56 protein-coding genes, 1 tRNA gene and 1 pseudogene (2 of these 58 running past the window's edge) are annotated in these 54283 nt (G+C 66.1%); 26 read left to right on the top strand and 32 right to left on the bottom strand.

Going from position 1 to position 54283, the window contains the following annotated elements; genetic code table 11:
• A protein-coding gene (locus HW466_RS10845) for a fimbrial biogenesis chaperone (RefSeq protein WP_151006605.1) crosses the window boundary here: on the bottom strand, positions 1–583 show its 5' portion. The gene continues 131 nt to the left of window position 1, outside the view; 583 of the gene's 714 nt are visible here — the first part of the coding sequence; it begins with the start codon at positions 581–583; the stop codon falls past the left edge of the window.
• Between the two features lie 6 nt (positions 584–589).
• Positions 590–1126 carry a Csu type fimbrial protein gene (locus HW466_RS10850; protein ID WP_059508201.1) on the bottom strand — a complete coding sequence of 179 codons (537 nt, stop codon included), beginning with the start codon at positions 1124–1126 and terminating at the stop codon, positions 590–592.
• Positions 1127–1425: 299 nt separating this feature from the next.
• Between HW466_RS10850 and HW466_RS10855 the strand changes: the two genes are divergently transcribed.
• Positions 1426–2421 carry a Csu type fimbrial protein gene (locus tag HW466_RS10855; RefSeq protein ID WP_151006607.1) on the top strand — a complete coding sequence of 332 codons (996 nt, stop codon included), beginning with the start codon at positions 1426–1428 and terminating at the stop codon, positions 2419–2421.
• 6 nt (positions 2422–2427) lie between these two features.
• Here HW466_RS10855 and HW466_RS10860 read toward each other — a convergent pair whose 3' ends face one another.
• Complete coding sequence (locus tag HW466_RS10860; RefSeq protein WP_059451009.1) at positions 2428–3237, bottom strand: helix-turn-helix transcriptional regulator; 810 nt, start codon at positions 3235–3237, stop codon at positions 2428–2430.
• Between the two features lie 161 nt (positions 3238–3398).
• On the opposite strand from HW466_RS10860, the gene HW466_RS10865 reads away from it, so the two are divergent.
• Positions 3399–4151: a class I SAM-dependent methyltransferase gene (locus tag HW466_RS10865; RefSeq protein WP_174905707.1), complete on the top strand. Its 753-nt coding sequence runs from the start codon at positions 3399–3401 to the stop codon at positions 4149–4151.
• Between the two features lie 147 nt (positions 4152–4298).
• Here HW466_RS10865 and ppc read toward each other — a convergent pair whose 3' ends face one another.
• Entirely contained in the window at positions 4299–7313 is a 3015-nt protein-coding gene (ppc, locus tag HW466_RS10870) for a phosphoenolpyruvate carboxylase (RefSeq protein WP_174905708.1), read from the bottom strand.
• Positions 7314–7530: 217 nt separating this feature from the next.
• On the opposite strand from ppc, the gene hemC reads away from it, so the two are divergent.
• Genes hemC through HW466_RS10885 form a run of 3 tightly spaced genes read left to right on the top strand, consistent with a single transcriptional unit; the run spans position 7531 to position 11683 of the window.
• Positions 7531–8517 (top strand): hydroxymethylbilane synthase, encoded by a 987-nt coding sequence (hemC, locus tag HW466_RS10875; RefSeq protein ID WP_059508206.1) that lies wholly within the window; start codon positions 7531–7533, stop codon positions 8515–8517.
• Positions 8517–10493 carry a fused uroporphyrinogen-III synthase HemD/membrane protein HemX gene (gene hemDX / locus HW466_RS10880; RefSeq protein ID WP_174905709.1) on the top strand — a complete coding sequence of 659 codons (1977 nt, stop codon included), beginning with the start codon at positions 8517–8519 and terminating at the stop codon, positions 10491–10493. The genes hemC and hemDX overlap by 1 nt, the downstream gene beginning before the upstream one ends.
• A 2-nt stretch (positions 10494–10495) precedes the next feature.
• Complete coding sequence (locus HW466_RS10885; RefSeq protein ID WP_059451014.1) at positions 10496–11683, top strand: heme biosynthesis protein HemY; 1188 nt, start codon at positions 10496–10498, stop codon at positions 11681–11683.
• An 85-nt stretch (positions 11684–11768) separates the two neighbouring features.
• On the opposite strand, the gene HW466_RS10890 is transcribed toward HW466_RS10885, so the two are convergent.
• The 3 genes from HW466_RS10890 to HW466_RS10900 all read right to left on the bottom strand — a co-directional run bounded on the left by HW466_RS10890 (position 11769) and on the right by HW466_RS10900 (position 15479).
• The gene (locus tag HW466_RS10890; protein WP_059451015.1) at positions 11769–13073 is read right to left on the bottom strand and encodes an MFS transporter; all 1305 of its coding nucleotides are present in this window, start codon (positions 13071–13073) and stop codon (positions 11769–11771) included.
• Between the two features lie 133 nt (positions 13074–13206).
• The gene (locus HW466_RS10895) at positions 13207–13965 is read right to left on the bottom strand and encodes an SDR family oxidoreductase (RefSeq protein WP_060260353.1); all 759 of its coding nucleotides are present in this window, start codon (positions 13963–13965) and stop codon (positions 13207–13209) included.
• Between the two features lie 74 nt (positions 13966–14039).
• Positions 14040–15479 (bottom strand): aldehyde dehydrogenase family protein, encoded by a 1440-nt coding sequence (locus HW466_RS10900; RefSeq protein WP_059451042.1) that lies wholly within the window; start codon positions 15477–15479, stop codon positions 14040–14042.
• Between the two features lie 214 nt (positions 15480–15693).
• Here HW466_RS10900 and ppa point away from each other — a divergent pair, with 214 nt between their 5' ends.
• Positions 15694–16221, top strand: coding sequence for an inorganic diphosphatase (gene ppa, locus HW466_RS10905; RefSeq protein WP_011885693.1), 528 nt, complete (start codon positions 15694–15696; stop codon positions 16219–16221).
• A 56-nt stretch (positions 16222–16277) separates the two neighbouring features.
• Here ppa and HW466_RS10910 read toward each other — a convergent pair whose 3' ends face one another.
• Both HW466_RS10910 and HW466_RS10915 read right to left on the bottom strand, forming a co-directional pair.
• Positions 16278–17147 (bottom strand): GIY-YIG nuclease family protein, encoded by an 870-nt coding sequence (locus HW466_RS10910; RefSeq protein ID WP_174905710.1) that lies wholly within the window; start codon positions 17145–17147, stop codon positions 16278–16280.
• Between the two features lie 104 nt (positions 17148–17251).
• Positions 17252–18433, bottom strand: coding sequence for a GNAT family N-acetyltransferase (locus HW466_RS10915; protein ID WP_059451018.1), 1182 nt, complete (start codon positions 18431–18433; stop codon positions 17252–17254).
• 109 nt (positions 18434–18542) lie between these two features.
• Here HW466_RS10915 and HW466_RS10920 point away from each other — a divergent pair, with 109 nt between their 5' ends.
• Together HW466_RS10920 and HW466_RS10925 are read left to right on the top strand one after the other, a co-directional pair.
• Complete coding sequence (locus HW466_RS10920; protein WP_059945353.1) at positions 18543–20279, top strand: NAD+ synthase; 1737 nt, start codon at positions 18543–18545, stop codon at positions 20277–20279.
• Positions 20280–20362: 83 nt separating this feature from the next.
• The gene (locus HW466_RS10925; RefSeq protein WP_006398637.1) at positions 20363–20701 is read left to right on the top strand and encodes a P-II family nitrogen regulator; all 339 of its coding nucleotides are present in this window, start codon (positions 20363–20365) and stop codon (positions 20699–20701) included.
• 175 nt (positions 20702–20876) lie between these two features.
• On the opposite strand, the gene HW466_RS10930 is transcribed toward HW466_RS10925, so the two are convergent.
• Together HW466_RS10930 and HW466_RS10935 are read right to left on the bottom strand one after the other, a co-directional pair.
• On the bottom strand, positions 20877–21956 hold the full coding sequence (locus HW466_RS10930) for a porin (RefSeq protein ID WP_151005203.1): 1080 nt from the start codon (positions 21954–21956) through the stop codon (positions 20877–20879).
• A 575-nt stretch (positions 21957–22531) separates the two neighbouring features.
• Positions 22532–23458, bottom strand: a complete 927-nt coding sequence (locus tag HW466_RS10935; RefSeq protein WP_059451043.1) for a LysR family transcriptional regulator — start codon at positions 23456–23458, stop codon at positions 22532–22534.
• 136 nt (positions 23459–23594) lie between these two features.
• Here HW466_RS10935 and HW466_RS10940 point away from each other — a divergent pair, with 136 nt between their 5' ends.
• Positions 23595–24092 carry a GNAT family N-acetyltransferase gene (locus HW466_RS10940; RefSeq protein ID WP_059508212.1) on the top strand — a complete coding sequence of 166 codons (498 nt, stop codon included), beginning with the start codon at positions 23595–23597 and terminating at the stop codon, positions 24090–24092.
• Between the two features lie 55 nt (positions 24093–24147).
• Here the strand turns inward: HW466_RS10940 and HW466_RS10945 are convergent, their stop codons facing one another.
• From HW466_RS10945 to HW466_RS10960, 4 genes are all read right to left on the bottom strand, one after another.
• Complete coding sequence (locus HW466_RS10945; protein ID WP_151005201.1) at positions 24148–24927, bottom strand: ABC transporter ATP-binding protein; 780 nt, start codon at positions 24925–24927, stop codon at positions 24148–24150.
• Positions 24928–24945: 18 nt separating this feature from the next.
• Positions 24946–25659, bottom strand: coding sequence for an ABC transporter permease (locus HW466_RS10950; protein ID WP_059451023.1), 714 nt, complete (start codon positions 25657–25659; stop codon positions 24946–24948).
• Positions 25656–26345, bottom strand: a complete 690-nt coding sequence (locus HW466_RS10955) for an ABC transporter permease (protein WP_059451024.1) — start codon at positions 26343–26345, stop codon at positions 25656–25658. Before HW466_RS10955 ends, HW466_RS10950 begins: the two co-directional genes overlap by 4 nt.
• A gap of 227 nt (positions 26346–26572) precedes the next feature.
• Entirely contained in the window at positions 26573–27349 is a 777-nt protein-coding gene (locus tag HW466_RS10960) for an ABC transporter substrate-binding protein (protein ID WP_059451025.1), read from the bottom strand.
• A gap of 364 nt (positions 27350–27713) precedes the next feature.
• On the opposite strand from HW466_RS10960, the gene HW466_RS10965 reads away from it, so the two are divergent.
• Positions 27714–28412 (top strand): pirin family protein, encoded by a 699-nt coding sequence (locus tag HW466_RS10965; protein ID WP_060346601.1) that lies wholly within the window; start codon positions 27714–27716, stop codon positions 28410–28412.
• A 67-nt stretch (positions 28413–28479) separates the two neighbouring features.
• Here HW466_RS10965 and HW466_RS10970 read toward each other — a convergent pair whose 3' ends face one another.
• A complete protein-coding gene (locus tag HW466_RS10970; protein ID WP_059508215.1) occupies positions 28480–29031 on the bottom strand; it encodes a Spy/CpxP family protein refolding chaperone in 552 nt (183 codons plus the stop codon).
• A 224-nt stretch (positions 29032–29255) separates the two neighbouring features.
• Here HW466_RS10970 and HW466_RS10975 point away from each other — a divergent pair, with 224 nt between their 5' ends.
• Positions 29256–29981, top strand: a complete 726-nt coding sequence (locus HW466_RS10975) for a response regulator (RefSeq protein ID WP_009693256.1) — start codon at positions 29256–29258, stop codon at positions 29979–29981.
• Complete coding sequence (locus tag HW466_RS10980; protein WP_059508216.1) at positions 29965–31281, top strand: ATP-binding protein; 1317 nt, start codon at positions 29965–29967, stop codon at positions 31279–31281. The genes HW466_RS10975 and HW466_RS10980 overlap by 17 nt, the downstream gene beginning before the upstream one ends.
• 49 nt (positions 31282–31330) lie before the next feature.
• Here HW466_RS10980 and HW466_RS10985 read toward each other — a convergent pair whose 3' ends face one another.
• Positions 31331–31597, bottom strand: a complete 267-nt coding sequence (locus HW466_RS10985) for a double-stranded DNA-specific endonuclease (RefSeq protein WP_027786765.1) — start codon at positions 31595–31597, stop codon at positions 31331–31333.
• 505 nt (positions 31598–32102) lie between these two features.
• Here HW466_RS10985 and HW466_RS10990 point away from each other — a divergent pair.
• Positions 32103–33860 (top strand): ABC transporter permease, encoded by a 1758-nt coding sequence (locus tag HW466_RS10990; protein WP_059508217.1) that lies wholly within the window; start codon positions 32103–32105, stop codon positions 33858–33860.
• A gap of 22 nt (positions 33861–33882) precedes the next feature.
• Complete coding sequence (locus tag HW466_RS10995; RefSeq protein WP_059791601.1) at positions 33883–35220, top strand: ABC transporter ATP-binding protein; 1338 nt, start codon at positions 33883–33885, stop codon at positions 35218–35220.
• Positions 35221–35284: 64 nt separating this feature from the next.
• On the opposite strand, the gene HW466_RS11000 is transcribed toward HW466_RS10995, so the two are convergent.
• Positions 35285–35779, bottom strand: a complete 495-nt coding sequence (locus HW466_RS11000; RefSeq protein ID WP_059770773.1) for a hypothetical protein — start codon at positions 35777–35779, stop codon at positions 35285–35287.
• Entirely contained in the window at positions 35776–36327 is a 552-nt protein-coding gene (locus HW466_RS11005; protein WP_059448630.1) for a hypothetical protein, read from the bottom strand. Before HW466_RS11005 ends, HW466_RS11000 begins: the two co-directional genes overlap by 4 nt.
• Before the next feature lie 288 nt (positions 36328–36615).
• On the opposite strand from HW466_RS11005, the gene HW466_RS11010 reads away from it, so the two are divergent.
• The 3 genes from HW466_RS11010 (at position 36616) to HW466_RS11020 (ending at position 38947) form a co-directional block, all read left to right on the top strand.
• Positions 36616–36801, top strand: coding sequence for a hypothetical protein (locus tag HW466_RS11010; RefSeq protein WP_059448631.1), 186 nt, complete (start codon positions 36616–36618; stop codon positions 36799–36801).
• Between the two features lie 150 nt (positions 36802–36951).
• Complete coding sequence (gene otsA / locus HW466_RS11015) at positions 36952–38373, top strand: alpha,alpha-trehalose-phosphate synthase (UDP-forming) (protein WP_059502757.1); 1422 nt, start codon at positions 36952–36954, stop codon at positions 38371–38373.
• Entirely contained in the window at positions 38366–38947 is a 582-nt protein-coding gene (locus tag HW466_RS11020; protein WP_151002717.1) for an AAA family ATPase, read from the top strand. Before otsA ends, HW466_RS11020 begins: the two co-directional genes overlap by 8 nt.
• 9 nt (positions 38948–38956) lie before the next feature.
• Here the strand turns inward: HW466_RS11020 and HW466_RS11025 are convergent, their stop codons facing one another.
• Complete coding sequence (locus tag HW466_RS11025) at positions 38957–40324, bottom strand: MFS transporter (protein ID WP_059502753.1); 1368 nt, start codon at positions 40322–40324, stop codon at positions 38957–38959.
• 186 nt (positions 40325–40510) lie between these two features.
• The gene (locus tag HW466_RS11030) at positions 40511–40891 is read right to left on the bottom strand and encodes a DUF5594 family protein (RefSeq protein ID WP_151002719.1); all 381 of its coding nucleotides are present in this window, start codon (positions 40889–40891) and stop codon (positions 40511–40513) included.
• 117 nt (positions 40892–41008) lie between these two features.
• Here HW466_RS11030 and HW466_RS11035 point away from each other — a divergent pair, with 117 nt between their 5' ends.
• A complete protein-coding gene (locus tag HW466_RS11035; RefSeq protein ID WP_060136828.1) occupies positions 41009–41410 on the top strand; it encodes a hypothetical protein in 402 nt (133 codons plus the stop codon).
• A gap of 195 nt (positions 41411–41605) precedes the next feature.
• Here HW466_RS11035 and HW466_RS11040 read toward each other — a convergent pair whose 3' ends face one another.
• Positions 41606–41935, bottom strand: a complete 330-nt coding sequence (locus tag HW466_RS11040) for a hypothetical protein (protein ID WP_151002720.1) — start codon at positions 41933–41935, stop codon at positions 41606–41608.
• Between the two features lie 143 nt (positions 41936–42078).
• Here HW466_RS11040 and eco point away from each other — a divergent pair, with 143 nt between their 5' ends.
• Positions 42079–42579 carry a serine protease inhibitor ecotin gene (eco, locus tag HW466_RS11045; RefSeq protein ID WP_151002722.1) on the top strand — a complete coding sequence of 167 codons (501 nt, stop codon included), beginning with the start codon at positions 42079–42081 and terminating at the stop codon, positions 42577–42579.
• Positions 42580–42663: 84 nt separating this feature from the next.
• On the opposite strand, the pseudogene HW466_RS31875 reads toward eco, so the two are convergent.
• Positions 42664–42835: pseudogene (locus HW466_RS31875) on the bottom strand (TetR/AcrR family transcriptional regulator); the annotation flags it as partial.
• A gap of 229 nt (positions 42836–43064) precedes the next feature.
• On the opposite strand from HW466_RS31875, the gene HW466_RS11050 reads away from it, so the two are divergent.
• Positions 43065–44414, top strand: a complete 1350-nt coding sequence (locus HW466_RS11050; protein WP_420908218.1) for a right-handed parallel beta-helix repeat-containing protein — start codon at positions 43065–43067, stop codon at positions 44412–44414.
• Positions 44415–44570: 156 nt separating this feature from the next.
• Here the strand turns inward: HW466_RS11050 and HW466_RS11055 are convergent.
• A tRNA-Arg gene (locus tag HW466_RS11055) sits at positions 44571–44645 on the bottom strand.
• Between the two features lie 174 nt (positions 44646–44819).
• Here HW466_RS11055 and HW466_RS11060 point away from each other — a divergent pair.
• The 5 genes from HW466_RS11060 (at position 44820) to HW466_RS11080 (ending at position 49881) form a co-directional block, all read left to right on the top strand.
• A complete protein-coding gene (locus HW466_RS11060; protein ID WP_174905711.1) occupies positions 44820–45959 on the top strand; it encodes a site-specific integrase in 1140 nt (379 codons plus the stop codon).
• Between the two features lie 189 nt (positions 45960–46148).
• A complete protein-coding gene (locus HW466_RS11065; protein WP_151002726.1) occupies positions 46149–47162 on the top strand; it encodes a nucleoid-associated protein in 1014 nt (337 codons plus the stop codon).
• A gap of 2 nt (positions 47163–47164) precedes the next feature.
• Positions 47165–48331 (top strand): hypothetical protein, encoded by a 1167-nt coding sequence (locus tag HW466_RS11070; protein WP_151002727.1) that lies wholly within the window; start codon positions 47165–47167, stop codon positions 48329–48331.
• 402 nt (positions 48332–48733) lie between these two features.
• Positions 48734–49318, top strand: coding sequence for a ComF family protein (locus HW466_RS11075; protein WP_151002729.1), 585 nt, complete (start codon positions 48734–48736; stop codon positions 49316–49318).
• A gap of 2 nt (positions 49319–49320) precedes the next feature.
• On the top strand, positions 49321–49881 hold the full coding sequence (locus tag HW466_RS11080; protein WP_151002731.1) for a hypothetical protein: 561 nt from the start codon (positions 49321–49323) through the stop codon (positions 49879–49881).
• Positions 49882–49903: 22 nt separating this feature from the next.
• Here the strand turns inward: HW466_RS11080 and HW466_RS11085 are convergent, their stop codons facing one another.
• From HW466_RS11085 to HW466_RS11120, 8 genes are all read right to left on the bottom strand, one after another.
• Positions 49904–50134 (bottom strand): hypothetical protein, encoded by a 231-nt coding sequence (locus HW466_RS11085; protein WP_151002733.1) that lies wholly within the window; start codon positions 50132–50134, stop codon positions 49904–49906.
• Positions 50131–50508 carry a hypothetical protein gene (locus HW466_RS11090; protein WP_151002735.1) on the bottom strand — a complete coding sequence of 126 codons (378 nt, stop codon included), beginning with the start codon at positions 50506–50508 and terminating at the stop codon, positions 50131–50133. Before HW466_RS11090 ends, HW466_RS11085 begins: the two co-directional genes overlap by 4 nt.
• On the bottom strand, positions 50501–50965 hold the full coding sequence (locus HW466_RS11095) for a hypothetical protein (protein WP_174905712.1): 465 nt from the start codon (positions 50963–50965) through the stop codon (positions 50501–50503). The genes HW466_RS11090 and HW466_RS11095 overlap by 8 nt, the downstream gene beginning before the upstream one ends.
• Positions 50962–52398: a ParB/RepB/Spo0J family partition protein gene (locus tag HW466_RS11100; protein WP_151002737.1), complete on the bottom strand. Its 1437-nt coding sequence runs from the start codon at positions 52396–52398 to the stop codon at positions 50962–50964. The genes HW466_RS11095 and HW466_RS11100 overlap by 4 nt, the downstream gene beginning before the upstream one ends.
• Positions 52398–52760 carry a beta-hexosaminidase gene (locus HW466_RS11105; protein WP_151002739.1) on the bottom strand — a complete coding sequence of 121 codons (363 nt, stop codon included), beginning with the start codon at positions 52758–52760 and terminating at the stop codon, positions 52398–52400. Before HW466_RS11105 ends, HW466_RS11100 begins: the two co-directional genes overlap by 1 nt.
• 50 nt (positions 52761–52810) lie before the next feature.
• Entirely contained in the window at positions 52811–53029 is a 219-nt protein-coding gene (locus HW466_RS11110) for a hypothetical protein (protein ID WP_151002741.1), read from the bottom strand.
• A 129-nt stretch (positions 53030–53158) separates the two neighbouring features.
• Positions 53159–53629 (bottom strand): hypothetical protein, encoded by a 471-nt coding sequence (locus HW466_RS11115; RefSeq protein ID WP_151002743.1) that lies wholly within the window; start codon positions 53627–53629, stop codon positions 53159–53161.
• Complete coding sequence (locus HW466_RS11120; protein ID WP_151002745.1) at positions 53574–54083, bottom strand: helix-turn-helix domain-containing protein; 510 nt, start codon at positions 54081–54083, stop codon at positions 53574–53576. The genes HW466_RS11115 and HW466_RS11120 overlap by 56 nt, the downstream gene beginning before the upstream one ends.
• A 116-nt stretch (positions 54084–54199) precedes the next feature.
• Between HW466_RS11120 and HW466_RS11125 the strand changes: the two genes are divergently transcribed.
• Positions 54200–54283, top strand: partial view of a hypothetical protein gene (locus HW466_RS11125; RefSeq protein ID WP_170296586.1) — the start only. 141 nt of this gene lie beyond the right edge of the window; only the first 84 of its 225 coding nucleotides appear in the window; its start codon is at positions 54200–54202; its stop codon lies beyond the right edge, outside the window.

A 54283-nucleotide genomic window follows, 5' to 3' on the forward strand; every position in this document is an offset into this window, starting at 1 on the left:
GGCCGCGCGTGATGTCGTGCACGGCGCCGTGCGCGTCGACGAGACTCACCGCGGAAATCTGCGCGCGCCGCCCGCCGCGGTTCTCGACCGCGAGCCGCGTGCCGGATCCGTCGCGCTCGACACGCCATTCAAGGCGCGGCGTCTGCGGTGTGCCGGCGGGCTCGACGAAAACGGGCACGGAATAGCGCAGCCGGATCGTGATGCCGTTCTCGACCGGCGTCCCGGGCGCGGGCAGTTCGTCGATCAGCACGCGATAGCTTTCCTCGGCGACGGGCGCGCCTCGCGCCGTGCGCACGAGCCGGATCAACTGCTCGGCGCTCGCGCCGATCTGCAGCAACGGCGGCGAGGCGGCGAGCGCATCGGTCGGCGTCATCACGTCGTCGCCGTTTTCCTGCGTCCAGCGATAGGCGCGAACCTGGCCATAGATCGGCTGCCCGCCCGGATTGCTGAGCGTCATGGTCGCGGCCGCCGCCGACGGCGGCAGCTCGATCGTCACGGGTGTGATCTGCAGCGTGGCCGCGCATGCGGCCGCGGACGCCGACGCGACGCACAGCGCGGCCAGCGCGCGCGGAATCGAGGCCACGGCGCGTCAGAAGTACACGGTTGCGGTGACGGTGGCCTGGTAGGTGTCGGGCTTCGGCGTGGCTTGCGCAGGTACCTGGCCGTACACGTTCAGCACTTGCGCGGAACCGGTGCCGGTGCCGCCGACCGTGTCGGTGCCTTGCGTGTTGCCCCAGATCGTCGTGTGGCCCGAGTCCTGGTAGAGCTGGTAGCCGACCGTCGTGGCGGTATTGCCGGTCGTCGTGCCGCCCATCAACCGGCTGGCGACCGTCGAGCCGCTCACCGAGCCGGCGTCGAGCCCGACGTTGTACGGCGTGGAGTTCGAGCAGGTGACGGAGACCGTGGTCTGCTGGTTGAGCGAGGACGCAAGCACGCCGGACGTGCCGAAGGCCAGCGGGTTCGCGGCGATCGCGCAGTTCGCCTGGATCGTGAGCGTGACGTTGAACTGGGCAGTGGCGTTGCCGTTCGAATAAACTGCGGCAACGGTGACGGGCTGCAGCGCGGGCGCGAATGCCAGCGTGGCTGCGAGGGTTGCTGAAAGTAGACGACGCCGGGAAGTGTTCATTATGGTTATCTCCTGCCGTTTATTGGAGACGCCCGGCCGCGGAGTGCCTGCCGCGTGGTCTGTCGCCGGTCGCCGTAACCGCTCTGTCGTTGTTGGAAGACTACTCCACGGATTTGGTCGCGCGCAATGGAGAAAACGCGCACCCGGCGAGCATTGTCCGGGGTTCCGTCTGGATTGCCATCTGTCGATTTGACATGGATCAAATAACAGTGCGAACGATTGGTGCGCGGATGGATACGATGAGAGCGCTGCCCGCGCTGAAAACCGGGCCGGGCGGACAAGCCTTTTCGGGGGAATGCATGACGGATGACGGATTCGACGTGGCACGCTGGTGGATGCGGGCGCTGTCATGCCTGTTGCTGGCGGCACTGCTCGGCATGCCGTGGATGCCGGCCCGCGCCGACACGTGTTCGGTGACGCCGCCGGTGCCGAGCTTCGGTCAGGTCAGTCCGATTACGCAGCAGGCCTATACGACGAACAGCACGATGGTCGTGAGTTGCACGTGGGACACGCTGAGCCTGAACACGGGTGTGCTCGTTTGCGTGAATCTCGGCGGCACGAGCCCGCGCTACCTGACGAGCGGGGCGAACCAGATGCAGTACGACCTGTACCAGGACACGGGCTACTCGCAACCGTGGGGCGCCGTCAGCACCGGCACGACGCCGATATCGGTCTCGTTGACGAAGCCTGGGCTTGGTACCTCCGCGAGTACGAATGTGACCATCTACGGCCGCATCGCGGCGAACCAGCCCACCGTGCCGACCGTGAACAATGCCAGCACGGTCTATACGCAAAGCTTCAGCGGCACCCAGGCCACCTACAGCTACAGCTTTTCGCTGCTGGGCGTGCTGCCGACGCCGTGCGCGTCGCAGTCGACGGCAGGCACGATGAGTTTTACCGCCACGGCCACCGTCATCAACAACTGCATCATCAGCGCGACCGGCGTGGCGTTTCCGCCGTCGGGCGTGCTGGCGTCGGCGCTGACCGCGAGCGGATCGATCAGTGCGCGATGCACGAACGGCGATGCATTCCAGATTGCGTTGAACGGCGGCGTCAGCGGCAGTGTCACCGCGCGCACGATGCGGCGCACCGGTGGCGGCTCGGTCAGCTATCAGCTCTATCGCGACAGCGCGTTCACGCAGCCGTGGGGCGATGGCACCGGCGGCACGACGATGGCGACCGGAACCGGCAGCGGATTCGCGCAGGCGATCACGATATACGGCCGCGTCCCCGCGCAGGCGACACCGGCGCCCGGCAACTACAGCGACACCATCACCGCGACGATCAGTTTCTGAGCCGCGTCAATCGCGCACGAGCACGACGAGCTTCAGGTCCTCGCGGTGCGCGGGCTTCAGCGTGATCTGCTGGTACACGAGGCGGCCGTCGGCCGGATGGTCGAATTCGCGCAGGCCGCCTTCGCGCTCGAACACGTCCTGCGACGCCCAATACTGCGCGAATGCATCGCTGCCCGCCATCAACGCGTCGATCAGCGCACGCGTCGGCGCATCGGCGAGGTGGCGAATCGAGTCGGCGCGGAATTCGGCCGCGAGCCGGCGCGCGCGGGTTTCCCAGTCGACGATCAACGTACGCGCGGCCGGCGCCATGAACGTAAAGCGCAGCAGGTTGCGGTCGTGCTCGCCGTCGAGCCAGCCCGTAAACAGCGCGGCGGCCGGCGCGTTCCAGGCGAGCGCGTTCCATTGCCGGTCGAGCACGTACGCGGGCGTGGCGATCGCGGCGACGGTCGCCGCGAGCGTCGGCGGCAGGTCGCCGGCCGCGACGTCGGGCTCGGCCGGATCGCGCTGCGCGGCCAGTTCGAACAGGTACGCGCGTTCGGCCTTCGACAACTGCAGCGCGACGGCGATCCGCGCGAGCGCATCGGCCGACGCCGACACCGGGCGGCCCTGCTCGATCCATGTGTACCAGGTCGGACTGACGCCGCACAGCTGCGCGACTTCCTCGCGCCGCAGCCCCGGCGTGCGGCGGCGCGGGCCGGGCGGCAGGCCGACGGCCTGCGGCGACAGCCGTTCGCGGTGCGCGCGGATGAATTCGCCGAGAGCGCGGGCGGGCGTCGCGTCGAGAGGCGGGGTGGGGGCGGGGGACGGCAGGCTCATGCGGAAACGGCTGAAAAGGGCGCCCGAGGCGCGACAAAGGATCAGGCAGGTGTAACAAATACCAGAATAACTGCTTAACTTGTACTGGTACAAGCGCGGCTCTATTGTAGCGATTCGCGCGCTGACAGGCAGCAAGCGCCCACCCAAGGAAGGAGTGAACGATGAAACACCACGACCAGGTCGCCGACGCATTCGGCACGACGGCCGCCGCCTACCTGACGAGCACGGTGCACGCGACGGGCGCCGATCTGCAGGCGCTGGCCGACGCCGTGCGCGCGACGCCCGGCGCCGCGGTGCTCGATCTCGGCTGCGGCGCGGGCCATGCGAGTTTCGCGGTCGCGCCGCACGTGCGCGACGTGGTCGCATACGATCTCGCGGCGCCGATGCTCGCGACCGTCGAGGCCGCCGCGCGCGAGCGCGGGCTCGCGAACATCCGCACGCAGCAGGGGCCGGCCGAGCGGCTGCCGTTCGACGCCGGCACGTTCGACTGGGTGGTCAGCCGAATGAGCGCGCACCACTGGCACGACGTGCGCGCGGCGCTCGCCGAGATGCGTCGCGTGCTGAAGCCGGGCGGCCGCGTGCTGATGATCGATATCGCCGGCAACGACCATCCGCTGCTCGACACCTACCTGCAGGCCGCCGAAGTGCTGCGCGACGCGTCGCACGTGCGTGACTACCGTGCCGACGAGTGGCTCGCGATGTTCCGTGGCGCCGGGTTCGACGCGCAGGTGCAGAGCCGCTGGCGCCTGCCGATCGATTTCGATACATGGGTCGCGCGGATCCGCACGCCGGCCGACAGCGTCGCGGGTATCCGCGCGCTGTGGGCGCATGCGCCCGACGAGGTGCGCGGCTATTACGCGGTGCAGCCGGACGGATCCTTCGAGCACGATGCGTTGCTGATCGACGCGCGATGAGCGTCTGACGCGACACGGCGGCCGGTGCCGTCGTGCCGTTGCATGAAAAAAGCCGCGATACGCGTGATTGCGTATCGCGGCTTTCCTTTTGCAGCGCTCGTTTCGCGATGCCGGCGCGGCGCCGGGCAGGCCCGCGCCGCGCACCGATCAGCCCGTATTGCGCAGGCCGGCCGCGATCCCGTTGATGGTCAGGTGGATCCCGCGGCGCAGCCGCGCGTTCGTGTCGCCCGCGCGGTGACGCTTGATCAGCTCGACCTGCAGGTGGTTCAGCGGATCGAGATACGGGAAGCGGTTCTTGATCGAGCGCGCGAGCAGCGGATTGGTCGCGAGGCGGCCGGTATGGCCGGTGATCTCCGCAAGCGCCTGCGACGTGCGCTCCCATTCCGCGACGATCCGCTCGAACACGTGCTTGCGCAGCTTGCGATCGGCGACCAGCTGTGCATAACGCGACGCAACCGCGAGGTCGGTCTTTGCGAGCACCATGTCCATGTTCGACAGCAGGTTCGCGAAGAACGGCCAGGTCTTGTTCATCTTCTTGAGCAGCGCGACGCGCCTGGTGCGCTCGGCCGCGTCCTTCGCGCCGTCGAGATATGCGCTCACCGCGCTGCCGAAGCCGTACCAGCCCGTCAGCAGCAGCCGGCACTGGCCCCACGAGAAGCCCCACGGGATCGCGCGCAGGTCTTCGATCCTGCGGTTCTTCGGATCCTGCAGCTTGCGCGAGGCCGGGCGGCTGCCGATGTTCAGCTCGGCGATCTCGGTGATCGGCGTCGACGAGAAGAAGTAGTCGGTGAAGCCGGGCGTTTCATAGACGAGCGCGCGATACGACGCCATCGCGGCGTCGGACAGCGTCTGCATCGCGGCTTCGAACGCGGGCAGCTGCGCGGGCGCGTTCGATTGCGGCAGCAGCGACGCCTCGAGCGTCGCGGCGACCACCGTCTCGAGATTGCGCCGGCCGATCTCGGGGTTCGCGAATTTGCTCGCGATCACCTCGCCCTGTTCGGTCAACCGGATCTGGCCGTTCACGGTGCCCGGCGGTTGCGACAGGATCGCCTGGTAGGTCGGGCCGCCCCCGCGGCCGACCGTGCCGCCGCGGCCGTGGAACAGCCGCAGCGTGATCTTGCGCTCGCGGAACAGCTCGACGAGCGCGAGCTCCGCGCGATACAGCTCCCAGTTCGACGTCAGGAAGCCGCCGTCCTTGTTGCTGTCCGAGTAACCGAGCATCACTTCCTGCTCGGCACCCTGGTGAGCGATCAGCGCGTCGATGCCCGGCAGTGCGAAGTATTCGCGCATGATGCGCGCGGCGTCGCGCAGGTCGGGGATCGTCTCGAACAGCGGAATCACCATCAGGCCGTTGCGCGCGCCGTCGTGCGCGGCGCCGAATGTGCCTTCGAGCAGCCCGGTTTCCTTCTGCAGCAGCAGGACTTCGACGAGGTCGCTGACCGTCTCGGTGTGCGAAATGATGTAGTTGCGTACCGCGCGCGCGCCGAACTGCGCGCGCACCTCGCGTGCCTTCTCGAACACGCCCAGCTCGCTTTGCGCGAGCGCCGAGTATTCGATGTACGGCGAGCGCAGCGGGCGCGGATCGGCCAGCGCGGCAAGCAGCGCGATCAGCTTGTCGTCCTCGGACAGCGACGCGTAGTCCGCATGTACGCCGGCGCGCGCGAACAGTTCCGCGACCACGGCTTCGTGGATGTCGGAGCTCTGGCGCAGGTCGATGCTCGCCAGGTGGAAGCCGAATACCTCGGCCGCGCGCACGAGCGGTGCGAGGCGCGGCGCGGCGAGCGACGTGCCGTGATGCTCGTCGAGCGACGCGGTCAGCACCTTCAGGTCGGCGACGAAGGCTTCCGAATCGGCGTACGGCACCGCGCGCACCGGCGGCGCACCGCGGCCGGCGCTGCGCACCGGCACCGTGCCTTCGCCAAGACGCACGCGCGCGCTCGCGGCGAGCCGTGTGTAGATGCCGATCAACGCGCGGCGATACGGTTCGTCGACGCGATGCGGCGACTGGTCGGGCGACGCGGCCGCCAGCGCTTTCACCGCGTCGTTCGCGCCGACCAGCAGGTTCGACACCGACAGCTCGGCACCGAGCTTGTGCACCTGTTCCAGGTAGTGTTCGAGGATCACCGCGGACTGGCGGTTGATCGCTTCCTCGAGCGTCGCGGCGGTGACGTTCGGGTTGCCGTCGCGGTCGCCGCCGATCCAGCTGCCCATCTGGAAGAACGCGGGCACGCGCGCGGACAGGCCGTGCTCGGCCAGCGCGGCCTCGATGTCGCCGTACAGCGCGGGCAGCTCGTCGAGGAACGTCGCGCGGTAGTAAGACAGCGCGTTCTCGATCTCGTCGCCGACCGTCAGGCGCGCGTCGCGCAGCATGCGGGTCTGCCACAGCGCGGTCACGCGCGCGCGCAGCATCGATTCGTTGTACGCGCGTTCGCGCGCCGTCAGCGGCTGGTCGCGCTCGGCGAGCAGGCGAGCGATGTCGTGCTGCGCGTCGAGGATGCTCTTGCGCTGCACTTCGGTCGGGTGCGCAGTCAGCACCGGCACGATCAGCGCATCGTCGAAGAAGCGCTGCAGCACGCGCTTCGACGCGTTGCCGGTCGTCTTCAGCTGCTCGAGCGCGTAGGCGACGGTGCCCGGCTGCGGCGCGGAGCCCGCCAGCGCGTGGATGCGGCGGCGGCGGTTGTGATGGCGGTCTTCCGCGATGTTCGCCAGATGCGAGAAATAGCTGAACGCGCGCACGACGCTCACCGTCTGCTCCGGCGTCAGCTTGCGCAGCTTCTTCTCCAGCGTTTGCGCGGCCTCGCTGTCGTCCTCGCGGCGAAACTTCACCGCCGTCTGGCGAATGGTCTCGACGACGTCGAACACGGTGTCGCCTTCCTGCTCGCGCACCACGTCGCCGAGCAGGCGGCCGAGGTAGCGGATGTCCTCGAACAGCGGGCCGTCCTTGTCCTCGCGCGTGCGGGCGCCGGGCTTCGCCGCGCCGGCCGTGCGGGCGGCCGGGCCGGCGTCGTTGATCGCGCGTTTCGTCTGACGTATCGAGTCTTTCGGTTTCGTTGCCGTTTTCGCACGGCCGTTCGCGGCGGTGGCGATGGAGCCCGTCTGGGCGTCGGAGGAGGGCAAGGCAGCATTGCGGCGCATCGTGCGCGCCGATCCGGAAGACTTCACGATGGGTTTCCTTGGGAAAGCTCGAGTCAAAAGGGACTGCGGGAACTGCGGAAACTACGGGAACTGCGGTCAAGCAACCAGCTACGCGCGGCACATCCGCACATTGGTGTCGCCGCCCCCGCCGAAGCGGGGCGGACGCAGGCTCCGGGCCCGGGCGGGCTGGGGCGTGCGTGCTACCATTGTTCGATCTTCAATCCCGTCCTTCGATTGTCCTGCAATGAATTCCGAGACCCCTTCGGCACAAGCGCCCGTGACGCTGACGATTGCTTCGCGCGAGAGCCGCCTGGCGATGTGGCAAGCCGAACATGTGCGTGATGCGCTGCGCAAATTATATCCAGCTTGTGACGTGAAAATCCTCGGGATGACGACCCGTGGCGATCAGATTCTCGATCGTACGCTGTCGAAGGTCGGCGGCAAGGGCCTGTTCGTCAAGGAGCTGGAGAACGCGCTCGCCGACGGCCGCGCCGACCTGGCCGTGCATTCGCTGAAGGACGTGCCGATGGCGCTTCCCGACGGTTTCGCGCTCGCCGCGATCATGGAGCGCGAGGACCCGCGCGACGCGTTCGTGTCGAACGACTATGCGTCGCTCGACGCGCTGCCGGCCGGCGCGGTCGTCGGCACGTCGAGCCTGCGCCGCGAGGCGATGCTGCGGGCGCGTTATCCGCACCTGAACGTGCTGCCGCTGCGCGGCAATCTCGACACGCGCCTCGCGAAGCTCGATCGCGGCGATTACGCGGCGATCATTCTCGCGGCCGCGGGCCTGAAGCGTCTTGGCCTCGAAGCGCGGATCCGCGCGTTGATCGACGTGGAGGACAGCCCGCCGGCCGCCGGCCAGGGCGCGCTCGGCATCGAAATCGCCGCGCATCGCACGGATGTCGCCGGATGGCTCGCGCCGCTGCACGACCTGCGGACCGCGCTCGCGGTCGAGGCCGAGCGCACCGTGTCGCGCGCGCTCGGCGGCAGTTGCGAGGTGCCGCTCGCCGCGCACGCGGTGTGGCGCTCGGGCGAGCTGTACCTGACGGGCCGCGTGTCGACGACCGACGGACAGCGCGTGCTGACCGCGCAGGAGTGCGGCGCCGTCGTCACGGTGGCCGATGCGCTCGCGCTCGGCCGCGCGGTGTCCGACGAGCTCGACGCGCAGGGCGCGCGCGACATCGTCAACGCACTGCTCGCCGGCTCGCAGGCCGGCAAGGGCGACGCCTGATGGCGGGCGGCGCGCGCGCGTTCACCGCCGTCCTGACGCGCCCGGACGGCCAGTCGGCCGCGCTTGCGGCCCAGCTGGCCGACGCCGGTTGCGACGTGCTCGAATTCCCGCTGATCGACATCGCGCCGGTCGACGATCCGGCGCCGCTCGATGCCGCGTTCGCGGCGCTCGAGCGTTACGCGCTCGTGATCTTCGTGTCGCCGAACGCGATCGACCGCGCGCTGTCGCACTACGGCGCGATCTGGCCGAATGCGCTGCCGGTCGGTGTCGTCGGCCCCGGCAGCATCGCGGCGCTCGAACGCCACGGCATCGCGGCGCCCGCGCATCGCGTGATCGCGCCGCAGGCGCCGGCCGATGGCGGCGTCCCGCATTACGATTCCGAAGGCCTGTTCGCGAGCATCGAGACCGCGTTCGGCGGCGCGCATGCGCTCGCCGGCCAGTACGTGCTGATCGTGCGCGGCGACGGCGGCCGCGAGTGGCTCGCCGAGCGGCTGCGCGAAGCCGGCGCGGAGGTCACGCTCGTCGCCGCGTACCGGCGCGTCGTGCCCGAGCCGCGCATCGGCGCGTGGGAGCGCGTGCATGCGCTGCTCGCCGGCGCACCGCACGCTTGGCTCGTCACGAGCTCGGAGGGCGTGCGCAATCTGCACGAACTCGCGCGCACGCATCTGAACGACGCCGAGATCGACGCGCTGAAGCACGCGCGGCTCGTGACGCCGCATCCGCGCATCGAGCAGACCGCGCGCGCACTGGGTTTTGATAGGATTACGCTGACCGGCGCGGGCGATGAGCGCATCGTCCGCGCGTTTCGAACGATGGCCGAAGAGGCCGTCCAACCGGCGACAGCCGCACCGGTGACTAAACGCATGACAGATACCAACGATTCCAAAGGCGTCGCTTCCCAGCCGGCCGCTGCATCCGCACCGCCGTCCAGTCCTCCTTATCTCGCGCCGGAACCGCAAGCGCGCCGCGGCGGCAGCGCGGCGCTGTGGTTCGTCGTCGTCGTGCTCGGCTGCGCGGCGGGCGTCGGCGGGTATGCGCTGAATCGCAAGATCGACCGGCTCGACGATTCGTTCGTCGCACGCCAGAAGGCGCTCGATGCGCAGACGGCCGAGACCCGCACGAAGACCGAGCAGGCGCTCGCGAGCGCGCATCAGGTCGACACGCAGCTCGCGCAGCTCGACGGCAAGCTCGCCGACGCGCAGAGCGCGCAGCAGGCGCTGCAGCAGCAATACCAGGACCTGTCGCGCAATCGCGACGCGTGGATGCTCGAGGAAGTCGACCAGATGTTGTCGAGCGCGAGCCAGCAACTGCAGCTGACCGGCAACACGCAACTCGCGCTGATCGCACTGCAGAACGCCGACGCGCGTCTCGCGACGTCGCAGAGCGCGCAGGCCGTGACGGTGCGCAAGGCGCTCGCGCAGGACATCGAGAAGCTGAAGGCCGCACCGTCGGCCGACCTCACGGGCCTCGCGATCAAGCTCGACGACGCGATCGCGAAGATCGACGCGCTGCCGCTGTCGGGCGAGGCGATGGTCCCGCACGCGGCGCCGAAGGCCGCGCCGGCCGACGCGGCGTCGTCGGCCGCGGCCACGGCCGGCGAGCCGCGCTGGAAGGTCTGGTGGCATGACTTCTCGGCCGGGCTCGGCCAGCAACTGAAGGGCCTCGTGCAGGTGCGCCGGATCGAAAACGCCGACGCCATGCTCGCATCGCCCGATCAAGGCTACTTCGTGCGCGAGAACGTGAAGCTGCGCCTGCTCACCGCGCGGCTGTCGCTGCTCGCGCGCAACGACGGCGCGATGAAGGCCGACCTGCATGCGGCGCAGGCGTCGCTCGGCAAGTATTTCGATCAGGCATCGAAGGACACGCAAACCGTCGAGGATCTGCTCAGGCAGGTCGACGGCGCATCGTTGACGGTTGCCGTGCCGAACCTGAATACGAGCCTGAACGCCGTTCAGCAGTTCAAGAGCCGGGGGTAACGATGACGCTTCGAGGAATCGTCTGGCTCGCGATCCTGTTCGCGATCGCCGCGGCACTCGCCACCGTCGGCCGTTTCGACGCGGGGCAGGTGCTGCTCGTCTATCCGCCGTACCGGGTCGACGTGTCGCTGAACCTGTTCGTGATCTCCATCGTCGTGCTGTTCATCGTCGTGTACGCGCTGCTGCGCATCGTGCGCAACATCTGGCGCATGCCGCAGCGGGTCGCCGCGTATCGCGCGCGTTCGCGCAACGAGAAGGCGCAGGCGTCGCTGCGCGATGCGATCGCGAACCTGTACGCGGGCCGCTTCTCGCGTGCCGAGAAGGCCGCGCGCGACGCACTCGCGGTCGATGCGAACCAGGGCGCCGCGAGTCTCGTCGCGGCGACCGCCGCGCATCGGATGCACGAGTACGCACGCCGCGACGACTGGCTGTCGAAGGTCGACGCGCCGGAGTGGCAGGACGCACGGCTGCTCGCCGCGGCCGACATGCGCGCGGATGCGCGCGATGCCGAAGGTGCGCTCGCCGCGCTGGCGGACCTGCAGGCGGGCGGCAAGCGCATCCATGCGCAGCAGGTCGCGCTGCGCGCGCAGCAGCAGTTGAAGAACTGGGCCGAGGTGCTGAAGCTCGCGAAGGCGCTCGAGAAGCGCGAGGCGCTGCATCCGGCCGCGGCCGTGCGCTTGCGCCAGCAGGCGGCGGAAAATCTGCTGCGTGAACGCCGGCACGATCCGGATGCGCTGCTCGAGGTGTGGCAGTCGCTGTCGCCGCTCGAGCGCCAGTCGCCGCGCCTGGCCGATCTGGCGGCCGACCTGCTGGTGACGCTCGAGCGTCGCACCGAAGCTCGCCGCATCGTCGAGGAAGCGCTCGCGCACAACTGGGATGCGCGCCTGCTGCGCCGCTATCCGGACACGGCCGGCGGCGATGCGTTGCCGCTGATCCAGAAGGCCGAAGGGTGGAAGAAGGATCACCCCGAGGATGCCGACCTGCTGTTCGCGCTCGGGCGTCTCTGTCAGCAGCAGCAGCTGTGGGGCAAGGCGCAGTCGTTCCTCGAGGCAGCGCTCAAGCAGGCCGACAACGAGGCGCTGAAGGTGCGTGCGCACCGTGCGCTTGCACGCCTGTTCGAGCATCTCGGCGAAACCGACAAGGCGGCCAGGCACTACCGCGAAAGCGCGCTCGCGATCACCGTGGTCTGACGCGACGGCGCCTGCCCGGCGCGCGCAAAAAAGCCCCGAACGCCAACCGGCGGTTCGGGGCTTTTTCATGCATTGCGTTGCGGCGTCACCTGTCGACGAGCCGCTTCGGCACCGACAGCGCAAGCAGCCCGCCGAGCACGAGGAACGCGGCAAGCATGTACATGCCCGCGTCGTTGGCGCCCGTCGCCTGCTTGAGCCAGCCCATCATGTACGGGCTCAGGAAGCCCGCGAGGTTGCCGATCGAGTTGATCATCGCGATGCCCGCGGCAGCGGCCGCGCCGCCGAGGAACGCCGTCGGCAGGCTCCAGAACAGCGGCAGCGTCGTCAGGATGCCCATGGTCGCGAGCGTCAGGCCGAGCATCGCGAGCGCCGTCTCGTGTGCCCAGATCACCGACAGCACGAGCCCGAGCGCGCCGAACGCGGCCGGAATCGCGAGGTGCCAGCGTCGTTCGCGCCGCTTGTCCGCGCTGCGCGCGATCAGGATCATCGCGACCACCGCCGCCGCATACGGAACCGCCGACAGCAGGCCGATCATGAACGAGTCCGTCACGCCGGTCGCCTTGATGATCGTCGGCAGCCAGAAGCCGACGCCGTACAGTCCCATCACGAACGAGAAGTAGATGAGCGCCATCAGCCACACGCGCGGGCTGGCCATCACGGTGCCGAGCGGCAGGTCTTCCTTGGTCGCTTCCTCCGCGTCGACGTTGCGCGCGAGCAGCGCCTTTTCGTCGTCGGTGAGCCATTTGGCTTTCGCGATCCGGTCGTCGAGCGCGAAGAATACGAGCACGCCGGCCAGCACCGACGGGATCCCTTCGAGCAGGAACAGCCATTGCCAGCCGTGCCAGCCGCTCACGCCGTTGAACGCCTTCAGGATGAAGCCGGAGATCGGCCCGCCGATCACGCCGGACAACGCGACCGCCGTCATGAAGAACGTCGTCATCCGGCCGCGCCGGTGCGCGGGATACCAGTACGTGAGGTACAGGATCACGCCAGGGAAGAAGCCGGCTTCGGCGACGCCGAGCAGAAAGCGCATCACATAAAACATCGCGGGCGTCGTGACGAACATCGTCAGGATCGAGATCACGCCCCACGTCGCCATGATGCGCGCGATCCAGACGCGCGCGCCGACCTTGTGCAGGATGATGTTGCTCGGTACTTCGAACAGGAAGTAGCCGAAGAAGAAGATCCCGGCGCCGAGCCCGTAGACCGTGTCGCTGAGATTCAGGTCGCTCGCCATCTGCAGCTTCGCGAAGCCGACGTTCACGCGGTCGAGATACGCGACCACGTAGCACAGCAGCAGGAGCGGCGTGAGCCGCCACGACACCTTGCGGTAGGTTGCTTCCTCGAATGCGCCGGACGAGCCCGGCAGCGAGTGCGTCGATGTTGCCATGTTGTCTCCTGTTCATTCTTGTCGTGGCCGGCCAGGCGCGGGGGCGCCCGATTTCCGGCCATGCGGGGCAGTGCTGATGCGCGGATGCGGCGCCGGCCGGCGATACCGGCGCGGCGCAATCGAGGCGGTGCGGCTAGATGCACCGCCCGCCGTCCACTTCGAGGCAGACGCCGGTGATGAACTCGGCTTCGTCGGACGCGAGGTACAGGGCCGCGTTCGCGATGTCCTGCGGCGTCGAGAAGCGGCCGAGCGGAATCGTCGCGAGGAACCGGCGGCGATTCTCCGGCGTGTCCTCGCAACCCATGAACTCGGTCATCAGGCCCGTCTCGCCGAGCACCGGGTTGATGCAGTTCACGCGGATCCGGTCGGCGCCGAGCTCGGCCGCGAGCGACTTGCTCGCGGTGATCATCGCGCCCTTCGTGCTGTTGTACCAGACGAGGCCCGGGCGCGGCCGCACGCCGGCCGTCGACGCGACGTTCACGAACACGCCGCCGCCCTGCGCGCGGAAATACGGCACGAAGGTCTGCACGCTCCAGAACAGGCTCTTCATGTTCACGGCATACACGCGATCGAACTCGGCTTCCGTCACGTCGAGCACCGGCTTGTTGCGGTGCGTGGTGCCGGCGTTGTTCACGACGATCTGCACCGAATGGAAATCGTCGAGCGCGGCTTGCAGCAGCGCGCGCCAGTCGGCCTCCTTCGACACGTCGCCCGCGACCGCGATCGCCTTGCCGCCCGCCAGCGCGATCTCGCTCGCGACGCGCTCGGCCGCCGCGCCGTTCAGGTCGTTGACGACGACGTTCGCGCCTTCTCGCGCATAGGTCTTCGCGATGCCCTCGCCGAAGCCCGAGCCGCCGCCCGTGACGATGGCCGTCTTGCCGCTCAGCCGCATGGTGTGTCTCCTGTGTTGGAAGAATGCGTGGTGTATCGGTGCGCGGCCGGTCGTGGCCGGCCGGTTCGTCCGGTTCAACCGTGCCGGATCGCGATCGTCTTCAGCGCGGTGAAGCCGTACAGCGCCTCGAAGCCCTTCTCGCGACCATGCCCCGAGTGGCCGACGCCGCCGAACGGCAGCTCGACGCCGCCGCCGGCTCCATAGTTGTTGATGAATACCTGGCCCGCGCGCAGGCGGCGCGCGACACGCAGCTGGCGTGCGCCGTCGCGGGTCCAGATGCCCGCGACGAGGCCGTACGGCGTGCCGTTCGCGAGCGCGACCGCTTCGTCTTCGTCGACGAAACGCATCGCGGCAAGCACCGGGCCGAACACTTCCTCCTGCGCGAGCCGGTGCGACGGCGGCACGTCGCGCAGCAGCGCGGGCGCCTGGTAGAAGCCGCTTTCCGGCGCGTCGGCGACGACCTGGCCGTGCGCGGCCATCGGAATGCCGTCGTGCTGCGCGTCGGAGAGGAAATCCCACACCCGCTGCTGCTGCTTCGCATTGATCAGCGGGCCGCAGTCGAGATCCGCGCGGCTCGGGCCGACCCGCAGCCCGTTGAACGCGGTGGCGAGGCGTTCGACGAGCGGCTCGTAGACCGCGCGCTCGATCAGCACGCGGCTGCCGGCCGAGCAGGTTTGCCCGCCGTTCTGCACGATCGCCGATACGAGCACGGGCAGCGCCGCGTCGAGGTCGGCATCGGCGAACACGATCTGCGGCGACTTGCCGCCGAGCTCGAGCGTGACGGGTACGTGGTTCTCGGCGGCCATCTGCGTGACCAGCTTGCCGGTCGCCGGCGAGCCGGTAAACGAGATGTGGTCGATGCCGGGATGGCGCGCGAGCGCGGCGCCCGCTTCATGGCCGTAGCCGGTGACGATGTTCAGCGCGCCGGCCGGCAGCCCGGCTTCGGCGGCCAGCTCGGCCACGCGCAGCAACGACAGGCACGCATCCTCGGCCGGCTTCACGACGCACGCGTTGCCGGCCGCGAGCGCCGCGCCGACGCTGCGCCCGAAGATCTGCATCGGGTAGTTCCACGGCACGATGTGGCCGGTGACGCCGTGCGGCTCGCGCACCGTCAGCACCGTGTAGCCGGCCTGATAGGGCAGGGTTTCGCCATGCAGCTTGTCGGCGGCGCCCGCGTAGAACTCGAAGTAGCGCGCGAGCGCGGCCGCGTCGGCACGCGCCTGCTTCAGCGGCTTGCCGGTGTCGCGCGCCTCGATCGCGGCGAGTTCCTCGAGGTGGTCGGCGACGCGCGCGGACAGCCGCATCAGCACACGGCCGCGCTCGGCCGCGCTCGCCGCGCCCCACGGGCCCGCGAACGCGTCGCGGGCCGCGGCGACCGCGCGCTCGATGTCGGGCGCGGTGCCGCGTGCGATCGTCGCGAACGGCTGGCCGTCGGACGGGTCGATGACCGGAATCGTCTCCAGTTGCGCGGGTAACGTCCATTCGCCCGCGATGAAGTGCTTCGCTTCTTCCATGCCTGCTCCCATGCTTCGCGCATCGGCCGGATGCCGGCCGCGCTGACGCCGCGCGCGGTTCGGTGCGTCGAGATCCGGAACGATTATCGCGCCGATCGTCATCCGGACGCCACCGGTCGATTGGCTATAATGGCGCATTCCCTGCGGGGACGCCCGCGGCGGTGCAACGGTCGCGGCGCCCTGTCCCGAATTCCATCGACCAACAGAGAGCGCTATGAGCTTCAATCATGTTCCGGCCGGCAAGGACCTGCCGCACGATTTCAACGTGATCATCGAGATCCCCGCGCAAAGCGATCCGGTGAAGTACGAGGCGGACAAGGAGCTGGGTCTCCTCGTCGTCGACCGCTTCATCGGCACGGGCATGCGCTACCCGGTCAACTACGGCTACATTCCGCAGACGCTGTCGGGCGACGGCGATCCGGTCGACGTGCTGGTGATCACGCCGTTCCCGCTGCTGGCCGGCTCGATCGTGCGTTCGCGCGTGCTCGGCATGCTGCAGATGACCGACGAGTCGGGCGTCGACGCGAAGCTCGTCGCCGTGCCGCACGACAAGGTCTGCCCGATGACGGCGAACCTGAAGTCGATCGACGACGTGCCCGAATACCTGAAGGACCAGATCAAGCACTTCTTCGAGCAATACAAGGCGCTCGAGAAGGGCAAGTGGGTGAAGGTCGAAGGCTGGGCCGGCATCGACGCCGCGCACAAGGAAATCGCCGACGGCGCCGCGAACTACAAGAAGTAAGCCGGCAGGCCGGCCCCGCGGCCGGTTCGTTCGGAACGCAAACCGCGCGTGTCTCCTCAGGAGGCCGCGCGGTTTTGTTTTGTGCGCGGGGCGGCGCGAGCGACGGTCTTCTTGCGGGCCGGAGCGGGCTGGCTGCCCGTGGTTGCGGCGGTCTTCGCACGTTTTGTCGCCGTCGCGCGGCGCGCGGGGGTGACGGGCGCCGCGACGGCTTCGATCACTTCGGCGACGACCTTCCTCGCCGACGAACGGCTGCGCGCCGGCGTGGAAGCAGTGCCGGCGAGCGCGTTAGCGGCGGGCTTTCCGCCGGTTGCTCGCGCGTTGCGTTTCGGCGATGCGTTCGTGGCCGCCTTGTCCCGTTTTGCCGGCGTGCCGCGCGAGGCGGTCTTGTTTCCTTCGGTGTCCTCGGCCGTCCTCGCACGCTTCCGGGCGACGGGCGCGGCCTTTGCCGGCGCCGGCGCCGGCGCCGTCGCGCCTCGTCGGGGCTTCGCGGTCCCGGGCTTTTTTCCGGCCGTTTCGCTCTTCGCGGCTTTGTCGCGAGCCGGTTCCGTTTCGGCCGGCCGCGTCGCACTGTCGGCGCGCGGCGCCTGCGCCTTTTTCCTTCGGCGGGTGCCGTCCTGCGGCCCGGCGGCGTCGACGTTTCCGTCGGTCGACATCCCGGCCGGCAGCACCGATTCGAGCGTCCGGATCCCGGCCGCGAGTTCGCGCTTCTGCGCCGCCGTGAGCCGCTTCACCCAGTATTCGGCGCGCGACGCGATCGACCGGTCGGGCAGCGGAAACGATGCGAGCACGGCGCGCGGCTTGCGCGAGCGCGTATAGCGCGCGCCCTTGCCGGACGCGTGCTCGTCGAAGCGCGCTGCGACGTCGGTCGTGATGCCCGTGTAGACGCTGTCGTCGGCGCACTCGATCAGATACAGAAACCAGGACATGGGAAGGCGGCGGGATGCGAAGCCGTCAGTGTCTCAGAAATGGCACGCGCCGACGCCGCCGATCGCCGTGGCCGGTGCCGAAGCGGCTCGCCGGCCGGCCGACGCTACCCGGTGCTGCGCCGGAACGGATCGTGCTCGCGCAGCTCGTCGACGTACGCGTGGATATGCTCGGTCTCGCGTTCGAGAAAGCGTGCGACCGCATCGGAGAACGCCGGGTGCGCGAGCCAGTGCGCGGAATGCGTGACGGTCGGCAGAAAGCCGCGCGCGAGCTTGTGCTCGCCCTGCGCGCCGCCCTCGAACGTGTCGAGTCCGGCCTCGATGCAGAACTCGAGCAACTGATAGTAGGCCGTTTCGAAATGCAGGCAGGGCACGTGTTCGAGCGCGCCCCAGTAGCGGCCGTACAGCGTGCCGCCATTGCCGTTCGCGCCGCGCCGGTAGACGGCGAGCGAGCTCGCGATCGGCTTGCCGTCGGCTTGCGCGATCACGAGCAGCAGGTTCTCCGGCATCGTCGCGCCGATCGTGCGGAAGAAGTCGAGGTTCAGGTACGGGCTCGAATAGTGCTCGCGGTACGTCTGCCGATAGCAGCGCGTGAAGAAGCGCCAGTCGGCGTCGGTGATCTGCTCGCCGGTGAGCCGCCGGAACGTGACCCCGGCATCGCGCACCTTGCGCCGCTCGGCGCGGATGTTCTTGCGCTTCTTCTGCTCGAGCGTGCCGAGGAAGTCGTCGAAGTCGCGGTAGCCGTCGTTGAGCCAGTGGAACTGCACGCCTTCGCGCAGCATCATGCCCATCGACTCGAGCAGCCGCGCTTCGTCGCCGGTGGGAAACAGCACGTGCAGCGACGACACGTCGCTCTGCTCGGCGAACGCCAGCAGCGTGGCCGCGAGCCGGCGGCGAGCGTCGTCGTCGGCGGCGAGCAGGCGCGTGCCCTGCACGGGCGTGAACGGCACCGCGCACAGCAGCTTCGGGTAATAGGGCAGGTCGTTGCGCTGATACGCATCGGCCCACGCCCAGTCGAACACGTATTCGCCGTATGAATGCTGTTTCGCGTAGACGGGGGCGGCGGCCGCGAGCCGGCCCGTGCCGGCGTCGGTCAGCGTGACGAAGTGCGGCGACCAGCCGGTCTCGTCGACCGCGCAGCGCGCGACGTGCAGCGCGTCGAGAAATTCGTGGCGCAGGAACGGCGTCGGCTGCGCGTCGCGCTCGAGCAGCGCGTTCCATTCGTCGGCCGGCACCTCGGCGGGGGACGACAGGATGCCCGTGCGATAATCGATGCGTTCGTGTTTCAAGCGTGAATCCGTACTGTTGGATGCCGCCGGACGCGTGCCACCGTGGCCCGCGTCCGGGACGATTTCGTCAGCCGTTCAGGGCGCGCCGCCATGCCGCGCCGATCCCGTCATGAAGACCCGACTCGCTCTCGCCCAGATCAACGTCACCGTCGGCGATTTCGCCGGCAACGTTGCGCGGATCGTCGCCGCCGCGCGCGCCGCGCACAACGACGGTGCGCGCCTGATGATCGCGCCCGAACTCGCGCTGTCCGGCTACCCGCCGGAAGACCTGCTGCTGCGCCCCGCGTTCTACACGGCGGCCGCGGCCGCGCTCGACACGCTCGCCGATGCGCTGCGCGCATTCGACGGGCTCGCGGTGCTGGTCGGCCATCCGTTGCGGAGCGCGAGCGGCGCTCCGCCGGGCGGCGTTCCGCCGGGCGGCGCTCCGCATGCGCCAGCCGTCGATGGTAATGCAAACCGTCCGATCGAGCGCGGCGTGCCGCCGACCGATACCTACAACGCGGTGTCGCTGATCGTCGGCGGCGAGATCGTCGGCACATACCGCAAGCAGGACCTGCCGAACGCCGACGTGTTCGACGAGAAGCGCTACTTCGCGACGGATACCGAGCCTCTCGTGTTCGAGCTCGACGGCGTCAGGTACGGCGTGATCATCTGCGAGGACGCATGGCATGCGTCGGCCGCGCAGATCGCGAAGGCCGCCGGCGCGCAGGTGCTGCTGATCCCGAACGGTTCGCCTTATCACATGAACAAGGAAGCGCTGCGCATCGACATCCTGCGCGCGCGGATCCGCGAAACCGGGCTGCCGATGGTGTACGTGAACCTCGTCGGCGGCCAGGACGAGCTCGTGTTCGATGGCGGCTCGTTCGTGCTCGACGCGCAGGGCGCGCTCGTCGCGAGGATGCCGCAGTTCGAGGAAGGGCACGCGATCGTCGAATTCGACGGGCCGCGCCCGCTGCCCGGCGCGATCGCGCCGGAGCTGCCGGTCGACGCGCAGGTCTATCGCGCGCTCGTGACCGGCGTGCGCGACTACATCGGCAAGAACGGCTTTCCCGGCGTGCTGATCGGGCTGTCGGGCGGTGTCGATTCGGCGCTGGTGCTCGCGGTCGCCTGCGACGCGCTCGGGCCCGAGCGCGTGCGTGCGGTGATGATGCCGTCGCGCTACACGGCCGACATCTCGACGACCGACGCGGCCGAGATGGCGCGGCGCGTGGGCGTGCGCTACGACGAGATCGCGATCGCGCCGATGTTCGACGCGTTCCGCGCGGCGCTCGCGGGCGAGTTCGCGGGCCGCGCGGAGGACGCGACGGAGGAGAACATCCAGGCGCGCATTCGCGGCACGCTGCTGATGGCGCTGTCGAACAAGTTCGGCTCGATCGTGCTGACCACCGGCAACAAGAGCGAGATGGCGGTCGGCTACTGCACGCTGTACGGCGACATGGCCGGCGGCTTCGCGGTGATCAAGGACATCGCGAAAACGCAGGTCTACCGGCTGTGCCGCTATCGCAACGCCACGACGGACTACGGCCCGCGCGACGTGATTCCGGAGCGGATCCTGACGCGCGCGCCGTCGGCCGAGCTGCGCGAGAACCAGACGGACCAGGACAGCCTGCCGCCGTACGACGTGCTCGACGCGATCATGCGGATGTACATGGAGGAGGACCGGCCGCTCGCGGAGATCGTCGCGGCCGGCTATGCGGAGGCCGACGTCGCGCGCGTGACGCGGCTCATCAAGATCAACGAATACAAGCGCCGCCAGGCGCCGATCGGCATTCGCGTCACGCATCGCGCATTCGGGCGCGACTGGCGCTATCCGATCACGTCGCGCTTTACCGAACGTCTCGACTGAGCCGGGCTGGGCCGTACGCGGCCGGCCGGCTTACAATCGGGATCGCGATTTTTCATCCAAACGAGCATTGAGGGACAACCATCATGAAACGCATCACCGCCATCATCAAGCCGTTCAAGCTGGACGAAGTCCGCGAAGCGCTCGCCGAAGTGGGCCTCACGGGCCTGACCGTGACGGAAGTGAAGGGCTTCGGTCGCCAGAAAGGGCACACCGAGCTGTATCGCGGCGCCGAATACGTGGTCGACTTCCTGCCGAAGATGAAGATCGAGGTGGTCGTCGCGGAAGCGCAGGTCGACCAGGTGATCGACGCGGTGATCGGCGCGGCACGCACGGGCAAGATCGGCGACGGCAAGATCTTCGTGTCGGACGTCGAGCGCGTGATCCGCATCCGCACCGGCGAAGAGAACGAAGCGGCAGTCTGAGCGCCAGCTCCGCGCCGATTGGCTGCACGGCCTGCCCGGTCGATCGGCGGCGAATCGCCCGATTCCGGGCCGCCAATAAAAAACGGTGCGGATACCCGGGTGGGTACCGCACCGATACGCGCCTCTCGCAGCAGCGTGGAAAGTGTTGTCGAATCGTTCTCTGGACGGCGCCTGATCAGAACAGGTGCTGGATGCCGGCGTAGACGCCGGTCTGGCTGCCGCCCGGATGCGGGTTGCCCGTCGAGACGTCGGTGCCTGCGCCGTTGGCGTTCAGGCCGAAGTTCGCGGTCTTGCTGTTGCGAACCGTCGCGACTTGCAGGTCGAACAGCGTGCGCTTCGAAATGTTGTACGAGCCGCCGACCGTGTAGATGTTGGCATTGCCGCCACCGTGGTTGGCGTTCACGTGGTACACGGCCGCGATCAGCGCTGCCGCCGGCGTGGCCTGCCACGTCACACCGCCCCAGACCTGCTGCGTGCCCGTCACGCCGGCGTTGACTGCCGGGCCGCCGCTGCCGTCCGCGTGCGATGCCTGGTACGCCGCCTGAACCTTGAACTGGCCGAGGAACACGTTCACGCCCGCGAAGTATTCGCGCGAGTATTTGAACACGTCCGAGAAGCGGCCGTTGCTGTCGCGCGTTTCGTCGTAGATGCCGCGCAACTGGAACAGCGAGTTCGTATAGGTGATCTGGGCACCCGCGGCGCGACCGTCCTTGGTCGAATCGGTGTTGCCGTTGAAGCTGGTCGAGTTCGAGAACGAGAACTGGCCGTAGAAGTCGAGGCCGTAGAGCGACGGCGACTGGTACGACACGTTGTTGCTGGTCTTGTTCCAGTTGCGGCCGCGTACGAGCGATGCCGTCGACCAGGCCGACTGGCCGAACGGGTCGAAGTCCCACACGCCGTTGGCGATCGCGAGTTCGCGACCGAGCAGCAGCGTACCGTAGCGGTCGTTCGAAATGCCGACGGTCGCGAAACGATCCCAGATCGAGCCGCTGAAGCCGCCGTTCATCGTGTTGAACGCGCCTTCGAGGTGGAACAGGATCTTGTTGCCGCCGCCGATGTCCTCGCTGCCCTTCAAGCCCCACAGGCTCGTGCCCCAGTCGCCGCTTTCGGCGCGCACTTGGTGGCCGTTCTGCAGGCCGTTCAGGTACTCGAGGCCGGCATCCAGGCGACCATACAGCGTGACGCTGCTCTGCGCGTGCGCCGTAACCACCCCAGCAGCCATCAGCGCGGCCGCGACCAAAGCTTTCTTCATCATCTCCTCCATACCCTGTCAAAAAGTCAACCCAGACTGCACGAGATGCCCGGAGCAGCGAGCGCCGGGCAAAAGCGAAAAGCGGGATAACCAGGGAGACCTCGTGCAAGGCCGGTAAGCGCGGCACGCGGGCAAGCGGACGGAAAACCGTTGAGCGGTCCCGCGCGGCCGGGTGGGCTTGCGGGGTCTCCTTGTTGTGTCGTGAAGCTAAACTACATTTCACGAACTTCGTTTTGCTACTTTGGTTACTAATTTAGCAAAAATACAATTTTGTGGCGACGGAAATCGTTGTTTGACTAACAGCTGTCGCCAATTTGCCATGCAACACAGTGCGCGACGGGTGCCCAACAGGGTGTCGATTGCCGTAAAACCCTTGTCGGAGAAGGGAGACACGGATTCGGTGTATGTGGGTCAAGGATTGCCACTATTGACGTCATCGGGCCGCGAGCGTAAGCACACGCAAGGCGAAATTGGTAAGTATTTCGTAATGAATTCGGCGGCGTTGCGCCGTTGCCGGCCGCGGCCGGAAACGCTCGTCCGGCAAGGCTGGCGCCGCTTGCGGTGCAAGCGCGTGCGGCTCAGGCGGATGCCGCTCGCGCATCGAGCAACTGCGCGCGAAGCCATCGATGCGCGTCGGTGCGCGCATGCTTCGCATGCGAGTAGACCTTCACCGTGTAGCGCGGGATGTCGAACGGTGCGGGGAAGATGCGGATCGGTGCCGCGTGACGCAACGCCTGCGCGGCACGGTTCGGCACCGTCATCAGGAGTGCAGACTCCGCGATCACGAACGGTGCGGCCAGCACGCTCGGCAATTGCGCGGCGACTTGCCGCGCGAGGCCCAGCCGGTCGAGCACGTAGTCGATGACGCCGCGCGACTCGTTCCACGGCGTGACGACCACGTGGCGAGCCGCGAGGTACTGGTCGAGCGTCAACCGCCGGCGGATCGACGGATGCCTGGCGCTCGCGATCACCACGTAGTCGTCCGAAAACCAGTCGAAATCCTCGATGCCCGGCGCGTCGGCGGCCGATTCCTCGTGATAGCCGAGCGCGAAGTCGATGTGGCCGGCCGCGAGTTCGTCGATCGAAATCTTGCGGTCGGAGTGGACGACGCGGATCCGCAACCGCGGCGCGACCTGCTCGATGCGCGCGAGCAATGCCGGCAGCACGGCGAACGCCGTGTAGTCGCTCGCGGCGAACACGAACGTGCGGTCGCTTTGCGCCGGATCGAAGCGGCGTGCGCGGGCCAATCCCTTCGACATCGTGTCGAGCGCGTCGCCGGCCCAGGTGGCGATGTCGTCGGCGCGCACGGTCGGCTGCATCTCGTTGCCGAGCCGCACGAACAGCGCGTCGCCGATCGCGTCGCGCAGCCTCGCGAGCGCGTGGCTCAGCGCGGACGGGCTCATCGCCAGCTCGTGCGCGGCCGCGGCGACCGACCGGTGGCGGTACAGCGCGTCGAATGCGAGCAGCAGGTTCAGGTCGAGACGGCGCAGATCGGGATGCATCATGTTCATGTCCGGATGAAGAAACTGCACTTCCTGCAGTTCATCCGCGAACGTAGCATGTCGATCTGTCCGACGCCAGGCGCGCTCGCGCGGGCGCCGCAATCCGTTGTCATTCCGGGCCGAAGGAGGGCTCCCCACCGTGCAAATCGACATTCGTTCCGCCACCGTCGCCGACGTGCCGCAAATCCTGCGTTTCATCACCGAACTGGCCATCTACGAGAAAGCGGAGCACGAAGTGGTCGCGACGCCCGCATCGCTCGAGCGCAGCCTGTTCGGCGAAGGCACGCCGGCGCGCGCGTTGATCTGCGAGGTCGACGGCGAGCCGGCCGGCTTCGCCGTGTATTTCTTCTCGTATTCGACGTGGCTCGGCCGCCAGGGGCTGTATCTCGAGGATCTGTACGTGTCGCCGCGCTTTCGCGGCGCGGGTGCCGGGCTGCGGCTGCTGAAGGCGCTCGCGCGCATCGCCGTGGACAGCGGTTGCGGCCGTTTCGAATGGAGCGTGCTCGACTGGAACGAGCCGGCGATCCGCTTCTATGAAAGCGTCGGCGCGGCGCCGCAGAGCGAATGGGTGCGCTACCGGCTCGCGGGCGATGCGTTGCGCGCGTTCGCCGACGGCGCGCCGGTGGACGCCGCGTAAACGCAAGACGGGCGCCGCATGGCGCCCGTTCGCGTGTCGTCGCGCGTCGCGCGCGTTACTTGAGGCTGCCCGACAGGAACCCGCGCAGGCGTTCGCTCTTCGGGTTGGCGAACACCTCGGACGGCACGCCTTCTTCCTCGACGCGCCCCTGATGCAGGAACATCACGTGATTCGACACGTTGCGCGCAAAGCCCATCTCGTGCGTGACGACGATCATCGTGCGGCCTTCCTCGGCCAGCTTCTGCATCACCTTCAGCACTTCACCGACGAGCTCCGGATCCAGTGCGGAAGTCGGCTCGTCGAACAGCATCACGTCCGGATGCATCGCCAGCGCGCGCGCGATCGCGACGCGCTGCTGCTGCCCGCCCGACAGGTGCGACGGATACTGCTTCTCGACGCGCGGCGCGAGGCCGACCTTCTCGAGATATTCGCGCGCGCGCTCTTCCGCTTCCTTCTTCGGGATGCCGAGCACGTTGACGGGCGCTTCCATCACGTTCTCGATCACGTTCATGTGCGACCAGAGATTGAAATGCTGGAACACCATCGACAGCTTGGTGCGCACACGCTGCAGCTGCTTCGAATCGGCCGCGCGCAGCGCGCCCGTCTTGTCCGGCGTGGTGCGCACTTCCTCGCCGTCGACGACGATGCGGCCCGAATTCGGCTGCTCGAGGAAGTTGATACAGCGCAGCATCGTGCTCTTGCCGGAACCGGACGAGCCGATCACGCTGATCACGTCGCCCGAGTTTGCCTTCAGCGACACGCCCTTGAGCACCTCGTTGTCGCCGTACCGCTTGTGCAGATCGTCGACGAAAAGCTTCTGAGTCTGGGAATTCATCAATAGTCCTGCGAAAACTTACTTGCCTTGCGGGCGCAGATACGCGAGCCAGCGACGCTCGGCCTGGCGGAACAGCCACACGAGCGTGAACGAGATCACGAGATAGAGCAGGGCGGCGATCCCGAATGCGTGGAACGACATGTAGGTCGCCGAGTTCACGTCGCGCGCGATCTTCAGGATGTCCGGCACGGTCGCGGTGAACGCGACGGTGGTCGCGTGCAGCATCAGGATCACTTCGTTGCTGTAGAGCGGCAGCGCGCGGCGCAGTGCCGACGGCAGGATCACGCGGCGATACATCGTGAAGGTCGACATCCCGTATGCGCGCGCGGCTTCGATCTCGCCGTACGACGTCGCCTTGATCGCGCCCGCGAAGATCTCGGTGGTGTACGCGCAGGTATTCAGCGTGAACGCGAGCAGCGTGCAGTGCATCCCGTCGCGGAAGAACGCATCGAGCAGCGGCGTGCCGCGCACGACCTGCAGGCTGTAGAGGCCGGTGTAGCAGAGGAGCAGCTGCACGTAGAGCGGCGTGCCGCGGAACACGTACGTGTAGAGCCACACGGCGCCCGACAGCCACTTTCTTTTCGACACGCGGGCCACCGCGAGCGGCACCGACAGGCAGAAGCCGAGGCCGATCGACACGACCAGCAGCCAAAGCGTGATCGCGACGCCGGTGATGCGGAAGCCGTCGGTGTAGAGGTAGTTGCGCCAGTATTCGTTGATGAGTTCGATCATAGGTCAGCCTTGCGGACACCGGTCGAGTAGCGCTTTTCGAGCCACATCAGCACGAAGTTCGAGATCGTCGTGATGGCGAGATAGACCGCACCCGCGATCAGCGTGAAGAAGAAGAACCGCAGCGTGCCCTTGCCGGCATCCTGCGACGCCTTCACGACGTCCGCGAGGCCGATGATCGACACCAGTGCGGTCGATTTCACGAGCACCTGCCAGTTGTTGCCGATGCCCGGCAGCGCGAAGCGCATCATCTGCGGGAACATGATCCGCGTGAACACCTGCCAGTTGGTCATCCCGTACGCGCTGCCTGCTTCGAGCTGGCCGCGCGGCACGGACAGGAATGCGCCGCGGAAGGTTTCGGTGAAGTACGCGCCGTAGATGAAGCCGAGCACGAGCACGCCGGCGAGGAACGGGTCGATGTCGATCTGATCCCAGTTGAGCGCGTCGGTCGCCATGTTCAGCCAGATCTGCAGGCTGTAGAACAGCAGCAGCATCAGCACGAGATCGGGTACGCCGCGGATCAGCGTCGTATAGACGGTGCCGATGCCGTTCGTGACGCGGTTGCGCGACAGCTTCGCGCCCGCGCCGAGCAGCCCCAGCAGGAACGACAGCGCGAGCGAAAGCACCGCCAGTTTGACGGTTTGCCAGGTGCCTGCGAGGATCAGCGGGCCGTAGCCTTGTAGAAACATATGTGGTCCCTGGTGTGGTCCCGGACGGCGCACGCGGTGCGCCGCGAAAGACGCGCCCGCCAAGCTGCGCGGAACGCCCCGTGCGTATCATGACCGTCCGCCCCGGCAACGGTGCCGGGCCAGCCCGTCGCAAGGAGCGGCGGGCGAGGGGCGGGCGGCGCGTGGTTCACTGCCTGTACTGCCGGACGCGGGGCGCGCCCGCATCCGCTTCCCGTCATTGTCGGCGCTCAGCGAGCCGAGTAGACGCTGAACGAGAAATACTTGTGCGACAGCCGGTCGTACGTGCCGTCCTTGTGCATGTCGGCCAGCGCCTTGTTGATCTTGAGCTTCAGGTCCGTGTCTTCCTTGCGCAGGCCGATCGCGGTACCGTCGCCGATCGTCTTCGGATCCTTCACTTCCGGCCCGGCGAACGCGAAGCCCTTGCCGCGCGGCGTACGCAGGAAGCCGTAGTCGGCCTGCAGTTCATCCTGCAGCGTCGCGTCGAGGCGGCCCGAGCCGAGATCGGCATAGACCTGGTCCTGGTTCTGGTAAGGAATGATCGTCACGCCTTGCGGTTCCCAGTACGCCTTCGCGTAGGATTCCTGCGTCGAACCCTGCTCGACGCCGACGCGCTTGCCCTTGAGCGACGCGACCGTCGGCAGCAGCGGCGAGCCGGCCTTCGCGATCATTCGCGCGGGCGCGTCGTACACCTTGTCGGAGAAGTCGATCTGCTCGCGCCGCTTGTCGGTGACGGTCAGCGACGACACGATCACGTCGTACTTCTTCGCCTTCAGCGCGGGAATGATCCCGTCGAGATCCTGCGCGACCCACACGCACTTCACGTTGATCCGCTTGCAGATTTCCTTGGTGAGATCGACGTCGAAACCGACGATCTCGCCGCTCGGCGCGGTCGACTCGAACGGCGGGTAGCTGGCATCGACGCCGATCCGCACGGTCTTCCACTCTTTCGCGAAGGCGCTGCCCGCCACGAGGGCGAGGGCGGCGCACAGGGCGGCCTTCTTCATTTCCATTCGTTTGTCGCTCACTTCCGGGGAGGCGCTCGCGGCCGGTCGGGCCGGGCGCCGCGGCGTATTCTAGACGGCCAAAATTCGTGTTTCGGCGCGCGGGCAACGGCGCTCGCCGGACGGGCGAACGCCAAAAGGGCGGTATTTTACCCGAACGCGATACCCGGAAAACGGCAATCCGGCGTGACCGACGGATTCTTCGATCCGGGCGTTGCGGCAATCGTGGTATTCGCAACGAGTATTGCGTCGATTGGATTCGTGGGTGCAACGATGCGGTGCGCGTGCGGCGGATTGTGGCGCGCGCGGCGTGCCCCTAGAGTGCAGGTAAACCCGAAGAAAGAATATTGCCTGCCGGAGTGCCCCCATGTTCCAGATCCGCCGCGCCGCCGACCGCTGCCATACGCGCCAGGGCTGGCTCGAGTCGAGCCACAGCTTTGCGCTTGCCGGCGACGCCGACGCCGCGCATCCGCCGTTCGGCGCGCTGCGCGCGCTGAGCGAGGACCTGATCGCACCGACACGCGGTTTCGGGATGCAGCCGCGCCGCGACGTCGAAATCGTCACCTGCGTGCTGGACGGCGCGCTCGCGCATCGCGACAGTCTCGGCAACGGCGCGATCGTGCGGGCCGGCGGCATCCAGCGGATGAGCGCCGGCACGGGGCTCATGCACAGTGAAACCAATGCGTCGCGCGACCGCGTGCTGCATCTGCTGCAGATCTGGCTTCAGCCGGCCGAGCGCGGCGGGCGGCCCGGTTACGCGGAGCGGCGTTTCGCCGACGACGAGAAGCGCGGCCGCCTGCGGCTCGTCGCGTCGCCGGACGGCGACGACGGGGCGCTGTCGATCCGCGCGGATGCGCGCATCTTCACGGGGCTGATCGACGGCGACGAGGAGGTGGTATTCGGGGTGCCGGCCGGGCGCGGTACGTATGTGCACGTGGCGCGCGGCGACGTGGAAGTCAACGGGCACGCGCTCGCCGCGGGCGACGGTGCGCGCATCGCCGGGGCGGACGCGATCGCGTTCGCGCGCGGGCGGGCGGCCGAGGTGCTGCTGTTCGACGTCGCCTGAAACGAAACGGGGGCGCGGGCCGACTGCCCGCGCCCCCGCGATGCCGCCGGGGAGGCGGCGCGCCGGCTTACTGCGCCGGCGCCGACGCGGCCTTGGCCGCGCGGTGCTGCTCCCAGCGCTCCTTCATCTTCTCGTGGCGCTGCTCCATCCGCGCGAACTGCTGTTTCAGCGCGGTGCTGACCGTCGTCTTCTGCTGGTCGTTCAGTCCGTTGTAGAACGCGAGCCACGCGGCCGAGCTCTGCTCGCGCAGCTGCGCATTCTGTTGCTCGGCCTGCTGGCGGGCCGCATGCATCGCGTTCAGGTCGAGGATCGGCTGATTCTGCTGCGCCTTGAATTGCTCGCGCATCTGCTCGTGGCTCTTGCGCATCGCTTCATGGTTCTGCTTCATCGTGTTGACGGCCGTCTGCCATTGCTGCTCCTGCGCTGCGTTGAGCTTCAGCTGATCGTGCAGCTTCATGATCGCGCCGAACGGGCCGCCTTCATGGCCGCCGTGCATCTGGTGCATGCCGGGGCCGCCCGGCGGCGGCATGTCGACGGGCGGCGCGGCATGCGCGGTGCCGAATGCGAGAGCGAGCACGGCGGCGGCCGCAATGGCCACGCGGGAAGTCTTCTTATACATTTCAGAAACTCCTGTATCCATAGGGTCCGGCGATGCGGTGCGCGCATGACGCGTGTGCCGCATCCGGTAAGACGCAGGTTAGCGGCGCGGGTCCCGGCGGGTGTTACGCGGGGTGGCTGCCGGGTTACGGTGCATTACAGTTCCCTTGCGCCGTAACCCGCAGTAACCCTTTCGTGTCTTTGTTTCGTTCTTCGACGCCGCCCTCGCGCGGTAAACTTCGAGCCATGACTACCCAGATCCTCATCGTCGACGACGACCAAGAACTCCGTGACCTGCTGCGCGACTATCTCGTGCGTCAGGGGATGGAAGTGTCCGTGCTGCACGACGCGGCGACGCTCGAGAAGCGCCTCGAGCGCGAGCGGCCCGACCTGATCGTGCTGGACCTGATGATGCCGGGCGTGGACGGCCTGACCGCGCTGCGCCAGCTGCGCGCGGCCGGCGACGACATCCCCGTGATCATGCTGACGGCACGCGCGGACGACGTCGACCGCATCGTCGGGCTCGAGCTCGGCGCGGACGACTACCTCGGCAAGCCGTTCAACCCGCGCGAGCTGCTCGCGCGCGTGCAGGCCGTGCTGCGCCGCCGCCGCGCGACGCCGTCGGCGGCGGCGCCCGAGCAACGCGAGCCGTTCGCGTTCGGCCGCTTCGTGCTCGACTTCCAGGCGCGCACGCTGTCGGTCGACGGCAAGCCCGCGACACTGTCGAGCAGCGAATTCGCGCTGCTGAAGATCTTCGTGAACCACGCGCTGCGCACGCTCACGCGCGAGCGGCTGCTCGAGCTGCTGCACGGGCCCGAATACGACGGCACCGACCGCGGCATCGACGTCCAGGTGTGGCGCCTGCGCCGCATCCTGGAAACGGATCCGTCGACACCGCGCTTCATCCAGACGGTCCGCGGGCGCGGCTACGTGTTCGTGCCCGACGGCGAGGCCCATGCGCAAACCCATTGATTCACTGTTCGGGCGGCTGGCGCTGCTGGTCGTCGGCGTGCTGCTCCTGTCGCACTTCGCGTGGTTTTTCGCGATGCGCCTCGAGCGCAGCCAGATGCAGACGCGTTACGCGGTCGAGGAGGCCGCCTTTCTCGTCGACGCCGTGCGCCAGCACGTCGAGCGCACGCCCGACCAGCCGCTGCCGTCACGCGTGCGGCTGGTATCGCCGGACAGCCCGGACGTGCCGACGAGCGCTGGATCGAACCTGCCGGCGCCGCTCAAGCGTTTCCGCGACGACGTGAGCGAGCGCATGCCGCCCGGCACGCTGGTCGAGATCGGCGCGCCGGGCCATCCGCCGGTGCTGTGGGTCAAGGAGCCGACCGACCGCAACTGGATCGTGGTGCCGGTACAACCGCTGCGCCCGCCGCGCTCGCTCGACCGGATGCTGCTGTGGCTCGGCACGATCTTCTCGGCAGGCGTGATCGCCGCGCTGTTCGCGGCCTGGCAGCTGCAGCAGCCGTTGCGCTCGCTGGCGCGCGCGGTCGCGCGCTTCGGCCGCGGCCAGCCGGTGCCGCCGCTGCGCGAGCGCGGCCCGCGTGAGCTGCGGCAGCTTACGCATGGCTTCAATCAGATGGTGGAACAGGTGTCGCAAGCCGAGAGCGATCGCGCGGTGATGCTGGCCGGCGTCGCGCACGACCTGCGCACGCCGCTTGCGCGGATGCGCCTGCGCGCCGAAATGATGGACGACGCGCGGCTGCGCGACGGTGTGGTGCGCGATGTCGACTCGATGTCGCACATCGTCGACCAGTTCCTCGTATTCGCGCACGGCGGCGCGGACCGCAGCGAGCCGGTGCCGGTCGACCAGACCTGCGAGCGGATCGCGCGCAGCTATCGCGCGGTCGCGCCCAACGCGCCGGCGGTGCAGACGCACCTGTCCGCCGACGAAGGCTTCCGCCTGCCGACCGCGACGCTCGACCGGATCCTGTCGAACCTGCTGGACAATGCGCATGCGTACGGCGCGCCGCCCGTGCTCGTCGAGACGGCGCGTACGCCGACGGGTTACGTGCTGTCGGTCAGCGACAGCGGCGGCGGAATCGCGCCGCGCGACCTCGCGGCCGCGACGCGGCCGTTCGTGCGGCTCGACCCGGCGCGCGGCGGCAATGGCCACAGCGGGCTCGGGCTTGCGATCGTCGAGCGGCTGGTGCTGAGGCTGGGCGGGACGTGCGAAATCGGCAATCGTCCCGAGGGCGGCCTGCGCGTGGCGATGACGTTCCCGTTCGACGCGATACCGAAGGACGATCTGCACGCGCAGGCCGCGTAAGCGGCGGATGCGGCGGATGCGGCGCCTGCGCGGCAGGCGCCGCGCGGCGTCATTCGCCGAACAGCGTGCCGAGCGTCTCGGCGGCGTTGCTGTCGATGGTGTTGTAGGTCACGCTCGTGGCCTCGAAGATATAGACGGTCGTATAGCGGCCGAGGCGCTCCAGAATCTCCTCCTGCAGCGATTCCGGCACGACGTTCATGTTCAGGTACCATGCCGTCGACGACAGCCGGGTCTGGAACGACCCATACTCCTGCATCAGCTCGTAGAACGCATCGGCATCCTGATCGCGGCAGACGATCACCAAGTTTCCTGCCATTCCCTTTCTCCCGCTGGTCGGTCGATCCCTGGCGGCTGTGTCGACACCGACACCAGGGGCTAGCCCCGATCATACCTGCTTCGCCGCGATCGTCCGCTGACGTCCGGCATGGTTTGCGTGCGCGTGCGGCTGGCGGGTTCCCGGCCGGCCCGGTTCACGGCATAATTCGGGGCCTGCACATGCCGGCCTGAGGACTGCGGCCGGGCTGCTCCGCATCGCACGCCTGTCGGTCACCCGCGTGCCGGGCACGATCCGTGCGCCGTCCGCGCGCCGCGCGGCGTCGCACCGGCCCCGGACGGTTGAACCTGAAATACAGGTTGGTGTAGTGTCGTGCCGTCGCGGCCGACTCGTCGCGCCGGGCCGCAGCCTGCACGCACGGCGGCCTCGCGCCGGCGTCAGATCGTGAATCAATCGAATTACCGCGTCGAATTACCGCGCCCGTGCGCTTTGCCATGAATCAACATCGTCTGCCGGCTTCGTTCGGCCTTACCGGGGAGGGCGCCTGATGGACGTCGGATTCTTCAATCCGAACCGGACCGCCAACGCATCCGCGTGGCGCGTTCTGCCGAACCGGTGGGACTTCATCGCGTTTCCGCTGATCATCTGCCTGATCGCGATGGCGGTCGTCGGCTTCCACGAGACGATGGCGCCGATCGCCACGCTGCAGACGCAGAAGATCTCGCTCGATCCGTCGAACCTGCCCGAGTACGCATTGCGCACCACGCTGCGCATGCTCGCCGCGATGGTCGCGTCGCTCGCGTTCACGCTCGTCTACGGCACGCTCGCCGCGAAAAGCCGCCGCGCGGGCATGGTGCTGATCCCGATCCTCGACATCCTGCAGTCGGTGCCGGTGCTCGGCTTCATCTCGTTTACGGTGACGTTCTTCCTCGCGCTGTTCCCGAGCCGCGTGCTCGGCGCCGAGCTCGCGGCGATCTTCGCGATCTTCACGAGCCAGGCCTGGAACATGACGTTCAGCTTTTACCAGTCGCTGCGCACGGTGCCGCGCGATCTGGACGAAGTGTCGCGCGGCTTTCACCTGACGTCGTGGCAGCGCTTCTGGAAGCTCGAGGTGCCGTTCTCGATGCCGGGGCTGATCTGGAACATGATGATGTCGATGTCGGGCGGCTGGTTCTTCGTCGTTGCGTCGGAGGCCATCACGGTCGGCAACCAGACCATCACGCTGCCCGGGATCGGCGCGTATCTCGCGCAGGCGATCTCGGACAAGAACCTCGGCGCGATCGGCTGGGTGATCCTGACGATGACGGTCGTGATCCTGGCCTATGACCAGTTCCTGTTCCGCCCGCTGATCGCGTGGGCCGACAAGTTCCGGATGGAGAACACCGCGTCGGGCGACGCGCCGCAATCCTGGCTGCTCGACCTCGTGCGCCGTACGCGCCTGATCCATCAGCTGCTCGTGCCGGCCGGCTGGTTCTTCGCGAAGGCCGCGCGGATTCCGCTGCGTCTGCCGTTGTCGGGCGCGATGCGCTTCACGCTGCCGAAGGTCGAGAAGAAGGCGTCGCGCACGGTCGACATCGCATGGGCGGTGCTCGTGCTGCTCGGTACGGCCTATATCGTGTGGCGTGTCGTCAGCTTCGTGTCGACCGGCGTGACGATGGCCGAAGTCGGGCACGTGATCGTGCTCGGGCTCATCACGCTGTTGCGCGTGGTCGTGCTGATCGCGATCGCATCGGTGATCTGGGTGCCGGTCGGCGTGTGGGTCGGGCTGCGCCCGAAGCTCGCCGAGAAACTGCAGCCGCTCGCGCAGTTCCTCGCCGCGTTCCCGGCGAACCTGCTGTTCCCGGTGTTCGTGATCGTGATCGCGCGCTTCCACCTGAACGCCGACATCTGGCTGTCGCCGCTGATCGTGCTCGGCACGCAGTGGTATATCCTGTTCAACGTGATCGCGGGCGCGACGTCCTATCCGAACGACTATCGCGAAGCCGCGACGAATTTCCGGATCCGCGGCTGGCAGTGGTGGCGCCAGGCGATCCTGCCGGGCATCTTCCCGTACTACGTGACCGGCGCGATCACCGCGTCGGGCGGCGCGTGGAACGCGAGCATCGTGTCCGAGGCGGTGCAGTGGGGCACGACCAGGATCGAGGCGCACGGCCTCGGCGCGTACATCGCGCAGACCACCGCCGCCGGCGACTTTCCGAAGATCATCCTGGGCATCGCCGTGATGTCCCTGTTCGTTACCCTGTTCAACCGCCTGCTGTGGCGCCCGCTGTATGCCTTCGCCGAAGCGAAGCTGCGGCTCGACTGAGACCGATTGAGAGCGAAACGCGATGCACAATCCGAATGCTGTAAACGCCCCCGTCCAGACGTCCCAGCCGCCGCGCCTCGGCGAGGAAATCCTGCGCGTCGAGCACGTCTGCCGCGGCTTCAACAAGACGCAGGGCGAACTGCTCGTGCTCGACGATGCGAACCTGTCGCTGCGCGAGGGCGAGATCGTCGGGCTGCTTGGCCGCTCGGGCTCGGGCAAGTCCACGCTGCTGCGAATCATTGCCGGGCTGATCGAGCCGACCGGCGGTGAAGTGACCTACCTCGGCAAGCCGCTGACCGGCCCGGCCGAAGGCGTCGCGATGGTGTTCCAGACCTTCGCGTTGTTCCCTTGGCTGACCGTGCTGCAGAACGTGGAAGCCGGGCTGGAAGCGCTCGGTGTCGGCGCACGCGAGCGGCGCGAGCGCGCGCTCGCCGCGATCGACCTGATCGGTCTGGACGGCTTCGAGAACGCGTATCCGCGCGAGCTGTCGGGCGGCATGCGCCAGCGCGTGGGCTTTGCGCGCGCGCTCGTGGTCGACCCGACGATCCTGCTGATGGACGAGCCGTTCTCCGCCCTCGACGTGTTGACGGCCGAAACGCTGCGCACCGACCTGCTCGACCTGTGGACGCAAGGCCGCATGCCGATCAAGTCGGTGCTGATCGTCACGCACAACATCGAGGAAGCGGTGTTCATGTGCGACCGGATTCTGGTGTTGTCGTCGAACCCGGGCCGCGTGATCGCCGAGATCAAGGTGCCGTTCAAGCATCCGCGCAACCGGCTGGATCCGGCCTTCCGCAAGCTCGTCGACGACATCTACGCGAAGATGACCGCGCGCCAGACCGGCGAGGCGACGAAGAAGGGCCTCGAGCTCGGCAGCTGGCTGCCGCAGGTGTCGACCAACCTGATGGCCGGCCTGATCGAGACGCTCGCGATGGCGCCGTATCACGGCCGCGCCGACATGCCGGAAATCGCGCGCACGCTGCATCTGGAGGTCGACGACCTGTTCCCGATCGCGGAAGTGCTGCAGTACCTCGGCTTCGCCGACGTGCGCGAAGGCGACGTGTTCCTGACGCCGCCGGGGCGCGTGTTCGCGGAGTTCGGCACGCAGGAGCGCAAGCTGATGTTCGCCGATCATCTGCTGAAGCATGTGCCGCTCGCCGCGCGGATCAAGAAAGTGTTGAACGAGCGCCCCGGCCATCGCGCGCCGCGTGTGCGTTTCGAGCAGGAGCTCGAGGATTTCCTGTCGGACGGCGCGGCCGAGGAGACGCTCGACGCGGTGATCGACTGGGGACGTTACGGCGAGATCTTCTCGTACAACGACCAGACCGAAATCTTCAGCCTCGAGGACGTCGAGTCCTGAGCCAGCGAGCCGGGCCGCGCGGCCCGGCGTTCGCATGCGCGGCGCTTGTCGCGCGCCCGCATTGCTACTGCAGGTTGCCCCAGCGGTCGACCGCCGGTTCGGCCGACGCCCACTTCCAGTGCGTGCCTTGCTGGCACGCATTCGCGAAATACCAGTCGGCCTTGTCGCCGTCCTTCACCGAGAACGCGAATTCCTTGCAAAGCGCAAGCGCCGTCGAGTACGCACGCGTGACGCGCACCTCGCCTTCGCCGTTTTCGAGCGGCAGCGTGTTCTTCACCTTCCATGGCTTCACTTCGCCGACGGCCAGGCTGCCCGCCGCTTTCGCGATCGCGTCCTGCTGGTTCTGATGGAGCTGCTTCATCGTGCGGTTGACGGCTTCGTCGGTCGCCGCCTGCACGGCAATTCCCACCCCGACGCCGACGGCCGGGTTCGCGGTGACGAGGCCGGTCGCCGCGCCGGCGAGTGCGCCGCTCGCCGCGCCGACCGAGCCGCAGCCCGACAGCACGGCGCTGGCCGCGCACAGCGCGCCGATCGCCGCGATACGGATCGCGACGCTCATTGCAGCGCGCCCCAGCGTTCGGTCGCGGGTTCCGCCGACGCCCATTTCCACACGGGACCGTCGCGGCAGATCGTGGCGACGTAGAACGCCGATTCCGCGGCTTTGTCGGCTTTCGCGGGCGTATCGACCGCGAACACGATTTCCTTGCAGTCGAGCGGGCCGATGCTGATCATCCGGCTGACCGTCACGCGCCCCTGTTCGTCATCCTCGATCGGGAACGAATGGTGCGTCTTCCACGGCGCGACACCGCCGACGTCGAGCGGGCCGGCCGCTTTCGCGATCTGCTCCTGCGTGTAGCGGTGCGCGACACGTTGCGTGTACTGGACGCCCGCCCGCGCGCCGGCGACGGCGCCGAGGCCGATACCCGTCGCGACGGCGGCGTTGTTGGTGACCTTGGAGGCAATCGCGGCGCCCGCGATACCGGCGCCGGCAGTCGCGCCTTCGCTGTACAGCGAGTTGCAGCCGGACAGCAGTGCGGCCGTGGCGATCGCGGCCAGCACGATGCGCGCCGGCATGGCCCGACGCGGCGGTTCGAAACGAATGTTCATCCCTGAGTGCAAGTCCTGTCTGGGTGAGCGGCGACGCATGCGCGCCCCCATGCCGCATCATTGTTTCGCAATTGTCATAGGAAAACTGCAAAGCTTTGACAAATCGCCGGGCAGTGGCTCGCGCGCGTACGCGCGGCGCTATTGTCGGACAGTCCGCCGAGCAGGGGTCGAAACGTTACAAATTGAAGGCAATTGTTACCTTGGCATGCGAGGAAGCAACCTAGACTCTTTTGTTATGGAATGTTTCTACGGCGGCTCCGAGCCGCGTTGCATATGAGACACCCAGCCATGCGCCGTTCGAAACGGTTTTCTCCCCGGTCCCCCGACCCGGGGACCGAGCGCCCGCGTCCGCAGACCGATGCGCCGGCCGGCGCGCCCGACGAGACGCCGTCCGACGGCGATCACAACCAGGGCGGTGCACGCCCGGAAGGGCTCGATTATCAACGCGACCTCGGCCAGGAGCAGGACGCCTGATTCCGTCGCCGTTGCATTCCGCCGCCGCATTTCATTGCGCTCGTTGTTGCATCGCTCACATCTGAATCGCCGCGCGACCGCCTTTTGGCCGTCGCGCCCGTCGTGGCGCGCGTCGCGCGCCATTCAATCGAATCGAGGAGGGAAAGCCGCATGAGCAGATTGATCGTGGTATCGAACCGTGTCGCCGCCGGCGAGGACACGCGCCCGAGCGCGGGCGGCCTCGCGGTCGGCGTGATGGACGCGCTGAAGGAAACCGGCGGCGTCTGGTTCGGCTGGAACGGCGAGATCGTCGGTACGCCCGACGCCGCGCCCGCCATCCAGCGTGACGGCAACGTCACGTATGCGACGCTCGGGCTGACGCGGCGCGACTATGATCAGTACTACCGCGGCTTCTCGAACGCGACGCTGTGGCCGGTGTTTCACTACCGCGGCGATCTCGCGCGCTTCGACCGACAGGAGTACGCGGGCTATCTGCGCGTGAACGCGATGCTCGCGAAGCAGCTCGCCGCGCTGCTGCGGCCCGACGACCTGATCTGGGTGCACGACTATCACTTGCTGCCGTTCGCGCATTGCCTGCGCGAACTCGGCGTGAAAAATCCGATCGGCTTCTTCCTGCACATTCCGTTTCCGTCGCCCGACATGCTGCGCATCGTGCCGCCGCACGAGGAACTCGTGAAGTTCATGTGCGCGTACGACATCGCGGGCTTTCAGACCGAAGCGGACAAGCAGGCGTTCGCCGACTACATCGAGCGGCGCGGCATCGGCGCGGCCAGCGACGACGGGATGCTGCATGCGCACGGGCGCGTCGTGAAGGTCGCCGCCTATCCGATCGGCGTGCACCCGGATGCGATCGCGGACGCAGCCGTCCAGTACGCATCGCGCAAGCCGGTGAAGATGCTGCGCGACGCACTCGGCGGCCGCAAGCTCGTGATGAGCGTCGACCGGCTCGACTATTCGAAAGGGCTGGTCGAACGCTTCCAGTCGTTCGAGCGGATGCTCGCCAACGCGCCCGGCTGGCAGGGGCGCGTGTCGCTCGTGCAGATCGCGCCGCCGACGCGCTCCGACGTGCAGACCTACCAGCGCATTCGCGAAACGCTCGAAGGCGAGGCCGGCCGCATCAATGGCCGCTTCTCGCAGCTCGACTGGACGCCGATCCAGTACCTGAACCGCAAGTACGAGCGCAATCTGCTGATGGCGTTCTTCCGGATGTCGCAGGTCGGCTACGTGACGCCGTTGCGCGACGGGATGAATCTCGTCGCGAAGGAATACGTCGCATCGCAGGATCCGGCCGATCCGGGCGTGCTCGTGCTGTCGGAGTTCGCGGGCGCGGCGGCCGAGCTGACCGGTGCGCTGCTCGTCAATCCTTATGACCTGTCGCAGATGGCCGACGCGCTCGAGCGCGCGCTGTCGATGCCGCTCGCGGAGCGGCAGGCGCGTCACGAAGAGAACCTCGCGCGGCTGCGCGGAAACAATCTGTCGGTCTGGCGCGACACGTTCGTCGCCGACCTGCGCAGCGTCGCGGCGGCCGCATCGGTCACGCAGCGCGCGGGCCGGCGAGCCGCGCATGTCTGAGCGCGTGGACGACGACGGCGCGGCGCAGGAGGTGTCCGCCCGCTTTTTTGTCGTCACGGGCGGCCCCGGCTCCGGCAAGAGCACGTTGCTTGATGCGCTCGAACGCAGTGGCTTCGCGCGTTCGCACGAGGCCGGGCGCGGCGTGATCCGCGATCAGATGGCGATCGACGGACCGGCGCTGCCCTGGCGCGACCGGGCCGCATTCGCCGAGCTGATGCTGAACTGGGAAATGCGTTCGTATCATCTCGCACGAAGCGCGCGCGGGCCCGTGTTCTTCGACCGCGGCGTGCCGGACGTGATCGGCTATCTGCGGCTCACGGGCCTCGCGGTGCCCGCGCATGCGGAGGCCGCGGCGCGGCGCTTCCGGTATCACCGCCGCGTGTTCATCGCGCCGCCGTGGCCCGACATCTACACGCAGGATACCGAGCGCCGGCAGGATTTCGCGGAGGCCGTGCGCACCTACGACGCAATGGTCGACTGCTATACGGCGTACGGGTATCGGTTGATCGAGCTGCCGTGCGCGAGCGTGAAGGCGCGCGTGCGCTTCGTGATGGACGCGCTCGACGCCGCCTGAGCGGCGGCGTCAGGCCGCCGTGTCGGGGCGCGGCGACGCGATGCGCAGCATGCTGACTCCCGCGGCGAGCGCCGCGAATACGGCCGCGACATAGAGCGCGATCGTCGGCCCATGGTCGGGCGCCAGCCCGAAAATCAGTGCGACGAGCGCGGCCCCGAGCGTCTGGCCCGTCAGGCGCGCCGTGCTCAGCATCCCGCCCGCGCCGCCGCTGCGCTCGCGCGGTGCCGACGACAGCATCGCGCGATTGTTCGGCGACTGGAACAGCCCGAAACCCGCGCCGCACAGCGCCATCCGCCACACGATATCGACGGTGCCCGGATGCGCGCCGATCATCGCGAGCGACAACAGCCCGGCCGCGAACAGCGCGAGCCCGATGCCGCCGAGGATGCCGGCCGAGTAACGATCCGACAGCACGCCGGCAAGCGGCGCGGCGAATACGATCACGAGCGGCCATGGCGTCATGTAGAGGCCGGTTTCGACCTGCGAGAAGCCGAGCGAGTGCTGCAGCCAGAACGGCAGCGCGACGAACGCGAGCATTTGCGACGTGAACGAGGCCACCGACGTGCAGATCGACAGCGCGAACATCGGAATGCGCATCAGGTCGACCGGCAGCAGCGGTGCCGGCTGCGACAGCTGCCGCTTTACGAAGAAGTAACCGACCGCGAACGCGATCGCCAGCTCGCCGGCAACGTACGCGTGGCTTTCGCCGTGCCCGAGCCCGTCGACGGCCATGATCAGCAGCCCGAAGACGCACGCGTTCATCAGCGCGCTCGGAAAGTCGTACGGCGCATCGTGCAGCGGGTTGGCCGGCAATGCACGGAGGCTGCCGAACACCGCCGCGATGCCGATCGGCACGTTGACCGCGAACAGCCAGGGCCACGACGCGACCGACAGGATCGCCGATGCGACGGTCGGCCCGATCGCCGACGACAGCGCGACCACCATCGCGTTGATCGACAACCCGCGCCCGAGCATCGACGACGGGTAGATCATCCGCACGAGCGCTGCGTTCACGCTCATGATGCCGGCCGCGCCGAACCCCTGAATCACGCGCATCACGGCGAGCACCGGCAGCGAGCCGGCGAGTGCGCAGCCGAGCGACGCCGCGGTGAAGAGCGCGAGCCCGGCGATGTAGATGCGGCGATAGCCGACGCGCTCGCCGAGCGACGCGAGAGGCAGCAGCGTGATCGTGACCGCGAGCTGGTACGCGTTGACGATCCAGATCGATGCGGCGTCGGACGCGCGCAGGTCGCGCGCGATCGTAGGCAGCGCGACGTTCGCGATGGCGCCGTCGAGCACGGCGAGCGTGATGCCCAGTGCGACGCAGACGATTGCCCAGTAGCGTTGCGGAAGCGGCAGGCCGGTATCGGCGTTCATGGCGGGAGCGAAGGCGTGATGATCCGCGCGCCCGGAGGCCGGTTGCGTGCGCAACCATGCTCGCGGGTGGAGGCGGCGGTGAACGACCCGGTCAGCCTGGCGGCGCCGGAGCGGGACCGGTCGAGTGTATCACCGGACCGTATCGCGCGACGCCGGCAGCAGCCGGCCGGCGGCCGGTGCGTGCGTTCAACCTTCGAAGTCGAGGCCGCCGAGCCGCACGAGCGGGTCGGCCTGCGTGCGCGATGCGAGATCGATGTCGCGCGCGCTCTGCCATGCGCTCAGCTTCCTCGGCAGCGCGCTCAGGTAGTGCTCGAACCGCGCGGGACCGTCGGGTGCCATCAACCGCTCGATCTCGTCCGTGTCCCAGGTCAGCTCGAGGTTCAGCGGATGCACGTAGCCGCTCACATGCTCGTGCGGCGCGCTGCGGACCTGCACGCGCGTCGGTTGCCCGTGCCCGCCGTATGGGACGACGTCGGTCAGCACGTGATCGGCGAAGAACGCCGCGATCGCCTGCGCAATGCGCGGCGCGAATTCGGTATCGAAACGGCGGGCGGTTTCGGGCTGCATGAAGGCGTCTCCTGTGTGCCGAAAATCGTAGCACGGCGGGGGCGCGTTTCGGTGTGCGTGATACCGGTAATGGCGCGTTACCACTTGCTGCATCTATTACGGCCGCGCGCGACCACAATGCATCGCATCCAGTACCACTTCGCGTGGGAGTCCATCATGAAAAGAATTGCCGCAGTATGTGTCCTTGCCGGTTCGCTCGCCGTGGCCGGCCCGGCTTCCGCGCATGGCCGCGACGGGGGCGACATCATCGGCGCGCTGATCGGCGGCGCGGTGCTCGGTGCGATCGTGACGTCGGCGATGAATCCGCCCGTCGCGTATCAGGCGCCCGTGTATCAGGCACCGGCCTATCAGCCGCCGACGTACTACCAGGCACCGGCTTACCAGCAGCCCGCGTATCCGACGTATCAGCAGGCGCAGTACCAGGACGACGGCCCGGACTATTGCTACGACCGCTATCAGCGCCCGTATGTGTGCGGCGCGCCGGTATCGGGCGGCTATGCGCGGCCGGCTGGCTGGTGAGCGGGCGCATGACCGGGCACGGCGTCACGTGCTCGGTGCCGATTGAACGAATTCCCGGCAACGGGAAGACAAAAGTTAAGGCCCCCGCGTGATGCGAGGGCCTTTGTCATTTCTCGGACGTTGGTTATCGAACGCCGGACGGAAACTGCGCGACGCCGCGTGCGGATACAAACGGTTGCAATTGGATCTGCTGGCTCAGTGGCGGTGGCCGCCGTCGCCGCGTCCGCCGCCGCCTTCGTTCCAGTCGCCACGGCGCCCGCCGCCGCGCCCCCAGCCGCCGTGGTCCCAGCGATCGCCGCGATCGCGATCCCAGCGGCGGTAGTCGCGGTGGCCGTGGTCCCAGTCGCGTCCGCCGCCGCCTCCCCAGATATTGACCGTGCCATAGATGGGCGAGGCCCCGTAGGCCGGCCCGTACGCGTACCCGGGATCGGAATAGTAGGGCTGTCCGTAGCCGTATCCGGCGTCCGGACCGACGACGCACCCGGCCAGCAGCGTGGCGACGCCGGCGGCAATGAGCTTCAGCATGATGTTCTCCATTGGTTCCCCTATAAGTACCGCGCGCGGGGATTGCCGGCTGTTTGCATTTGTGTCGTCAAATTACAGCCTCGTAAGGTCGCGCGACGAAAGTGTTAGCATCGGGGCCTATTTTGTTTATCAGGAGCACATCGATGAAATTCGCGATCCGGGCCGCCCTGGCCGCCCTTTGCGTGACGACCGCCGCCGCGTGGGCGGCGGGCCCCGCATCGGCACCCGCCGTGCCGGCCGAATCGATCAAGATGTTCCCGCAGCCGACGGCCGGCCAGCAGCGCGCGGTGATCGCGCTGCCCGCGCTCGAGAACGAGGGCGACGCACGCGTCGAGCTGATGATCGGCAAGACGCTGCAGACCGACTGCAACCAGCAATGGTTCGGCGGCGAGTTGATCGCCGAGGACGTGAAGGGCTGGGGCTATACGTACTATCGGCTGACCGACGTGAAGGGGCCGGCATCGACGCTGATGGCCTGCCCGGGCCAGGCGCCGCAGCAGCGCTTCGTGCAGGTGCGCGGTGACGGGCAGTTGCTGCGCTACAACAGCCGCCTGCCGCTCGTCGTCTACGTGCCGGACGGTTTCGACGTGCGCTACCGCGTGTGGCATGCGTCGAAGGACGTGCAGCAGGCCGTCACGCAGTAAGGCGTCGACCGGCGCGGTCTTGCGGGCGCGCTTGCCGCTCCCCGGGCCGCGCCGTTTCAGCCGGCTTCCTTTCGGATTCCGACGTTATCCGCCGTTCGCGCCCGCGAGCGGCGGCCATGCGGCCCGCGCGGCTTGCGCGACCGCCTTCCGATCTCCGACGGCTCGTGCCGTCGCGTGCCTGAATCGCCGTTCCCTGTTGCACCGTCACGCAGTAGCGCGCGATTGCATCGCGATTGGCGTGCGCGAACGCTTCGCCTTTCAGACGAAGGTTCGGGCTTCTACTCAATTTTCCGCGCATGTTCGCCGGGTTCGGCAAGGTGCGGTCGTGGGCCGCATGTCGCCGTGATGACGTGGCGATGAATGAAAGAGGATAACGAAATATTTCACAGGTGCAGCGCGGAATTCATTTACAAAGTGATCGAGCGTACTTACGATGACGCCAATTTCGGCTAGCGGAACTTCGCATGCGTACAGTCAATTGGGCGATGTTCGCCGCGCTCTGCCTTTGTCTTGCCGCATGTGGCGGCGGTGACGGCAACGCTGCCGCGGGCGCACAGACCGTTGCGGGTACATCGACATCGGTCGTTGCACCTGCCGGTGCCGCATCCGGTGCATCGGCTTCATCGGCGAATTCCGACAGCCCGGTGTCGACCGCCGGGCCGGCCGGTGCGACGCTTCCGCCTTCCAGTGGCACCAAGCCGATTCCGGTCGCCGACGTGACGGTTTATCCGGCCGCCGACGGCAGCGATCAGGCCGATGCGCTGCAGAAGGCATTCGACAGCCTGCGTGCCGGGCAGCGTCTGGTCATCGCTCCGGGACGCTACGCCGTTGGGCATTCGCTTGCCGTGACGGTGCCCCAGACGGTGATTTCCGGATACGGCGCGACGCTGGCCGCCACCAACCCGGCCGACCAGACGATCGAGATGAGGGGCGCGGGTTCGACGCTCGTCGGCGTGACGTTGGCCGGCACCGGAACGACACGGCTCACGACGCCCGAATCGACCAAGGTCGAGGTGACGGGCTCGGACGTCCAGATACTCGGCGTGACGATCCAGGGCGGCGCGAGCGCCGGGATCTTCGTGTTCGGCGGCAACGGTATCGCGATCGTGGGCAATACCGTGCGCGCGACGCTCGCCGACGGCATCCATACGACTTACGGGTCGACCAACGTGCTGGTGCAGAACAATACGGTGGCCGGCACCGGAGACGATCTGATCGCCGTGGTCAGCTATCTCGGCGACGGCCGCCTCAGCGGCAATGTACTGATCGACCATAACGCGGTGTCCGGCAACGCGTGGGGGCGCGGCATCACCGTCGTCGGCGGGCAGGCGGTAACGATCTCGAACAACACGGTCGACGCCGTCGAGAAGGCGGCGGGGATTCTCGTCGCGCAGGAGGACAGCTGGAAGACCTACGGGTCGTCGAACGTCGTCATCACCGGCAATATCGTGACCAACATCCAGACCACGAACGCAAACAACGGGCTGCAGCCGACGCAGCAGGGGGCGATCGAACTGGATACGTGGTCGGGAACCGTGTCCGATGTCACGGTGGCGGATAACCGCGTGTCAGGCTCCGGCTATGCGGGTTTCCGGGCGTCCGGGAACGTGTGTTCGTTCAGCGTGACGGGCAACACGTTCTCGTCGATTGCCGGTTTGCCGGTCGGCTTGTTGACGAATGGTTGCGCGGCGAACCAGATCGTCGTCGATGCGAATCGGCTCGGGGACGGCAGCCTGCTGGCACTGCCGGCCGGGGCGTCGTTTGCCGGCACGTTCGCAGTGACGGGCGCGAATGCGAGTTTGATGCCGCAGGTCAGGACGGGGTTGATGCTGTGACGAGGTGGCGGGGGTGCGGGGTGGTGGCCGATGTTTGGTGAAACACGGCGTGCGTGGGCGCGGTAGGCAGACGACTAGAGAGAGCGTGCGTGATCCGACGGACGCGGCGCGTGTGGACAGCGCGATATCAAGGCATGTGGAAATTCGGGAAACTGCTGGTCCCCCCGACAGGAATCGAACCTGTATCTAGCGCTTAGGAGGCGCTTGTTCTATCCATTGAACTACGGGGAGCGGATAGTTTGAGCGGGATGGACTGAACCCTTGCGAATCAGGCTCTTAGCCTTGCCCCGTGTGCCTTTCCGGGATTTTCGTCTTTCCGCGCATGACGCGAAATGACGGGTTGTGAAGCATAGTTTAACGCCCCGCCTGCTACAATTCTGCTACAAATCGACCCTGTAGCAGCGTATGTGGATGACGCATTGCTACAGTCCACAAACGGGGTGTTTCATGGCTTCGATCCTCAAGATCGGCGACCGCTGGCGTGCTCAAATCCGCCGGCGGGGACAGAGTATAGCAAAGACGTTTCGAACCAAGGGCGCGGCTGAAGCGTGGGCGCGCGAGATCGAGGGTGGTATCGACAAGGGGCAAGGCGCCGTTGGCGAGCAGACGATCACGGTCGGCGAGTTGGTGCGCTTGTATCGAAACGCTCGTAACGATTCCGGTCGGCCGGTAGCGGAGAAGTCGAACGAAGATTACATGCTCAAGCGGCTGGAAAGTCACTTTGATGATGAGGTGGCGGCGAAGCTATCAACCAAGCGGCTGGTCAAGTTCGCCCAGGAGCGCAAGAAAGACGGGGCGGGGCAGTACACGATCGACATGGACATATCCAAGCTCGGGACGGTGTACAAACACATGGCGTCGCTACTCGATCTGCGGTTGCCGCACGCTCCAAGCATTGCGCGGCCGACTCTCGATCACCTGCAGCTAATCGGGCCGGGGAAGCTCCGCGACCGGCGGCCGACACGTGAAGAGATCGTCAAGATCTTCGAGTGGTTCGCTGAACATCCGGAGCGCGAACAGGCGGTGCCAGATGTCATCCGCGTCGCGATGAAAAGTGCATTCCGGCGCGGCGAGCTGTTTCGCTTGACGTGGTCCGATCTCGACGTCGAGCGCCGGCTCGCGTTAGTCCGCGATCGCAAACATCCACGACAGAAGAAGGGCAACGATGAGTGGGTGCCTCTAATCGGTGACTCGCTTGAAGTATTGCTGCGTCAGCCACGGTATCCGGTGCCGCCTGAATACGAGGCGAAGCGCAAGATGGACCCGAAGATCGAGCCGCATCCGAACGAATACATTTTTCGTTTCGACAAGAGCACTGCGAGCAAGTACTTCAAGCTGGCCTGTGACGACAAAGGCATCGTCGATCTTCGTCTGCACGATCTCCGGCACGAAGCGACGAGTGCGCTGTTCGAAGGCGGATGGGATATTCCGGAAGTTGCGGCGGTGACCGGGCACAAAGATTGGCGCAACCTGAAGCGGTACACCAATCTGAATCCTGAGCAAGTCGCAAAGAAAGGGCAGCTACGTCTAGTTAACGAGGCGTAGCTTTGAAATTGCAGGCTCTGCTGGGGCGGTGGGACGGTATGGCCGTCTGCTGGTTAGCGTTGCAATTCCTCGTGGACTGTGTTTACATACAGTAGTTCATGAGTAACGCGGCGCGCCGACGAGCTTGCTTTTTCGTTACACTCCCACCGAACCGCGTCTGGCGGTAAGGCTACGAAAAGGAGACCAGTCTTGGAATTGCATCGTGCCGTAGTTCATGTTTTGAATAAACAACGTCTCGAGGACGGCACAAGTCCACCCGCAACCATAACATTGCGCCCTGCTGTGCTACCTGCGGGCGATCAGTTGACGTCGTTGGTTTCGCGGTTGCGAACCCTATACAACAGCAAGACCGGTCGTGGCTATGGCACGTTCAACCCGGATCAAGTCGCGTATCCCCTTAGCGCGTTGATGGCTGACTATGCTAATCCCGGATGGGATTTTCTGGGATTTACGCATGGCGCAATGCAGGTGCTTAAGCAGCGGATAGATCAGGCCGCTTTGGCAACCGGGGGGTACATTTTCTTTGCGCACTATGTTGAAGGCGAAGACGCATTTATGCTTATCGCCTCGCTAAAAAACAGGCCCGGCTTGGTTTTCAACGATCAACTGGAGCTGGCAAACCAGCAGCATATCGATCTTGATCATCTGCACGAAATGGCTCGCGTCAATTTGACGGGATGGAGTGCAGGGGTGGACCGATATCTCTCGTTCGCTAAGCGTCGATCATCTACAGATGACTTTACGCGTTACTTTCGAGAGTTCATCGGTTGCAACGAGTTCACTCAATCAAAGGCGCTTACGCGGGGGCTGCTGGAGGCATTGCAACTGTATGTGTCGCAGGATGACGTTACACCTGAGGAGCGGCAGCGGCGGCGGCAAATCGTATACGACTACTGCGAGGAAAAACGCGTGGCTGGCGAGCGTATAAGTTTGCAAGCGCTTTCGGGCCGACTGAGCGACGATGCGCCACAAGCGTTTCTTGATTTTGTTAATCAGCAGGCTGATTTGGCAGTTGCTGACGATTTCGAGCCAGATCCTTCGGTGTATCGCACGCTCCGTCGCATCAGTGGTGGCGATAAGGGGATTCGAGTGTCTTTTGATGCTGATCTGATTGGTAAGCGAGTGTTTTTTGACAGTGAGCAGAAGGCGCTCATTATGCGCGACCTGCCGCCAGCACTGCTTCGCCAAGTGGAGGAGTTTTGAGCATGAGCGTCCTCGATGAACTGACGCTTTGTCGACGTGCGTTGCTGGTAATGAGCAACGTCGAGTTCGACGGCGGTAGTGTTCGGGGCGCCATGGTGCCGACGCATGAAAACCGCAAGTTGTTCTCGGATATGCAAGATGCGTCGCTTGCGTATCCGAATCAGCAGTTTCTGAAGGCTACTGACGATGTGGCTCGCAACATTGAGTTGAGCGTTCCGCGTCGACGAGATTGTTTCTGTGGCGCATCTCTGGATGATCTATTGGATAGCCAGGTCTGGTCGTCCTACGAAGCCCCGGCCAATTTTTACCTCGCGGATGAGGATGTCCTTTGTTCGAGTCAGGACAGCCCATCAAATGATCGCATCAAAAGTTACTTTTCGACGCTGCGTGCGATTAGCCTATTGCAAATGACTGCTGATTACGAGGATAGGTCAACTGGCGGCCTGCGTCTTGTTTTTCTGCAGCGCGAGAAGATCGAGGTTCCTGTGGCACTTAAGGCATCTGATATTCGGACTCTGTCGAAGGTGGACAATTGGCTCGCCATGATGTCTGAGGCGCTGCATAAAGAGCAGCGAAAGTCTATCTTTCGAACGATTCTTTCAGATGCACTTAAGGGTGCTGAGGCGGGCGATCGACTGCATCGATTCATTGCCCAGTTCGATGAGTTATATCAGCGTTTTGTCGATAATTACGAACTCTATATTGCGGAGTTCTCGGTCGAGAAAATCGTTCAAGAGAACGTCGACAAGAAGTTTGATTACATCGTAAAAATTACTAAAACGTTTTCTGATATTCAGAATCAGATCTTGGCAATTCCGGTGGCCGTGGTGCTTGCCGGGAGTCAGATGGGGCGGTCGAACGGTGTCACGCTGAAGAATGTTGTGGTATTGGCGGGCATCTATGTTTTTGCTGTCCTTATGGCACTTCTTGTGCGGAACCAACTCGCGACGCTTGCTGCGCTGGGGGACGAAATTCGCGCGCAGAAAGCATTGCTCGAAAAAAAGGCCAAAGTGTGGCCCGTAGAGCTGACGGCAATGTATGCCGATTTGGGAAGACGTGAAGTAAGGCAGCGTCGGCTCTTGTGGTTTGTTGACGGCCTAGTCGCCGTGTCGGTGGCGGGGTCCACAGTTTTGTTTTTGTACTTTTCAGGTCTATTGAAGCTTGGCTGAGATCGGTGAGGCCGCATGCCGGATTGGGAAGCGGCACTCATAAGGCAGTTCAGTAGGCTTCGGCCAACTTCTGCCGTACATTCTGCGACATGATCTTCAGACAGTCTGCGACGGCGCCGTATGCGACAAATCGGCTCACCGTCACCCGTAGACGTTGGGATTGGAAATGTCTCGGCGCTGATCTGATTGCCGGTGGCCCTCTCCCACATGGCGGGCAGCAGTGAGGGGGCATAAGGGCTGGCTAACCTGACGCGTTACACGAATCTAGATCCCGCCCAGGTCGCGGAAACGGGCCGGCTCAAGCTGTTGAAGTCTGCGTAATTGTCCTCGATGCGCCATGTAGTCGAACAGGTTACTCTGTAGCCAGCAAGGCTAAACAAATAAAGTAAACGGGGCTGGATCATGAGGATAAAGCTGAGGGCGATTCGCGGAAATTGGGATCTGGGGTTCGCGCTTGATAAGCACACAGTGTCGAGCACGTACATTGGCGATGACGAACACGGGCACGCGCGCTTCGACACCGTCCGAACCGAAGTTGGAGAATCTCTGTTTCAGTTGAAGTACCGTAATGGCTGCGAACACGCAGAACCTTTGGCGCAGGCAGTCGCTGATAACATATTCCCGCAGTTGCCGTTCATAGGATTGATTGTGCCGATGCCGGCGTCGACGTGGCGCCCCGCGCAGCCGGTGTTCCAGATTGCCGATGCGTTGGGGCGGTTGACCAACAAGCCGGTGTTCCATCAGTTGCTACTGAAGAGGGCGGGCGGCCCGAAGTTGAAGAATCTTCCGACAAGAGAAGCCAAGGATGAAGCACTCAGTGGAGCGTTTTCGATTCAGGATCAGATCGCAGGCGACGGGCGGCACAACGTCTTGTTGCTAGATGATCTCCACGACAGTGGCGCAACGGCGCACGCGGCCTGCGAGGTACTTCGTTCGTATCCGAAGATTGCGGGAATCTACTTGGCAGCGATCACAAGCAAGGTGTAGCGATGAGTAAAGTTTTTATAGCAGGGTCGATCAGAATCAAGCATCTCGACGCGAAGGTCAAGGCGCGGATCGACAACATCATCGCGAAAGAGTGTGACGTGCTTGTTGGGGACGCGAGTGGGGCGGACACCTCCATTCAGCAGTACCTGTGGGAGCACGCGGTCACGCATGCGGTTGTGTACTGCAGTGGCCCGTTGCCTCGCAACAATGTCGGAAGCTGGCCCGTTCGTAGCGTCGACTCATCATATGCACCTGGCTCTCGCGAGTTCTACACGGCCAAGGATGTGCAAATGGCGAAGGATGCGGACTTCGGTTTGATGATTTGGGATTCGCAGAGTACCGGGACTTTGAGCAACGTGATTGAGTTGCTGCTCCGGCGACGCAAGTCCGTGGTGTACGTGAACAAGCTCAAGGCGTTCAAGAACGTTCGCGATGCGAAGGAGTTGGAGGAGCTGGTCGCGTTGATGCCCGAATCGGCTGCAATAAAGGCGGATGCCAAGATCCGCCTGTTTGAGAAGATCGATCGCTTGAAGCAGCTACAAGGCGATCTGTTTCATGCGTGAATGAAGCGAGTGAGGGGCGCACCTATGCGGCTTTTGCTCGCGCGGCTGCGGACATCCCGTCGAGGTAGTCTGCAACCGCGTCGTATGCGGCGAATCGACCGCCTCCTTCCTTGTAGGTCGGGATCGGGAACGTCTCGGCGCTGATCTGGTTGCGGATGGTTCCTTCCGACATCAGCAATAGCTGCGCGAGCTGCGCCAGCGTCATGCGTGGGCCATACTTCTCAAGAATATAGGCGCGGGTCAGCAGGCTCATAGCGCCCCCCAGTTCAGGTTGTCAGGTGCCGGGTGAAGTCGCGCTTCGGCGCGCATGTTGATCAGGTGGTTGATGGCTTCGGTCAACGCCTCGTCGGGTGTGTGCGACGGGATCGTCGGTGACAGCAGCTCGAAAAGCGCGCTGCCGACGTTCGCGAGACCTGCGATCGTCCGCTGATCATTCGGCTCGAAGGCTAGGTCAGCATCGTAGACGGCGTGAAAATGGTCGATCGCCCGTGTCGCGTGAAGGTATCGCTCTGCCTGCTCCATGAGGTCGGTGCAGTCGACGTGAGCGGCACGCAGGCGCTTTACGGACGCGACCACGATCTCTCGGGCTTTGGCGATGTGTGCGGCGTAGAGGGCTTGATCAGTCATGTTGAGCTGCCTGTGTGATGGAATTGGGAAGCGCGCGTGCCAGTTGCATGAGGCCGGTTTCGAGCGTGATGCTGGCGGTTGCCGCCCAGGTGCGTGCGTCCTGAGCGGCTTTATGGCGAGCGAACGATTCGATCTCGCCGGCCATCAGGTCCAGCACCTCGACGTCGGCCGCGTGTGAGATCTCGGTGATCAACGAGCGGATCTCGATGCGAACGGCATCGAATCGCGCGAGCCTGCCTTGGTGGGTGTCCGCCAAGGCTTCGTTCGTCTGGATAGGTTTGCGCCGCGCGAGCGGCGCTTCGTCTTTCTGGATTGCATTTGCGGGCGTCAGCCCGTTGCACTGAGACTGCATTGAAGTGCCGTTGACGCTCGCCAGTGCGATAGCCGGGCGCTTTTTCGCGTGTTCCCGCTTTCGCGGCAGCGGACGTGGGGTAGAAAGGGCCGGGCGTGGGGTCATTGGGCTGTCTCCTGCGCCATTTCCGGCGTCCAGTCGGGATCGGGCATCGCATACAACTTGTCGAGCCATTTGCGTACGCTGTCGGCTTCCTTGGCCTTCGACATAGTGGTGCTTGTCTCGATGCGTTGGGTCACGTCGCGGACGGCCCCGCGAATTGCCTGAACGCGGGTCGGATAGGTCGCCATGCCCTCGTGATAAGAGCACGGCGAGGCGCCGCCGGCAGTACCAATCGTGTAATCGAACCCGTAGATCCAAACTCCTTCGGCAATCAGCGCGACCCGAATTTCTGCGGGGCTTCGACCGGTGCGTTGTTGCTTCGGCGCGGACAAGATGTCCGTCGGTGTATAGACGCCGTGGTCGTTCGCGGTGGCGATAGCGTACGTAGTCTTGCGTGCGGGCGCAGGGTCGAGCAGATCCGCGAGTGGCGTCAGCGCGGTATGTACTGCGTCGATGGTGCCCGGAGAAAGCCTGCCGAAGACGGGGTCGTGCAGCACGGCCTGCAAGGCATGAAAAAGTTGCTTTGATTGCTTCTCGCTGATCTTGCCGGCGGCGCTTTGGCGCAAGGCTGCCTGCATGGGTGCTTGCGTTTCGATCGAAGCATCAGCGCCCGGCAACCCGGCAGGCGATGAGACGTCGCCGGCATCGGTGGCGGTAGCGGCAGTCGCATGCGCGGGCGAAGGTTGCAGGGCCGGGCGCATATCGAGCGAAGGCCCTGCCGCGAGATACTTCTTCGTCACCTTCGACTTACCCGCTTCGGCCGCTTTGGACAACCCGGCGACGATGCGTTCGAGCGCCTTGTCGCCGCCGTGCTGGCGGATCTGTTCGATCGCGAGTGTGCCGGTACATTGGCCGTTCCGTACGAGCTGATGCAGTTCGGCCGGTGCCCGCTCAAGCAGCCCGACGTCGCGAATCGTTTGATCACTGATGTTCAAGCGCTTGCAGATGGCGGCAAGCGTCATGCCGTGGATGTCGCGCAGCTCTGCGACGGCAGCGGCGAGATCAAGCGGCGACGACGGTTTGCCGTTGTTGCTCAGATAGCCGTCGATCACCATTTCGGCACGGTTGACCGTCTTCGCGTCGCGAACGACGACCGGGATCTTGCCGATGTCCTTGCCTGCTTCGATTGCCTTGCCGGCCGCAAGGTAGCGGTGCTGCCCCTTGTACACGTACAGCAGATCCTTGCCGTCGACCTTTCGCGCGTAGCAATGGAGCGGTGAACCCTTGTCGTACCCGTTCTCCATCATCAACGCGGTGAGGTGCGTTACCCATTCGGTATCAACCGGTCGAATGTTGTCGGACGGATCGTAGTGAAGCTGTCCATAGGGGACCATCCACAGGTCCGATGACGTTGCGCCGGCCGCTGCGGCCGCGGCCTTGATGTTGCCGGTCGGGATCGGTGCGGTGAGGTCGAGCTGTTGCGTCCGGTCGTCCATTACGCGATCTCCCGCGCGGTATCGGTGCGCGCCTTGCCGGCTTTCTTCGCTTTAACGATCGCGATCGATGCTGCAGTGCCCGCTGCGCGCTTTGCATCACGCAGGCGCTTGATCGCCGTGGCGCAGTCGGCTTCGCTCGGGATCGAGATCTGCTTATCGGCAATCTCATTGCCGTCGAGGATCAAATACAGCGTGTGGACGCTGTCTGCCAAGGGGCGGCGACCGACGACGTACTTGCCGACGAGGATTGGCGTCGACGGTCGTCGTGCGTTCGGGTCATAGCGGACGATCGTGCGAAGGGACAGGGTGTCGCGACGCTCAACGTCGACAGCGGGAAGGGTGTGGGCTTTGATTCGCGGCATGGTGGTCTCCATGGCGCCGGGGACGCGCGCCCCGGCCGGGTCGAGGCGGCTTAGACGGTCACGTGGTAATCGGTCGTCGGCACGACGACCGGATCGTCTTGGAACACGTTCACTGCGACGAACAAGAGCGCTGCGACGATCGTCCAGCGGAAGATCGGCGATTTCTCAAAGTTGCTTTGGCGGGCAGGTTCGGTTGGGGCAATGCGGGGCGTTTGCTCGTCGTGGAGCCAGTCCTTACGGGCTTCCGCGTTCAGATCGGTCGATTTCATGGTGGGATCTCCGGTTGGGCGTCGGGCGACGCGACAATCGGAGTATCCCCGTTAGGATATTTATCTGTCAATCCCTATAGGGATATTTTGCGTGCGGAATACCCCGCAGGGGATTGCGGGGTGGTGCAGTTATTGGCGCGGAGAGGGTCTTCGTCCGCTAAATGGGGCGAGCAATTGGCTGGCGAGCACGGTGGCGCAGTCGAGCCACGCGATCTCGTTGACGTATGCGAAAGCGAGTAGCGCCATTGCTGCCAGTAAGGCGACTGCAGCGTATCCGCGTTGCCGGCTGCCGGGCTTCGATTTCGGCTTTGGTTTGGTGTGGTGGCGAATTCGGGCCGAGAGGTGTCCCAGTCCGTCGAGCATGTCGTCGGCTAGGTCGGCTTCGATGCCTTTTGCGGAGATGCTGACCGCTCCATCGGCCTGCATTGTCACGCAGGCGATTGCGACGATCGACTCTTCGGCGTGACGGGCCAACTGGTCGCGAAGATGTTCGCGAATTGCCCGATGCCGGGGATTCAGGTCGTGATTCGAAAGATGGTAGACGTTATCGGCGGTGTTTTCTGGTCTCTCGGAATGCTGTTTCGCGGCGTGGTTTCTCATTGCTCACCGTTTCATTTGATAATGGACGTTGAGCGGCCACACCTGCGCGGCGCCGGGATTCGTTCGTTGAGGGGACTTCTTCTGAAATGCTGAGGGAGCCATCGTCTTCAACTTTGACGGCTTCGCTCTGACTCAGCACGAACTCGATGTAACTCTCGATCTTCGCCCTCTCTGAGGAGGGAAGTGCGGCTACGAGCGATCGATTGAATCGCAGTATTCCCTGCTCGGCCTCGTCGTGCACAAGGAGTGATCCGGGTGGCACGCCAATCGCATCGGCGATCGCTTCAATCACAAAGAGTTGGGTGTCGACTTCGCCCTTGAGTACGCGAGCAATGCTGCTCTGCGCCACGCCGGCGGCTTTGGCCAGTTGCACTTGCGTGCGGATGTGTTCGTTCGCCTCCATGTGCCGGCGAATGTTCCGCGCCAAGATTTTCCGAAGCGGCATCTTATTCATGGCTGCATATTGCCGGGAAAGCTCAATCCCTTGCGAGATATTGGGTATGCGATTGGCGTTGAGTGAATATCCCTAATGGGATATTATTTGGGCGGCCATCATCCAAGGATCGTCCAATGCGGAACAACAAAGAACCGATGCTCGCTACCGTGCTGCGCAACCTTGACGCGGCTAAAGGTGCGTGGCCGGAAATTTCCCGC

It is taken from the genome of Burkholderia territorii (assembly GCF_902833055.1).
GTDB lineage: Bacteria > Pseudomonadota > Gammaproteobacteria > Burkholderiales > Burkholderiaceae > Burkholderia > Burkholderia territorii.

Excerpts from the sequence above, each read along its gene's own strand:
- HW466_RS10850 (WP_059508201.1), bottom strand. The coding sequence starts at position 1,126 with ATGAACACTTCCCGGCGTCGTCTACTTTCAGCAACCCTCGCAGCCACG.
- HW466_RS10855 (WP_151006607.1), top strand. The coding sequence starts at position 1,426 with ATGACGGATGACGGATTCGACGTGGCACGCTGGTGGATGCGGGCGCTG.
- HW466_RS10860 (WP_059451009.1), bottom strand. The coding sequence starts at position 3,237 with ATGAGCCTGCCGTCCCCCGCCCCCACCCCGCCTCTCGACGCGACGCCC.
- HW466_RS10865 (WP_174905707.1), top strand. The coding sequence starts at position 3,399 with ATGAAACACCACGACCAGGTCGCCGACGCATTCGGCACGACGGCCGCC.
- hemC (WP_059508206.1), top strand. The coding sequence starts at position 7,531 with ATGAATTCCGAGACCCCTTCGGCACAAGCGCCCGTGACGCTGACGATT.
- hemDX (WP_174905709.1), top strand. The coding sequence starts at position 8,517 with ATGGCGGGCGGCGCGCGCGCGTTCACCGCCGTCCTGACGCGCCCGGAC.
- HW466_RS10885 (WP_059451014.1), top strand. The coding sequence starts at position 10,496 with ATGACGCTTCGAGGAATCGTCTGGCTCGCGATCCTGTTCGCGATCGCC.
- HW466_RS10890 (WP_059451015.1), bottom strand. The coding sequence starts at position 13,073 with ATGGCAACATCGACGCACTCGCTGCCGGGCTCGTCCGGCGCATTCGAG.
- HW466_RS10895 (WP_060260353.1), bottom strand. The coding sequence starts at position 13,965 with ATGCGGCTGAGCGGCAAGACGGCCATCGTCACGGGCGGCGGCTCGGGC.
- HW466_RS10900 (WP_059451042.1), bottom strand. The coding sequence starts at position 15,479 with ATGGAAGAAGCGAAGCACTTCATCGCGGGCGAATGGACGTTACCCGCG.
- ppa (WP_011885693.1), top strand. The coding sequence starts at position 15,694 with ATGAGCTTCAATCATGTTCCGGCCGGCAAGGACCTGCCGCACGATTTC.
- HW466_RS10910 (WP_174905710.1), bottom strand. The coding sequence starts at position 17,147 with ATGTCCTGGTTTCTGTATCTGATCGAGTGCGCCGACGACAGCGTCTAC.
- HW466_RS10920 (WP_059945353.1), top strand. The coding sequence starts at position 18,543 with ATGAAGACCCGACTCGCTCTCGCCCAGATCAACGTCACCGTCGGCGAT.
- HW466_RS10925 (WP_006398637.1), top strand. The coding sequence starts at position 20,363 with ATGAAACGCATCACCGCCATCATCAAGCCGTTCAAGCTGGACGAAGTC.
- HW466_RS10930 (WP_151005203.1), bottom strand. The coding sequence starts at position 21,956 with ATGATGAAGAAAGCTTTGGTCGCGGCCGCGCTGATGGCTGCTGGGGTG.
- HW466_RS10935 (WP_059451043.1), bottom strand. The coding sequence starts at position 23,458 with ATGATGCATCCCGATCTGCGCCGTCTCGACCTGAACCTGCTGCTCGCA.
- HW466_RS10945 (WP_151005201.1), bottom strand. The coding sequence starts at position 24,927 with ATGAATTCCCAGACTCAGAAGCTTTTCGTCGACGATCTGCACAAGCGG.
- HW466_RS10950 (WP_059451023.1), bottom strand. The coding sequence starts at position 25,659 with ATGATCGAACTCATCAACGAATACTGGCGCAACTACCTCTACACCGAC.
- HW466_RS10955 (WP_059451024.1), bottom strand. The coding sequence starts at position 26,345 with ATGTTTCTACAAGGCTACGGCCCGCTGATCCTCGCAGGCACCTGGCAA.
- HW466_RS10960 (WP_059451025.1), bottom strand. The coding sequence starts at position 27,349 with ATGAAGAAGGCCGCCCTGTGCGCCGCCCTCGCCCTCGTGGCGGGCAGC.
- HW466_RS10965 (WP_060346601.1), top strand. The coding sequence starts at position 27,714 with ATGTTCCAGATCCGCCGCGCCGCCGACCGCTGCCATACGCGCCAGGGC.
- HW466_RS10970 (WP_059508215.1), bottom strand. The coding sequence starts at position 29,031 with ATGTATAAGAAGACTTCCCGCGTGGCCATTGCGGCCGCCGCCGTGCTC.
- HW466_RS10975 (WP_009693256.1), top strand. The coding sequence starts at position 29,256 with ATGACTACCCAGATCCTCATCGTCGACGACGACCAAGAACTCCGTGAC.
- HW466_RS10980 (WP_059508216.1), top strand. The coding sequence starts at position 29,965 with ATGCGCAAACCCATTGATTCACTGTTCGGGCGGCTGGCGCTGCTGGTC.
- HW466_RS10985 (WP_027786765.1), bottom strand. The coding sequence starts at position 31,597 with ATGGCAGGAAACTTGGTGATCGTCTGCCGCGATCAGGATGCCGATGCG.
- HW466_RS10990 (WP_059508217.1), top strand. The coding sequence starts at position 32,103 with ATGGACGTCGGATTCTTCAATCCGAACCGGACCGCCAACGCATCCGCG.
- HW466_RS10995 (WP_059791601.1), top strand. The coding sequence starts at position 33,883 with ATGCACAATCCGAATGCTGTAAACGCCCCCGTCCAGACGTCCCAGCCG.
- HW466_RS11000 (WP_059770773.1), bottom strand. The coding sequence starts at position 35,779 with ATGAGCGTCGCGATCCGTATCGCGGCGATCGGCGCGCTGTGCGCGGCC.
- HW466_RS11005 (WP_059448630.1), bottom strand. The coding sequence starts at position 36,327 with ATGAACATTCGTTTCGAACCGCCGCGTCGGGCCATGCCGGCGCGCATC.
- HW466_RS11010 (WP_059448631.1), top strand. The coding sequence starts at position 36,616 with ATGCGCCGTTCGAAACGGTTTTCTCCCCGGTCCCCCGACCCGGGGACC.
- otsA (WP_059502757.1), top strand. The coding sequence starts at position 36,952 with ATGAGCAGATTGATCGTGGTATCGAACCGTGTCGCCGCCGGCGAGGAC.
- HW466_RS11020 (WP_151002717.1), top strand. The coding sequence starts at position 38,366 with ATGTCTGAGCGCGTGGACGACGACGGCGCGGCGCAGGAGGTGTCCGCC.
- HW466_RS11025 (WP_059502753.1), bottom strand. The coding sequence starts at position 40,324 with ATGAACGCCGATACCGGCCTGCCGCTTCCGCAACGCTACTGGGCAATC.
- HW466_RS11030 (WP_151002719.1), bottom strand. The coding sequence starts at position 40,891 with ATGCAGCCCGAAACCGCCCGCCGTTTCGATACCGAATTCGCGCCGCGC.
- HW466_RS11035 (WP_060136828.1), top strand. The coding sequence starts at position 41,009 with ATGCATCGCATCCAGTACCACTTCGCGTGGGAGTCCATCATGAAAAGA.
- HW466_RS11040 (WP_151002720.1), bottom strand. The coding sequence starts at position 41,935 with ATGCTGAAGCTCATTGCCGCCGGCGTCGCCACGCTGCTGGCCGGGTGC.
- eco (WP_151002722.1), top strand. The coding sequence starts at position 42,079 with ATGAAATTCGCGATCCGGGCCGCCCTGGCCGCCCTTTGCGTGACGACC.
- HW466_RS11050 (WP_420908218.1), top strand. The coding sequence starts at position 43,065 with ATGTTCGCCGCGCTCTGCCTTTGTCTTGCCGCATGTGGCGGCGGTGAC.
- HW466_RS11060 (WP_174905711.1), top strand. The coding sequence starts at position 44,820 with ATGTGGATGACGCATTGCTACAGTCCACAAACGGGGTGTTTCATGGCT.
- HW466_RS11070 (WP_151002727.1), top strand. The coding sequence starts at position 47,165 with ATGAGCGTCCTCGATGAACTGACGCTTTGTCGACGTGCGTTGCTGGTA.
- HW466_RS11075 (WP_151002729.1), top strand. The coding sequence starts at position 48,734 with ATGAGGATAAAGCTGAGGGCGATTCGCGGAAATTGGGATCTGGGGTTC.
- HW466_RS11080 (WP_151002731.1), top strand. The coding sequence starts at position 49,321 with ATGAGTAAAGTTTTTATAGCAGGGTCGATCAGAATCAAGCATCTCGAC.
- HW466_RS11085 (WP_151002733.1), bottom strand. The coding sequence starts at position 50,134 with ATGAGCCTGCTGACCCGCGCCTATATTCTTGAGAAGTATGGCCCACGC.
- HW466_RS11090 (WP_151002735.1), bottom strand. The coding sequence starts at position 50,508 with ATGACTGATCAAGCCCTCTACGCCGCACACATCGCCAAAGCCCGAGAG.
- HW466_RS11095 (WP_174905712.1), bottom strand. The coding sequence starts at position 50,965 with ATGACCCCACGCCCGGCCCTTTCTACCCCACGTCCGCTGCCGCGAAAG.
- HW466_RS11100 (WP_151002737.1), bottom strand. The coding sequence starts at position 52,398 with ATGGACGACCGGACGCAACAGCTCGACCTCACCGCACCGATCCCGACC.
- HW466_RS11105 (WP_151002739.1), bottom strand. The coding sequence starts at position 52,760 with ATGCCGCGAATCAAAGCCCACACCCTTCCCGCTGTCGACGTTGAGCGT.
- HW466_RS11110 (WP_151002741.1), bottom strand. The coding sequence starts at position 53,029 with ATGAAATCGACCGATCTGAACGCGGAAGCCCGTAAGGACTGGCTCCAC.
- HW466_RS11115 (WP_151002743.1), bottom strand. The coding sequence starts at position 53,629 with ATGAGAAACCACGCCGCGAAACAGCATTCCGAGAGACCAGAAAACACC.
- HW466_RS11120 (WP_151002745.1), bottom strand. The coding sequence starts at position 54,083 with ATGAATAAGATGCCGCTTCGGAAAATCTTGGCGCGGAACATTCGCCGG.